At 69.3% G+C, this 57,393-nt stretch carries 47 protein-coding genes (1 of these 47 cut by a window edge); 24 read left to right on the plus strand and 23 right to left on the minus strand.

The features are described 5' to 3' along the window. The 7 genes from LPN01_RS01585 to paoC all read left to right on the plus strand — a co-directional run. On the plus strand, positions 1 to 154 hold the 3' portion of the coding sequence (locus LPN01_RS01585; protein ID WP_262826601.1) for a thiolase family protein. The gene continues 983 nt to the left of window position 1, outside the view; the window shows 154 of its 1,137 coding nt (coding positions 984–1,137); its start codon lies beyond the left edge, outside the window; its stop codon occupies positions 152 to 154. Further along, positions 154 to 2,472: a 3-hydroxyacyl-CoA dehydrogenase/enoyl-CoA hydratase family protein gene (locus LPN01_RS01590; RefSeq protein WP_262827043.1), complete on the plus strand. Its 2,319-nt coding sequence runs from the start codon at positions 154 to 156 to the stop codon at positions 2,470 to 2,472. Before LPN01_RS01585 ends, LPN01_RS01590 begins: the two co-directional genes overlap by 1 nt. Before the next feature lie 307 nt (positions 2,473 to 2,779). Then, positions 2,780 to 3,190: a DUF2147 domain-containing protein gene (locus LPN01_RS01595; RefSeq protein WP_262826602.1), complete on the plus strand. Its 411-nt coding sequence runs from the start codon at positions 2,780 to 2,782 to the stop codon at positions 3,188 to 3,190. 44 nt (positions 3,191 to 3,234) lie between these two features. Further along, on the plus strand, positions 3,235 to 4,551 hold the full coding sequence (locus LPN01_RS01600; RefSeq protein WP_262826603.1) for an OmpP1/FadL family transporter: 1,317 nt from the start codon (positions 3,235 to 3,237) through the stop codon (positions 4,549 to 4,551). A 171-nt stretch (positions 4,552 to 4,722) separates the two neighbouring features. Then, complete coding sequence (gene paoA / locus LPN01_RS01605) at positions 4,723 to 5,367, plus strand: aldehyde dehydrogenase iron-sulfur subunit PaoA (protein WP_262826604.1); 645 nt, start codon at positions 4,723 to 4,725, stop codon at positions 5,365 to 5,367. Next, positions 5,364 to 6,320, plus strand: coding sequence for an FAD binding domain-containing protein (locus tag LPN01_RS01610; protein WP_262826605.1), 957 nt, complete (start codon positions 5,364 to 5,366; stop codon positions 6,318 to 6,320). Before paoA ends, LPN01_RS01610 begins: the two co-directional genes overlap by 4 nt. Then, positions 6,317 to 8,524: an aldehyde oxidoreductase molybdenum-binding subunit PaoC gene (paoC, locus tag LPN01_RS01615; RefSeq protein WP_262826606.1), complete on the plus strand. Its 2,208-nt coding sequence runs from the start codon at positions 6,317 to 6,319 to the stop codon at positions 8,522 to 8,524. Before LPN01_RS01610 ends, paoC begins: the two co-directional genes overlap by 4 nt. Positions 8,525 to 8,539: 15 nt before the next feature. Here paoC and LPN01_RS01620 read toward each other — a convergent pair whose 3' ends face one another. Further along, complete coding sequence (locus LPN01_RS01620) at positions 8,540 to 8,962, minus strand: hypothetical protein (RefSeq protein WP_262826607.1); 423 nt, start codon at positions 8,960 to 8,962, stop codon at positions 8,540 to 8,542. A 187-nt stretch (positions 8,963 to 9,149) separates the two neighbouring features. Here LPN01_RS01620 and LPN01_RS01625 point away from each other — a divergent pair, with 187 nt between their 5' ends. Continuing rightward, positions 9,150 to 10,514 (plus strand): cryptochrome/photolyase family protein, encoded by a 1,365-nt coding sequence (locus LPN01_RS01625; RefSeq protein WP_262826608.1) that lies wholly within the window; start codon positions 9,150 to 9,152, stop codon positions 10,512 to 10,514. Between the two features lie 162 nt (positions 10,515 to 10,676). After that, the gene (locus LPN01_RS01630) at positions 10,677 to 12,236 is read left to right on the plus strand and encodes an MFS transporter (protein ID WP_262826609.1); all 1,560 of its coding nucleotides are present in this window, start codon (positions 10,677 to 10,679) and stop codon (positions 12,234 to 12,236) included. 34 nt (positions 12,237 to 12,270) lie between these two features. Here the strand turns inward: LPN01_RS01630 and LPN01_RS01635 are convergent, their stop codons facing one another. Together LPN01_RS01635 and LPN01_RS01640 are read right to left on the minus strand one after the other, a co-directional pair. Then, a complete protein-coding gene (locus LPN01_RS01635; protein WP_262826610.1) occupies positions 12,271 to 12,486 on the minus strand; it encodes a hypothetical protein in 216 nt (71 codons plus the stop codon). 59 nt (positions 12,487 to 12,545) lie between these two features. Next, a complete protein-coding gene (locus LPN01_RS01640) occupies positions 12,546 to 13,442 on the minus strand; it encodes a LysR family transcriptional regulator (RefSeq protein WP_262826611.1) in 897 nt (298 codons plus the stop codon). A gap of 97 nt (positions 13,443 to 13,539) precedes the next feature. Between LPN01_RS01640 and LPN01_RS01645 the strand changes: the two genes are divergently transcribed. Further along, positions 13,540 to 15,615 carry a malate synthase G gene (locus LPN01_RS01645; RefSeq protein WP_262826612.1) on the plus strand — a complete coding sequence of 692 codons (2,076 nt, stop codon included), beginning with the start codon at positions 13,540 to 13,542 and terminating at the stop codon, positions 15,613 to 15,615. On the opposite strand, the gene LPN01_RS01650 is transcribed toward LPN01_RS01645, so the two are convergent. From LPN01_RS01650 to LPN01_RS01685, 8 genes are all read right to left on the minus strand, one after another. Next, positions 15,609 to 16,199 carry an NADPH-dependent FMN reductase gene (locus tag LPN01_RS01650; RefSeq protein ID WP_262826613.1) on the minus strand — a complete coding sequence of 197 codons (591 nt, stop codon included), beginning with the start codon at positions 16,197 to 16,199 and terminating at the stop codon, positions 15,609 to 15,611. The two genes, LPN01_RS01645 and LPN01_RS01650, sit on opposite strands and share 7 nt — an antisense overlap. Positions 16,200 to 16,313: 114 nt before the next feature. Beyond that, positions 16,314 to 17,012 carry a pirin family protein gene (locus LPN01_RS01655; RefSeq protein ID WP_262826614.1) on the minus strand — a complete coding sequence of 233 codons (699 nt, stop codon included), beginning with the start codon at positions 17,010 to 17,012 and terminating at the stop codon, positions 16,314 to 16,316. Between the two features lie 189 nt (positions 17,013 to 17,201). After that, a complete protein-coding gene (locus LPN01_RS01660; protein WP_262826615.1) occupies positions 17,202 to 18,203 on the minus strand; it encodes an NAD-dependent epimerase/dehydratase family protein in 1,002 nt (333 codons plus the stop codon). 67 nt (positions 18,204 to 18,270) lie between these two features. Next, positions 18,271 to 19,770, minus strand: coding sequence for an MFS transporter (locus tag LPN01_RS01665; RefSeq protein ID WP_262826616.1), 1,500 nt, complete (start codon positions 19,768 to 19,770; stop codon positions 18,271 to 18,273). After that, positions 19,767 to 21,239, minus strand: coding sequence for a tryptophan halogenase family protein (locus LPN01_RS01670; RefSeq protein ID WP_262826617.1), 1,473 nt, complete (start codon positions 21,237 to 21,239; stop codon positions 19,767 to 19,769). Before LPN01_RS01670 ends, LPN01_RS01665 begins: the two co-directional genes overlap by 4 nt. Positions 21,240 to 21,376: 137 nt before the next feature. Further along, the gene (locus tag LPN01_RS01675; protein WP_262827044.1) at positions 21,377 to 23,467 is read right to left on the minus strand and encodes a glycoside hydrolase family 97 protein; all 2,091 of its coding nucleotides are present in this window, start codon (positions 23,465 to 23,467) and stop codon (positions 21,377 to 21,379) included. After that, positions 23,467 to 25,077 carry an alpha-glucosidase gene (locus tag LPN01_RS01680; RefSeq protein WP_262826618.1) on the minus strand — a complete coding sequence of 537 codons (1,611 nt, stop codon included), beginning with the start codon at positions 25,075 to 25,077 and terminating at the stop codon, positions 23,467 to 23,469. Before LPN01_RS01680 ends, LPN01_RS01675 begins: the two co-directional genes overlap by 1 nt. After that, a complete protein-coding gene (locus LPN01_RS01685) occupies positions 25,074 to 26,900 on the minus strand; it encodes an alpha-amylase family glycosyl hydrolase (RefSeq protein ID WP_262826619.1) in 1,827 nt (608 codons plus the stop codon). The genes LPN01_RS01680 and LPN01_RS01685 overlap by 4 nt, the downstream gene beginning before the upstream one ends. A 146-nt stretch (positions 26,901 to 27,046) precedes the next feature. Here LPN01_RS01685 and LPN01_RS01690 point away from each other — a divergent pair, with 146 nt between their 5' ends. Both LPN01_RS01690 and LPN01_RS01695 read left to right on the plus strand, forming a co-directional pair. Continuing rightward, complete coding sequence (locus LPN01_RS01690) at positions 27,047 to 28,099, plus strand: LacI family DNA-binding transcriptional regulator (protein ID WP_262826620.1); 1,053 nt, start codon at positions 27,047 to 27,049, stop codon at positions 28,097 to 28,099. 240 nt (positions 28,100 to 28,339) lie between these two features. Continuing rightward, positions 28,340 to 29,311 (plus strand): GGDEF domain-containing protein, encoded by a 972-nt coding sequence (locus LPN01_RS01695; protein WP_262826621.1) that lies wholly within the window; start codon positions 28,340 to 28,342, stop codon positions 29,309 to 29,311. A 9-nt stretch (positions 29,312 to 29,320) separates the two neighbouring features. Here LPN01_RS01695 and LPN01_RS01700 read toward each other — a convergent pair whose 3' ends face one another. From LPN01_RS01700 to LPN01_RS01710, 3 genes are all read right to left on the minus strand, one after another. Then, entirely contained in the window at positions 29,321 to 30,823 is a 1,503-nt protein-coding gene (locus tag LPN01_RS01700; protein WP_262826622.1) for a tryptophan halogenase family protein, read from the minus strand. A 77-nt stretch (positions 30,824 to 30,900) separates the two neighbouring features. Beyond that, positions 30,901 to 33,810: a TonB-dependent receptor gene (locus LPN01_RS01705; RefSeq protein WP_262826623.1), complete on the minus strand. Its 2,910-nt coding sequence runs from the start codon at positions 33,808 to 33,810 to the stop codon at positions 30,901 to 30,903. A gap of 165 nt (positions 33,811 to 33,975) precedes the next feature. After that, positions 33,976 to 34,647 (minus strand): DUF6445 family protein, encoded by a 672-nt coding sequence (locus tag LPN01_RS01710; protein ID WP_262826624.1) that lies wholly within the window; start codon positions 34,645 to 34,647, stop codon positions 33,976 to 33,978. 120 nt (positions 34,648 to 34,767) lie between these two features. On the opposite strand from LPN01_RS01710, the gene LPN01_RS01715 reads away from it, so the two are divergent. Then, entirely contained in the window at positions 34,768 to 35,112 is a 345-nt protein-coding gene (locus LPN01_RS01715) for a hypothetical protein (protein WP_262826625.1), read from the plus strand. Between the two features lie 596 nt (positions 35,113 to 35,708). On the opposite strand, the gene LPN01_RS01720 is transcribed toward LPN01_RS01715, so the two are convergent. Continuing rightward, positions 35,709 to 38,297: a M1 family metallopeptidase gene (locus LPN01_RS01720; RefSeq protein ID WP_262826626.1), complete on the minus strand. Its 2,589-nt coding sequence runs from the start codon at positions 38,295 to 38,297 to the stop codon at positions 35,709 to 35,711. 127 nt (positions 38,298 to 38,424) lie between these two features. Between LPN01_RS01720 and LPN01_RS01725 the strand changes: the two genes are divergently transcribed. Further along, entirely contained in the window at positions 38,425 to 39,393 is a 969-nt protein-coding gene (locus tag LPN01_RS01725; protein WP_262826627.1) for an NAD(P)H-dependent flavin oxidoreductase, read from the plus strand. Positions 39,394 to 39,396: 3 nt separating this feature from the next. Here the strand turns inward: LPN01_RS01725 and LPN01_RS01730 are convergent, their stop codons facing one another. Beyond that, positions 39,397 to 39,855, minus strand: a complete 459-nt coding sequence (locus LPN01_RS01730) for a DUF1465 family protein (protein WP_262826628.1) — start codon at positions 39,853 to 39,855, stop codon at positions 39,397 to 39,399. Between the two features lie 97 nt (positions 39,856 to 39,952). Continuing rightward, the gene (locus LPN01_RS01735) at positions 39,953 to 40,150 is read right to left on the minus strand and encodes a YdcH family protein (protein ID WP_262826629.1); all 198 of its coding nucleotides are present in this window, start codon (positions 40,148 to 40,150) and stop codon (positions 39,953 to 39,955) included. 169 nt (positions 40,151 to 40,319) lie between these two features. Here LPN01_RS01735 and LPN01_RS01740 point away from each other — a divergent pair, with 169 nt between their 5' ends. Further along, positions 40,320 to 40,475, plus strand: coding sequence for a YdcH family protein (locus tag LPN01_RS01740; protein WP_262826630.1), 156 nt, complete (start codon positions 40,320 to 40,322; stop codon positions 40,473 to 40,475). A 42-nt stretch (positions 40,476 to 40,517) separates the two neighbouring features. Here LPN01_RS01740 and LPN01_RS01745 read toward each other — a convergent pair whose 3' ends face one another. Both LPN01_RS01745 and dksA read right to left on the minus strand, forming a co-directional pair. Next, complete coding sequence (locus LPN01_RS01745) at positions 40,518 to 40,874, minus strand: PilZ domain-containing protein (protein ID WP_262826631.1); 357 nt, start codon at positions 40,872 to 40,874, stop codon at positions 40,518 to 40,520. Between the two features lie 100 nt (positions 40,875 to 40,974). Then, complete coding sequence (dksA, locus tag LPN01_RS01750; protein WP_410482774.1) at positions 40,975 to 41,406, minus strand: RNA polymerase-binding protein DksA; 432 nt, start codon at positions 41,404 to 41,406, stop codon at positions 40,975 to 40,977. 438 nt (positions 41,407 to 41,844) lie between these two features. On the opposite strand from dksA, the gene LPN01_RS01755 reads away from it, so the two are divergent. Then, complete coding sequence (locus LPN01_RS01755; RefSeq protein ID WP_262826633.1) at positions 41,845 to 42,579, plus strand: hypothetical protein; 735 nt, start codon at positions 41,845 to 41,847, stop codon at positions 42,577 to 42,579. Between the two features lie 52 nt (positions 42,580 to 42,631). On the opposite strand, the gene LPN01_RS01760 is transcribed toward LPN01_RS01755, so the two are convergent. Then, positions 42,632 to 43,087, minus strand: a complete 456-nt coding sequence (locus LPN01_RS01760) for a host attachment family protein (protein ID WP_262826634.1) — start codon at positions 43,085 to 43,087, stop codon at positions 42,632 to 42,634. 102 nt (positions 43,088 to 43,189) lie between these two features. On the opposite strand from LPN01_RS01760, the gene serS reads away from it, so the two are divergent. From serS to LPN01_RS01780, 4 genes are all read left to right on the plus strand, one after another. After that, entirely contained in the window at positions 43,190 to 44,467 is a 1,278-nt protein-coding gene (gene serS / locus LPN01_RS01765; protein ID WP_262826635.1) for a serine--tRNA ligase, read from the plus strand. Positions 44,468 to 44,483: 16 nt separating this feature from the next. Further along, positions 44,484 to 45,617: a M23 family metallopeptidase gene (locus LPN01_RS01770; protein ID WP_262826636.1), complete on the plus strand. Its 1,134-nt coding sequence runs from the start codon at positions 44,484 to 44,486 to the stop codon at positions 45,615 to 45,617. A 32-nt stretch (positions 45,618 to 45,649) separates the two neighbouring features. After that, positions 45,650 to 46,879 (plus strand): tyrosine--tRNA ligase, encoded by a 1,230-nt coding sequence (tyrS, locus tag LPN01_RS01775; protein ID WP_262826637.1) that lies wholly within the window; start codon positions 45,650 to 45,652, stop codon positions 46,877 to 46,879. An 89-nt stretch (positions 46,880 to 46,968) separates the two neighbouring features. Continuing rightward, the gene (locus tag LPN01_RS01780) at positions 46,969 to 47,265 is read left to right on the plus strand and encodes a PilZ domain-containing protein (RefSeq protein ID WP_262826638.1); all 297 of its coding nucleotides are present in this window, start codon (positions 46,969 to 46,971) and stop codon (positions 47,263 to 47,265) included. Positions 47,266 to 47,290: 25 nt separating this feature from the next. Here LPN01_RS01780 and recG read toward each other — a convergent pair whose 3' ends face one another. After that, on the minus strand, positions 47,291 to 49,342 hold the full coding sequence (recG, locus tag LPN01_RS01785; protein WP_262826639.1) for an ATP-dependent DNA helicase RecG: 2,052 nt from the start codon (positions 49,340 to 49,342) through the stop codon (positions 47,291 to 47,293). 71 nt (positions 49,343 to 49,413) lie between these two features. Here recG and LPN01_RS01790 point away from each other — a divergent pair, with 71 nt between their 5' ends. Together LPN01_RS01790 and mfd are read left to right on the plus strand one after the other, a co-directional pair. After that, positions 49,414 to 49,680 (plus strand): succinate dehydrogenase assembly factor 2, encoded by a 267-nt coding sequence (locus tag LPN01_RS01790; RefSeq protein ID WP_262826640.1) that lies wholly within the window; start codon positions 49,414 to 49,416, stop codon positions 49,678 to 49,680. Between the two features lie 163 nt (positions 49,681 to 49,843). Then, positions 49,844 to 53,326, plus strand: coding sequence for a transcription-repair coupling factor (gene mfd, locus LPN01_RS01795; RefSeq protein WP_262826641.1), 3,483 nt, complete (start codon positions 49,844 to 49,846; stop codon positions 53,324 to 53,326). A gap of 28 nt (positions 53,327 to 53,354) precedes the next feature. Here the strand turns inward: mfd and LPN01_RS01800 are convergent, their stop codons facing one another. Together LPN01_RS01800 and LPN01_RS01805 are read right to left on the minus strand one after the other, a co-directional pair. Next, entirely contained in the window at positions 53,355 to 53,768 is a 414-nt protein-coding gene (locus LPN01_RS01800) for a YybH family protein (RefSeq protein WP_262826642.1), read from the minus strand. Then, a complete protein-coding gene (locus LPN01_RS01805) occupies positions 53,762 to 55,417 on the minus strand; it encodes an EAL domain-containing protein (protein WP_262826643.1) in 1,656 nt (551 codons plus the stop codon). The genes LPN01_RS01800 and LPN01_RS01805 overlap by 7 nt, the downstream gene beginning before the upstream one ends. Before the next feature lie 130 nt (positions 55,418 to 55,547). Between LPN01_RS01805 and moaA the strand changes: the two genes are divergently transcribed. Both moaA and LPN01_RS01815 read left to right on the plus strand, forming a co-directional pair. Further along, a complete protein-coding gene (gene moaA / locus LPN01_RS01810; RefSeq protein ID WP_262826644.1) occupies positions 55,548 to 56,573 on the plus strand; it encodes a GTP 3',8-cyclase MoaA in 1,026 nt (341 codons plus the stop codon). Continuing rightward, complete coding sequence (locus tag LPN01_RS01815) at positions 56,570 to 57,349, plus strand: NAD kinase (RefSeq protein WP_262826645.1); 780 nt, start codon at positions 56,570 to 56,572, stop codon at positions 57,347 to 57,349. Before moaA ends, LPN01_RS01815 begins: the two co-directional genes overlap by 4 nt. Positions 57,350 to 57,393: the final 44 nt, after the last annotated feature.

Consider the following 57,393-nt stretch of genomic DNA (forward strand, 5'->3'; position numbering starts at 1 on the left):
CGCGATCGCGATCGGCCATCCGCTCGGCGCGACCGGCGCGCGCATCGTCGGCAAGGCGGCGGCGCTGCTGGAGCGCGAGGGCGGCCGCTACGCGCTGGCGACGCAGTGCATCGGCGGCGGCCAGGGCATCGCCACGGTGCTGGAGCGCGCATGATGGCCGATTCGATCAGGAAGGTCTGCGTGATCGGCGCCGGCGTGATGGGCGCCGGCATCGCCGCACAGGTCGCCAATGCCGGCGTGCCCGTACTGCTGCTCGACATTCCGGCGAGCGACGGAGACGATCGTGACGCGGTCGCCAAGGGCGCGCTGGCGAAGATGCTCAAGACCGATCCCGCGCCGTTCATGTCGGCCGCGGCGGCGAAGCTGGTCGAGACGGGCAATATCGACGACCACCTCGACCGTGTTGCGGAATGCGATTGGATCGTCGAGGCGATCGTCGAGCGGCTCGACATCAAGCAGGCGCTGTACGCGAAGCTGGAAACGCGCAAGCGCCCCGGGACCGCGGTGTCGTCGAACACCTCGACCATCCCGCTCGGCCATCTGGTCGAGGGGCGATCGGAGCAGTTCAGGGCCGACTTCCTCATCACCCATTTCTTCAATCCGCCGCGCTACATGCGGCTGGTCGAGATCGTGCCCGGCGACCACGGCGACGCCGCGGTCGCCGGGCGGGTCGAGGATTTCATCGATCGCTTCATGGGCAAGCGGATCGTCCGCGCGAAGGACACGCCGGGCTTCATCGCCAACCGCATCGGCACCTACTGGCTGGCGGTCGCGATCAACGCGGCGATGGACCAGGGGCTGACGGTCGAGGAAGCCGACCAGATCGGCGGTCGGCCGATGGGTGTGCCCAAGACGGGCATCTTCGGCCTCGTCGACCTCGTCGGCGTCGATCTGATGCCGCTCCTCTCGAAGAGTCTGTCGTCGACGCTGCCGCAGGGCGATGCCTATTTCGACACGGTGCGGCCGATGCCGCTGGTCGACCGGATGATCGCGGAAGGTTTCACCGGCCGCAAGGGCAAGGGCGGCTTCTACCGCTTCGACAAGGCGACGAAGACCAAGCTCGCGCTCGACCTCGCCACCGGGAACTATCGCGAAGGGATCAAGCCCGCCGCGTTGCCGCCCAAGGCGGAAAAGGATCTGTCCGCACTGATCGCGACGCCGGGCAAGGTCGGCGACTATGCGTGGGAGGTGCTCGGCAAGACGCTGTCCTATGCGGCGGCGCTGGTCGGTGAAGCGGCGGACGATATCGTCGCGATCGATGACGCGATGACGCTCGGCTACAACTGGAAATACGGCCCGTTCGAACTGATCGACCGGATCGGCGCCGCCGCCTTCGCCGCCCGCCTGCGTGATGAGGGGCGCGGCGTGCCCGCCATCCTCGACACCGCGGGCGATCGCAGTTTCTATCGCGTCGTCGACGGCAGGCGCCAGTTCCTCACCCGCGCCGGCGACTATGCCGACGTCGTGCGCAGCGACGGCGTGCTGCTGCTCGAGGACGTCAAACTGCGCGCCGAACCGCTGCTGCGCAACGCCTCGGCGGCGCTTTGGGACATCGGCGACGGGGTTGCCGCGCTAGAGTTCACCACCAAGATGAACGCGCTCGACGGCGAGATCATGGGCCTGATCCAGCAGGCCATCCCGCTGGTGCAGGATCGCTTCAAGGCGCTGGTGATCTATAACGAGGGGTCGAACTTTTCGGCCGGCGCCAATCTCGGCATGGCGATGTTCGCCGTCGCCGCAGGAATGTGGGGCGAGATCGAGAAGCTGGTCGCCGGCGGACAGCAGGCATTGAAGGCGCTGAAATACGCCCCCTTCCCCGTCGTATCGGCGCCCGCCGGCATGGCGCTGGGCGGCGGATGCGAGGTGCTGCTCCATTCCGACGCGGTACAGGCGCATGCCGAAAGCTATATCGGCCTCGTCGAATGCGGTGTCGGCCTGCTCCCCGGCTGGGGCGGCAACGGCGAGCTGCTCGATCGCATCGCGAAGGCGCCGATGATGCCACGCGGGCCGATGCCCGCCGTCGCCAAGGCGTTCGAGACGATCTCGACCGCGCAGGTGTCGAAGTCGGCGGCGCTGGCGAAGGAGATGATGTTCCTGCGCGCGTCCGACGGCATCACGATGAACCGCGACCGGCTGCTCGCCGATGCCAAGGCGAAGGCGCTGTCGCTGGTCGAGGGCTATGTCGCGCCCGAGCGGCCGACCTTCCGCCTGCCCGGCGAAAGCGGCCGCGTCGGCATCGCCGGGATCGTCGAGGGGTTCCGGCGCAAGGGCATGGCTACCGACTATGACGCGGTCGTCTCCGCCCGCCTCGCCAACGTCCTCACCGGCGGCGATGCCGACCTGATCGACGTCGTGCAGGAGGAGGACCTGCTGGCCCTCGAACGCGCGGCGTTCCTCGAGGCGGTGAAGGATCCCCGCACCCAGGCGCGCGTCCAGCAGATGCTGACCACCGGCAAGCCGCTGCGCAACTGACCCGTCCCGTCACTCCGGATCCGGTTCGGGGTGACGGAACCGCTGACGCCGGCGGGCGGTCGCCGCCGGCACCGTCGCGGCGCCCGCGCGTTATCGCCAATGCTGCCCGACGCTTGACACGACGCCCCGTCGCGCTAGTCGGGCCGCTGATTGCCGTATACGGCATCGCATTCGCCCGAACGTTATCTTACAGGTGACCGGGCGCGACCATGACAGCCCATCGCGACCGTACGGATACGGCGCGCGCTTCCACCGGTTCATCCGACGCCCGCGGCCGGTCGCGGGCCTTATGGAGAGGAGAATGTCCATGTCCCTGATTCTCGTCGGCGCCCTGCTCGCCGCCGCCCCCGCACCCGCCGCCGATACCGCTGTCGGCCGGTGGAAGACCGAAACAAAGAACGGCGTCGTCGAGATCCAGCGCTGCGGCCCGTCGATCTGCGGCCGCCTGGTCACGTCCGACCTGCTCCGGCAGCAGCCCGACCTGAAGGACGGCAACAACCAGAATGCCGCACAGCGCAACCGTCCGCTCCGCGGCCTGATGCTCATCAGCGGCTTCACCGCCGATGGCGATGCCTGGACCGGCGGCCAGATCTACAACCCCGACGACGGCAAGACCTACAAGGCGAAGGTCACGCCGATCGACGCCAATACGCTCAAGGTCCGCGGCTGCGTCTTCGTCCCGCTCTGCAAGACGCAGACCTGGACCCGCATCCGCTGATCCCGTCCCACCACTCTGCCAGTAAGCTTATAGGAATGCTCTCCATGTCCCTGCGTATCAAAGCCCCCCTGTTCGCGACCGCGGCGCTCGGCGCGTTCGGCTTCGCCACCGTCGCGCACGCCCAGGCCTTCTACCTCCAGGAGCAGTCGGCACGCGGTGCCGGGCGCGCCTTTTCCGGCGAGGTCGCCGACACCGGTCCGCAGTCGCTGTGGTGGAACCCCGCCGCGATCGCAGGCATGGAGAACGGCGAGGCCGCGATCAACGCCTCGGGCATCATTCCGCGCGGCAAGGTGGTGAACAACGGCACCGTCATCTGCCGGCCGGCGGGCGTCGCCTGCAACGCGCCGTCGCGCTTCGCGGCGGTCGGCGGCGATCAGGTCGCGCGCAACCCGATCGACAAGGGGCTGCTGCCCTCCGGCGCGGTGGCGGTGCCGTTCGGCCCGGTCGCGCTCGGGCTCGCCGTGACCTCGCCCTACAGCTTCACCACCGATTACGATTCGACCAGCTGGACGCGCTACAGCGCCACCCGCACCAAGCTGCAGACGATCGACATCCAGCCGTCGATCGCGGTCGCGCTGACCGACTGGCTGCGCGTCGGCGGCGGCGCCAACGTCGAGCATGTCTACGCGAGCCTCGGCAACGCGCTCCCCAACCTGACCAGCACGGCCGACGGGCGCCAGCGCCTCGAGGGCGACGGCTGGGATCTCGGCTGGACCGCGGGCATGCAGATGCACAACGACTGGGCGACCGTCGGCGTCAGCTACAAGTCGCGGATCGAGCACACGCTGAAGGGCGACCTGCTCGTCGAGGGCCTCGTCGGGCCGCTCGCCGGGCAGAACCGCACCGTCAACGACGTCGAGGCATCGTTCTACACGCCGGCGCAGGTGATCGTCGGCGCCCGCATCCGGGCGACGCAGGCGCTGACGCTGAACGGCCAGGCGGTCCGCTACAACTGGAGCAAGTTCGACGCGATCCGCCTCGGCGCACCGCTCAACGCTGCGCTGCCGGAAAACTATCGCGACAGCTACAGCCTTGCCGGCGGCATCGATTATGCGCTGTCGCCGCGGCTGACGCTGCGCGCGGGCGTCCAGCATGCCACGACGCCGACCCAGAACGGGCTGCGCGACGCGCGCGTGCCCGACGCGAACCGCTGGAACTACGGTGCCGGCGGCACCTTCCAGCTGACGCCGAAGTTCGGCATCGACCTCGCCGCGAACTACGTCGATTTCAAGGACGCGACGATCGACCGCACGACCGCGGCCTATGCCGGCACGGCGGTGCAGACGCCGATCCTGACCAACGGCTATCTGCGCGATGCGAGCGCCGTGGTCGTGTCGGCAGGCGCGCATATCGGCTTCTGATGCCGCAAACCGGGTTCCGTCGCGATCGCGGTGGAACCCGGACCGGCCTTCCGGCGTACCACAATCGAGCGTATGCTCCGTAGGGTATCGCCTGTCGAAGCGCCTCCGGAGCCAGTGAGCGCGCCTCCCGCCCCGGCGGCAGGCGACTAGACCAGCATCAGGGGGCCTTCGATGAGCCAGAACGAATTCCAGCTGTCCCGCCGCGGCGTGATCGCGAGCGGGGCCGCCGGGGTGGCGGCGACCGCCATTCCCGCCGTTTCGGACGCGGCACCGCCGCCGCCGTTGCAGGACCGCGCGGCACCGCCGACGATGCCGGTGACGCTGAAGGTCAACGGCCGCACCAGCCGCCTCGACCTCGACACCCGCACCACGCTGCTCGACGCGCTGCGCGAGCATTGGAAGCTGACCGGCACCAAGAAGGGCTGCGATCACGGCCAGTGCGGCGCCTGCACCGTGCTGGTCGACGGGCGGCGGATCAATTCGTGCCTGACGCTCGCGGTGATGCACGACGGCGACGAGATCACGACGATCGAGGGGCTGGGCAAGCCCGACGACCTGCACCCGATGCAGGCCGCCTTCATCAAGCACGACGGCTATCAGTGCGGCTATTGCACCCCGGGCCAGATCTGTTCGGCGGTCGCGGTGCTCGACGAGATCAAACGCGGTGTGCCGAGCCACGTCCAGGCCGACATCGTCGGCCAGCCGGGGGTGACCGCGGCGGAGATGCGCGAGCGGATGAGCGGCAACATCTGTCGCTGCGGCGCCTATTCCAACATCATCGAGGCGATGCGCGACGTCGCGGGAGCCAAGGCATGAAGGCGTTTACATACGAGCGCGCCGAAACCCCGGCCGGCGCCGCCGCGGCGGTCGCCGCGAAGCCGGGCGCGAAGTTCATCGCGGGCGGGACCAACCTGCTCGACCTGATGAAGCTTCAGATCGAGGAGCCGGTGCACCTCGTCGACGTCAACCGTCTGAAGCTCGACCGGATCGAGGCGACGCCGGAGGGCGGGCTGCGCGTCGGCGCGCTGGTGCGCAACACGGAGCTCGCCAGCGATCCGCGCGTCCGCCGCGATTATGGCGTGCTGTCGCGCGCGATCGTCGCCGGGGCGTCGGGACAGCTGCGCAACAAGGCGACGACGGCGGGCAACCTGCTCCAGCGCACGCGCTGTCCGTATTTTTACGACACCAACCAGCCGTGCAACAAGCGCAAGCCCGGTTCGGGCTGTGCCGCGATCGGCGGCTACAGCCGCCAGCTCGGCATCATCGGCACCAGCGATGCGTGCATCGCCACCTATCCCGGCGACATGGCGGTCGCGATGCGCGTGCTCGACGCGACGGTGGAGACGGTGCAGCCGTCGGGCGAGACGCGACGCATCCCGATCGCCGATTTCCACCGGCTGTGGGGTGACACGCCGCACATCGACACCAACCTGCGGCCCGGCGAGCTCATCACCGCGGTCACGTTGCCAAAGCCCGTCGGCGGCACGCACATCTACCACAAGGTGCGCGACCGCGCGTCCTACGCCTATGCGCTGGTGTCGGTCGCCGCGATCGTCCAGCCGAACGGCAGCGGGCAGGTGGCGATCGGCGGCATCGCGCCCCGGCCATGGCGCGTGGCGGCGGCGGATGCCGCCATGCCGCAGGGAGCGAAGGCCGTGGCCGGGCGCCTGCTCGCAGGTGCCCGCCCGACGACCGACAACGCCTTCAAGGTGCCGCTGGTCGAGCGCACGCTCGCCGCGGTGATGGCCGAAGCTAGGAACGCCGCATGAAGTTCGACACACCCGCAGGGCAGAACCCGATCGACCAGCTGAAGGTCATCGGCAAGCCGACCGACCGGATCGACGGCAAGTTCAAGACGACCGGCACCGCCCCCTACGCCTACGAACGCCACGACGTCGCCCCCGACGCCGCTTATGGCTATATCGTCGGCGCGGGGATCGCGAAGGGGCGGATCGCGGGCATGGATCTCGGTGCGGCCAGGGCCGCGCCGGGCGTCCTGACGATCGTCACCGCGGACACCGCCGGGCCGCTGGTGAAGGGCGACTTCAACACCGCAAAGCTGCTCGGCGGCCCCGCGATCGACCATTATCACCAGGCGATCGCGCTGGTCGTTGCGGAAACGTTCGAACAGGCGCGCGCCGCCGCGGCGCTGATCCGCGTCGACTATGCCCGCGACAAGGGACGGTTCGACCTCGACACCGCGCTGAAGACCGCGCCGCTGAAGGCCGGGGACGACAAGGCGCCGCCGGTCGACCGCGTCGGCAATTTCGAACAGGCGTTCGCCGCTGCCCCGGTCAAGCTCGACGCGCAATATCACACGCCCGACCAGAGCCATGCGATGATGGAGCCGCACGCGTCGACCGCGTCGTGGACCGGCGGCAAGCTGACGCTCTGGACGTCGAACCAGATGATCGCCTGGGGCAAGGGCGACGTCGCCAAGACGCTCGGCCTGCCCAAGGAGGACGTGCGCCTCATTTCGCCCTATATCGGTGGCGGCTTCGGCGGAAAGCTGTTCGTTCGCGCCGACGCGATCCTGGCGGCGCTGGGCGCAAGGCAGGCGGGGCGCCCGGTCAAGGTCGCGCTCCAGCGCCCGCTGATGATAAACAATACGACGCACCGCCCCGCGACGCGCCAGCGCATCCGGCTGGGTGCCGGCCGCGACGGCCGCATCACCGCGATTGCGCACGAGAGCGGATCGGGCGACCTGCCCGGCGGCGGGCCGGAGACGGCGGTCGCGCAGACGAAGCTGCTCTATGCCGGCGCCAATCGGCTGACGTCGATGCGGCTCGCGGTGCTCGACCTGCCCGAAGGCAATGCGATGCGCGCGCCCGGTGAGGCACCGGGGCTGATGGCGCTGGAAGTCGCAATGGACGAGATGGCGGAAAAGCTGGGCATGGACCCGGTCCAGTTCCGCATCGTCAACGATACGCAGGTCGATCCGGAAAAGCCCGGTCGGAAGTTCTCGCAGCGCCAGCTGGTCGAATGCCTGCGCATCGGTGCCGACCGGTTCGGCTGGTCGAACCGCAATGCGAAGCCGCGCTCGGTCCGCGACGGCCAGTGGCTGGTCGGCATGGGCGTCGCGTCCGGTTTCCGCAACAACATGACGATGAAGTCGGGCGCACGCGTCGGCATCGACCGCAAGGGCGTGGTGACGGTCGCCACCGACATGACCGACATCGGCACCGGCACCTACACGATCATCGCGCAGACGGCCGCGGAAGTGATGGGTGTCCCGCTCGACAAGGTCGTCGTGCTGCTCGGCGACAGTTCGTTTCCCGCCGCCGCCGGATCGGGTGGGCAGTGGGGCGCGAACAGCTCGACCGCCGGCGTCTATGCCGCCTGCATGAAGCTGCGCGAGGCGGTCGCGCAGAAGCTCGGGTTCAACTCGGCCGACGTCGCCTTCGCCGACGGCCGGGTCAGCGCCGGCAATCGCAGCGTGCCACTCGCCGATGCGGCGGGGGACAAGGGGCTGTCGGTCGAGGATTCGATCGAGTTCGGCGATCTCGCCAAGCAGGAGCAGCAGTCGACCTTCGCCGGTCATTTCGTCGAGGCCGCGGTCCATGCCCATACCGGCGAGATCCGCATCCGCCGCATGCTCGCGGTCTGTGCCGCCGGCCGGATCCTCAACCCCAAGTCGGCGCGCAGCCAGGTGATCGGCGCGATGACGATGGGTGTCGGCGCGGCACTGATGGAGGAACTCGCGGTCGACAAGCGCTTCGGCTTCTTCGTCAACCACGACCTCGCGAGCTACGAGGTGCCGGTGCATGCCGACATCCCGCATCAGGAGGTCGTGTTCCTCGACGAGGTCGATCCGATGTCGTCGCCGATGAAGGCCAAGGGCGTCGGCGAGCTGGGCCTGTGCGGCGTCGGCGCGGCGATCGCCAATGCGATCTACAACGCCAGCGGCGTGCGGATCCGCGAATATCCTATCACGCTCGACAAGATCATCGCCGGCAGCGCGATGGTGGCATGACCGGCGCGGTGACGGTCACCCCCGCGTGACCGTCACCGCCGCGACGTGCAGCGGATAATCGCGATCGTCCTCCGCCATCCAGACCGCGCCTTTGGCATCGGTCAGGTAATAGCGGCAGAAGATGCTGCGTTCGTCGGCGAAGCGCAGGCACACCCGATCCGGTGTCACGGTGTACCGGCCGGTCGTATCGGGCCGTTCGTAGCTGAGCGTATAGCCGTCGCCGACCGCGGCGAACCGTTCGACCGGCGGAGCCCCCGTCCCCACCGCCGCGCGCGTCACCACCGCGCCGCGGATCAGCCGCTCCAGCGCCGCCCCGCGTACGAGCGTCATCGCGTCGGCGCCCCGGATCGGCACCGGCAGGCGCGGCGCCGTCGGAGCCGGCGCCTGCGCGGAACAGGCCGATAGCAGGACCAGCAAGGCCATCGATGATCGTGTCATGCGCAACTCCCACGCATCGGGCGTGGCGGCGCGCCCGGATGCCATGGCTTCCCTGCGATGCCGGGGCGCCCGGGACAAGCCCGCCGCACCACATCCATTTCGGCGCCGCCCCGCGCGCACGCAGCCTTACGGCGGGCATCGCACTCCTGCGGGAACTTCCACCCCGCCCGCCCGCTTGGACCTGCGCATGACTTCACCGACCCTGCTGTGGCTCCGCCAGGACCTGCGCCTCCACGATCAGCCCGCGCTCGTCGCCGCTGCGCATGAGGGCGCGGTGATCCCCGTCTACATCCTCGACGATGCGGCGCCCGGCGCCTGGGCGATCGGCGGCGCGCAGCGCTGGTGGCTGCACCACAGCCTGATCGCATTCGGCGACAGCCTTGCCGCGAAGGGGAGCCGCCTGATCCTGCGTCGCGGCGATGCCGCGACCTGCCTAAGGGCCCTGATGGCGGAAACGGGCGCGACCCGCATCCATGCGATCCGCCATTACGAACCCTGGTGGCGCGACGCGGGGGCGGCACTCGGCGACGCGTTGGACCTGCATGACGGCAACCATATGGCGCGGCTGGAGGACGTGACCACCGGCGCCGGCACGCCGTTCAAGGTATTCTCGTCCTTCTGGCGCGCGCTCCAGGGCCACCTGCCCCCCGCCGATCCGTTGCCCGTCCCGCATACCCTGCCCGCCCCCGCGCACTGGCCGGCGAGCGACGACATCGACGATTGGAGCCTCTTGCCGACCAAACCCGATTGGTCCGCCGGCTTCGATGTCGACTGGACGCCCGGGGAGAAACAGGCGCTGATCCGCGCGAAGGACTGGGCCGACGAGGTCTCCGCCTATGACCGACGTCGCAATTTGCCGTCCGAAGAGGGGACGTCGCGGCTCTCGCCGCACCTCCACCACGGCGAGATCTCGCCGGCGACGGTCTACAGTATGCTGGCCGGCCACCGGGATACCGCGCCGTTCCTGCGCGAGCTTGCCTGGCGGGATTTCACCGCCGGGCTGCTGCTGGTGCTGCCCGCCTACGGCGACGTCAACGGTCGCCCCAAATACGATGCGTTGCCGTGGCGCAACGATGCCACGGCGAAACGGGACTTGCGCGCGTGGCAACGCGGGAAGACCGGCTACCCGATCGTCGATGCCGGCATGCGCCAGCTGTGGACCAGCGGCTGGATGCACAACCGCGTCCGCATGATAACCGCCAGCTTTCTGGTGAAGCATTTGCTGATCGACTGGCGCGCGGGCGAACGCTGGTTCTGGGACTGCCTGATCGACGCGGACTACGGCAACAATGCCGCCAACTGGCAATGGATCGCCGGGACGGGTGTCGATGCCAACATGTTCAGCCGGATCATGGCCCCGCTCGGCCAGTCGGAAAAGTTCGATGCCGCCGGTTATATCCGCACCTGGGTACCCGAGCTGGCGGACCTCTCCGACGCCGCCATCCACGATCCCGACGCACACGGCGCACGGCCGAAGGCGTATCCGGCAAAGATCGTCGGCCATCGCGAGGGCCGCGAACGCGCCCTCGCCGCGGCGAAGACGCTGAAATAGGCGCGTGCCCGTCGAGGCGCGCATGTCGATTTTCGCGTCGCGGCACCTGCGATCGCGGCCCTCGCCTCCTATATCGGGACCTGCGCCAACTGGCCCCGCCGTGAACGAGGTGCCGACGCCGCCCGGAGAGCATCGGTCCCCGTAGAAAGCGCCCTTCTCCGCATGCAGCTCCACCTTCCGCCCGCCCTCGATCCCCGCAAGCTGTTGCGCCCGCGACGGCGCGGCATAGCGTCGGTGAACGCCGAGGTGCGCGACGGCATCGTGCCGGCGGGGGATGCCATCGCCCGAACCAGCGACCATGCCGGCGGGCCGCACGCCGATGCCGCACCGACCCGCAACTATCGCACGGTGGCGCTCATCATCGCGACCGCGATGTTCATGGAGAATCTCGACGCGACCGTGCTCGCCACCGCGCTGCCGACGATGGCGCGCGATTTCGGGGTGCGCGCGCCGGACATGAGCGTCGCGCTCACCGCCTATCTGCTCGCGCTCGCGATGTTCATCCCCGCGTCGGGCACGATGGCGGACCGGTTCGGTGCCCGGCCGGTGTTCCGCGCCGCGATCGGCCTGTTCGTCGCGGGCAGCATCGCCTGCGGCCTGTCACCCGGGCTCGAATGGATGGTCGCGGCCCGCTTCGTACAGGGGATCGGCGGCGCGATGATGATGCCCGTCGGGCGGCTCGTGCTGCTGCGGTCCGTCGCCAAGCGCGACATGGTGTCGGCGATGTCGTGGCTCATCATGCCCGCGCTGGTCGGGCCGATCGTCGGACCGCCGCTCGGCGGGCTGATCGTCACCTATCTCGACTGGCGATGGATCTTCTGGCTCAACCTGCCGATCGGCATCGCCGGGATCGTCCTCGTCGGCCGCTACATCGCCGACATCCGCGAAACCGCGCCGCACCCCTTCGATCCGGCGGGCTTCGTGCTCTCGGGGGTCGCGCTCGGCTGCCTCTTGTTCGGGTTCGAGATGGCGAGCCGCCCCGGCGAGGGCGGGCTTGCCGCTGCGCTGGTCGCGACCGGCGCGGGGTTCGGCGTGCTGTACTGGCGCCATGCGACGCGGGTCGCGCACCCCATCCTCGACCTGTCGCTGATGCGGATCACGACGTTCCGGCTGTCGGTGCTCGGCGGATCGCTGACCCGGATCACGCAAGGCGCGCAGCCGTTCCTGCTGCCGCTGATGATGCAGCTCGCCTTCGGCCTGTCGGCGGCGCAGAGCGGGGCGATGACGGTGGCCACCGCGATCGGATCGTTCGGGATGAAGGGCGTCGCGCGCCGTATCCTCAGGCGCTTCGGGTTTCGCAACAGCCTGATCGCGATGGGTGTGGGCGGGACCGCGGCCTATGCCGCCTGCGGCCTGTTCCGCCCCGGATGGCCGTTGCCCGCGGTGTTCGCCGTGCTCGTCGTGTCGGGGTTCCTGATGTCGTTCCAGTTCACCGCCTACAACACGATCGCCTATGACGAGATCGGCAAGGACCGGATGAGCGCGGCGACCAGCTTCTATTCGACGTTCCAGCAGCTGATGCTGTCGCTGGGTATCTGCATCGGTGCGACGGCGCTGCACCTGTCGATGCTGTGGCGGGGGAGCAACGGCGTCGCCTTCCCCGATTTCACCTTCGCGTTCTGGACGGTGACGGCGATCTCGTCGCTCGCGATCGTCGTCAACGCGCGGTTCGATCGCCGGGCGGGCGACGAATTGAGCGGACGGAGCGTGCGCTCCGGGTGACGGGACGGGGTGCGGACACCCCGTCCCGCGAAGGTCAGCGCTTCACGGCGGCGCGCTGCGCGCGCGCCTGCTTGGCGTAATGGTGGTGCATGGCGATGCAGCCGGCGGCGGCGCCCATCAGCCCATGGCCCTTGCCCACGTAATGGCCCGCGACGCCGCCCGCGGCGGCCCCACGGATACAGCCCTTGGCAAGAGCGGGTTGCGCACCGACGAGGGCGGTGGCGGCGGCGACGAACATCAACATCTTCATGACAGGTCCTCCTGCGCGAAGAAGGCGTGACGGCGCCGCGACGTTCCATGAATTCGGCGTCATCTGTCCTCCCACCGCGCACCGTCCAGCGTCTCGCGCAGGAAGCCGACGAACGCGGTGACCGCCGACGGCACCGCCGCGCTGCGCAGGTGAACGGCGTAGATGCCGACCTCCGCCGACCCCTCCCAGTCCGGCAGCAGCCTCACCAGCCGGCCATCGTGCAGCGCGTCGCCAACGTCCCACAGCGATCGCAATGCGATCCCGACGCCACCGATCGCGAGTTCGCGCACCATCTCGCTCGAATTGGTCCGCACATGGCTGTCGCGCTCGATCTGCACCGCCTTGCCCCGGCCAACGAGGCGCCACGGCATCTGCCCCGCCGCGGCGAGCAACCGATGCCCCGCGAGGTCGGGGATCGTAGCGGGCACGCCGTGCGCCGCGACATAGGCCGGCGCCGCGCACAGCACGCGGCGGCTGGTGCCGAGCCGATGCGCGACGACGTTCGGCGGGACATCGGACGCGATGCGGATCGCGCAATCGACGCGCTCGCCCAGCAGGTCGACGAACGCATCGCTGAGATCGAACGACAGCTGCACGGCGGTGTATCGCGCCAGGAATGCCGCCAGATGCGGCGCGACGTGCAGCCGCCCGAACGACGTCGGCGCCGATACGCGCAGGACCCCGGCGGGCGCATCGCGCGCGCCCGTCACCCGCGCCTCCGCCGCCGTCAGCGCAACAAGGATGTGGCTAAGGTCATCACGGAGATGCGCGCCCGCGTCGGTCAGCGCCAGCCGCCGCGTCGTGCGATGGACGAGCGTCACGCCCAGCCGCTGCTCCAGCCGTTGCAACCGCTTCGACACCATCGCCGGCGAGATGCCGAGCCCGCGTGCCGCCGCGGACAGGCTGCCGCAATCGGCCACCGCCACGAACAGGGCGTAATCCGGATCGAACGCCATTCGTTCTCCAATCGATAAGGTGTTTCAATAGTTTTGCGTCTAGTGATCGGATCGCCCCGCGTCTACGATGGCCCGATCGCTAGAGGATCGCCCCGCCATGACCCACGCCGGCCTGCACGTCGCACCCGAACTCGCCGCCTTCGTCGCGGATCGCGCGTTGCCCGGGACCGGGCTCGACGCCGCCACCTTCTGGTCGGGCGCCGCCGCGATCTTCGCACGCTTCGCGCCCGAGAACCGTGCGCTGCTCGCCGAGCGCGAGCGCTTGCAATCCGCGATCGACGACTGGCATCGCACGCACGCGTTCGATCCCGCCGCCTATCGCGCCTTCCTGACCGACATCGGGTATCTGGCCGACGCGCCGGCGCCGTTCGCGATCGACCCCGCCAACGTCGATGCGGAGATCGCGACGATGGCCGGGCCGCAACTCGTCGTCCCGATCCTCAACGCCCGCTTCCTGCTGAACGCCGCGAACGCGCGCTGGGGTAGCCTGTACGACGCGCTCTACGGCACCGATGCCATTCCCGGCACGCCGGCCCCCGGCGGCTACGATGCCGCGCGCGGCGCGCGGGTGATCGCGCGCGCGAAGGCGTTCCTCGACGACGCCGTGCCGCTCGCCGACGGGCGCTGGGCCAACTGGACCGGCGGCGTGCCCGCGCTCGCGGATCCCACGCAGTTCGTCGGCCGGTCGGGCGACACGCTGCTGCTGCGGCATCACGGCCTGCATATCGAGATCGTCGTCGATCGCGCCCACCCGATCGGCCGCGACGATCCTGCGGGCATCGCCGATGTCGTCCTCGAATCCGCGCTCACCACGATCTGCGACCTCGAGGATTCGATCGCGGCGGTCGACGCGGCGGACAAGGTCGCCGCCTATGCCAATTGGCTGGGCCTGATGCAGGGCGATCTGGTCGCGAGCTTCGCGAAGGGCGGCAGGACCGTCACGCGCGCGCTCGAACCCGACCGCACCTATACCGCCGCCGATGGCCGCGCCATGACGCTGCCCGGCCGCAGCCTGCTGTTCGTCCGCAACGTCGGCCATCTGATGACCAATCCGGCGGTCCGCCTGTTCGACGGCAGCGAGGCGCCGGAGGGCATTCTCGACGCGATCATGACCAGCCTCATCGCGCTGCACGACAAGGGGCGCAACAGTCGCACCGGCTCGATCTACATCGTCAAGCCCAAGATGCACGGGCCTGCCGAGGCGGCGTTCACCGACCGCCTGTTCGACGCGGTCGAGGATCTGTTGCGGCTGCCCCGTCACACGATCAAGGTCGGTCTGATGGACGAGGAACGCCGCACCAGCGCCAACCTAGCCGCCTGCGTCCACGCGGTCCGCCACCGGCTGGTCTTCGTCAATACCGGCTTCCTCGACCGCACCGGCGACGAGATGCACACATCGATGCAGGCGGGCGCGATGATCCCCAAGGGCGAGATGAAGGCGAGCCGATGGATCGCGGCCTATGAGGACCGCAACGTCCAGATCGCCCTCGCCTGCGGCCTGTCGGGCAAGGCACAGATCGGCAAGGGCATGTGGGCGGCGCCCGACCGGATGGCGGACATGCTGGACCAGAAGATCGCGCATCCCCGCACCGGCGCGAACACCGCCTGGGTGCCGTCACCCACCGCGGCGACGCTGCACGCGACGCACTATCACGCCGTCGACGTGTTCGCCCGCCAGCGCGAACGGGCGCGGGAGGCCGTCGCGCCGCTCGGCGACCTGCTGACGGTGCCGGTCGCGGCGCCCGGCCGCAACCGGACCGCGGACGAGGTGCGCGCCGAACTCGACAACAATGCGCAGGGGATCCTGGGCTATGTGGTCCGCTGGGTCGATCAGGGGATCGGCTGTTCGAAGGTGCCCGACATCCACGACGTGGGGCTGATGGAGGATCGCGCGACGCTGCGCATCTCGTCGCAGCATATGGCGAACTGGCTGTTGCACGGCGTCGCGACCGCGGCCGACGTCGATGCCGCCTTCGCGCGGATGGCGGCGACGGTCGACGCACAGAATGCCGGCGATCCGGACTATCGGCCGATGCACGGGCACGAGGACGCCAGCCTCGCCTATCAGGCCGCGCGCGCGCTGGTATTCGAAGGCCGGGCCCAGCCGAGCGGCTATACCGAGCCGTTGCTCCACCGGTTCCGTGCGATGCGCAAGGCGGCCGACGCTCAATAGGGCGGATCGCGGCGCGCGCGTTGCCGGCGCGCCGCTTCCGTCCACCAGGCGAGGTCGTCGGCGAAGCGCGGGAACGCCTTCGCCAGCGCGGCGCCACCCTCGCCGCCGGGCTCGGCATCGGCGGTGAGCGCGTGGCCGATGCCGCCGACCGCGAGCGCGCTCGATACGACGACCATCCCCATTTCCGACAGGATGCCGTGCCAGGCGAGTCCGGCGCGCGCGCCGGCGAACCGGCCGGCGGAATAGCTGGCGATCGCGGCGGGGCGCCAATACCATTCCTCCAGGAAATGGTCGGTCAGGTTCTTGAGGCCCGGCTGTACGCTCCAATTGTATTCGCCCGCGACGAAGACGAACGCATCCGCCGCGCGGATCTTGCCCGCCAGCGTTTCCAGCACCTCGGGCGCCTCGCCGGCGGGATATTCCTTGTACATGCGATCGAGCATCGGCAGGTCGAGCGCCCTGGCGTCGATCAGCTCCGCCGAGGCCCCGCGATCGGCGAACGCCCGCACCAGATAGTCGGCGAGCCGGATGCCCTGCCGGTCGGACCGGTAGGATCCGTAGAAGATCAGGATAGTGTCGCTCACGTCGGCTGTCCCGTGCTGGAGGTGGAGTGCGACGCGCCGTCCGGCGTCGCCGATACGGTCGACGGCGGCATCCCGTGCGGCCGTTGCTGGCGGCCGCACGGGATCATGCCCGCGTCACGCGGCGTCGACCAGCACGATCTCGGCGTCCTGCGACGCCGTGATGCGGATCACCGCCTCGTCGACGATCGCCGCGCCGTCGCGGGCGGCGAGCGCCACCCCGTTGACCTCGACCGCGCCCGTTGCGGGGACGAGATAGGCGTGGTGACCCGCGCCGAGCGGATATTCCGCCGTCTCGCCCGCCTTGATCGTCGCGCCGACGATCCGCGCATCGGTGCGGATCGGCAGCGCATCGCCGTCGCCCTCGAACCCGCTCGCGAGCGTGACGAACCGGCCCGACCGTTCGCCCTTGGGGAAGGGCTTGGCACCCCAGGAAGGCGCCGCGCCGCGCGTCTTGGGCTCGATCCAGATCTGGAAGATCCGGGTCGTGCCGTCCTCGCGGTTATATTCCGAATGCCGGACGCCGGATCCGGCGCTCATCACCTGCACGTCGCCCGCCTCGGTCCGGCCCATGTTGCCCAGGCTGTCCTGATGCGTGATCGCGCCTTCGCGAACGTAGGTGATGATCTCCATGTCGGCATGCGGGTGCGGCGGAAAGCCGGTGCCCGCGGCGATGGTGTCGTCGTTCCACACGCGGATCGGGCCCCACCCCATCCGCTTGGGATCATAGTAATTGGCGAACGAAAAATGGTGCTTGGCGTCGAGCCAGCCGTGGTTGGCACCGCCGAGGGAGGCGAAGGGGCGACGTTCGATCATGACCGATACTCCTGATGGGGCGCGTGTGCGTCCCGTTGCGGCCAAGATGGGGGCCAGGGCGACGGCGCGAAACAGCAAGGATGGCATCGCACCATTTCCGATCGTGATACCCGGCCGGCCGGATCGCGACGCCGGAACCGCCCCGCCTATGGCCCGTAACCCGACGGCCCGCGGCGCACGCCGGTGCCGTTACAGCCTGTGGTAATCGCGGAACCAGTCGACGAAGCGCGGCACGCCGACATCGATCGTGGTCGTCGGGCGATAGCCGAGGTCGCGCGCGATCGCATCGATGTCCGCCGCGGTACGCACCACGTCGCCGGGCTGGATCGGCAGGTCGCGGCGCACCGCGGTACGACCGGTGGCCCGTTCGAGCAGCCCGATCACGCGGCCCAGCGGCTCGGACCGGTTGTTGCCGATATTGTAGAGGCGGTGCGGCGACACGCTGCCCCCCGCCTTGGCGGCGCCGTCGTCGGGCGGGGGATTGTCGTGCGCGGCGACCACGCCGGCGACGATATCGTCGATGAACGTGAAGTCGCGTTCCATCCGGCCTTCGTTGAACACCGGGATCGGCTCCCCCGCGAACAGCGCGCGGGTGAAGATCCACATCATCATGTCCGGCCGTCCCCACGGTCCGTAGACCGTAAAGAAGCGCAGGCCCGTCAGCGGCAGGCGGTACAGGTGCGCGTAGCTTTCGCTCATGACTTCGTTGGCGCGCTTGGTGGCGGCGTAGAGCGATACCGGCCGGTCGACGCGGTCCTCGACGCGGAACGGCACCGAGGTGTTCGCGCCATAGACCGAGGAGGATGAGGCATAGATGCAATGCGCCACCCGCCGCGCCCGCGCCAGTTCGAGCACGTTGAGGTGCCCGATCAGGTTCGAATGGCCGTAGGCGGCCGGGTTCTCGATCGAATAGCGCACCCCCGCCTGCGCGCCCAGATGGACGATCCGTTCGAATGCGTGCCCGGCGAGCGCCGCCGCCAGCGCCGCGGCATCGGCGAAATCGACCCGCAGGAAGGTGAAGCGGTCGCCGTGGCGCGCGACCAGCCGGTCGAGCCGCGCCTGCTTGAGCGCCGGGTCGTAATAATCGTTCAGCACATCGATGCCGATGACGGTGTCGCCGCGGGACAGCAGCGCCTCCGCCGTGCTCATGCCGATGAAGCCCGCCGCTCCGGTCACCAATGTCGTCGGCATGTCGCTGTCCCGCTTCCGTTGCCCGACCGCCCCTAGCGGCAAAGCGGCGGACCGGGAATGCCCGCGCTCAGCGGGCGGCCTCGACCCGCGTCATCGCCACCGCGGCGAGCACCAGCGCCCCCGCCGCGAAGGCGAGCGTCCAGACCGGCTGCGTCGGAAAGAAATATTTGGTGATCGACCCCATCACCGTCGCGACCAGGAGCTGCGGCACCACCACGAAGACGTTGAACAACCCCATGTAGATGCCGAGCTTGCGCTGCGGCAGGCTGCTCGCGAGGATCGCGTAGGGCATCGCGAGGATCGACGCCCAGGCGATGCCGATGCCGATCTCGCTGACCAGCAGCAGCTTGGGGTCGCTGATCGCGAAGAAGCTCGCGAATCCCGCCGCGCCGCACGACAGGCCGACGATATGCGTCCTCACTTGCCCAAACCGGCGTGCCAGCAGCGGCAACAGCGTCAGCGCGGCGATCGCGGCGACGCCGTTGTAGGTCGCGAACAGCACGTCGACCCAGTTCGCGCCCTCCTGATAGGACGGGCTCTGCGCGTCGGCGGCACCATAGAAGGCGCCCGCGACGATCGGCGTCGTGTTGATCCACATGATGAACAACGCCGACCAGCTGAAGAATTGCGCGACCGCCAGCCGCTTCATCAGCACCGGCATGCCGCCGAAATCGCCGACGATATGCCCCAGCATGTCCGCCGGCCGGCCGCTGCGCGCGCGCAGGATCGCGACGATGCTCGCGACGCCATAGGCAGCCAGCAGCGCACCGAGCAGATAGACTTCCTTTTCGAGGCCCAGCGCGGCGACCGCGACGATCACCGCCGCGCCCGCGCCGATCCAGACGATGCTCCCCGCCACGCTGCGCGCCGCCAGGACGGCGGTGACCTGGTCCTGATCGTCGCTTGTGGCTCCATGGAAGCCGGCCATCTGTTCGGGCGAATATTCGCGCGTGGTCAGCACCGTCCACAACACCGCCAGGAACAGCGCCGCGCCCCCGAACCAGAAGGCGAAGCGCACCGTGTCCGGGATGCCGCCCGCGCCTGCGGCGTTCGACACGCCGAGATGTTCGAGCAGCCAGGGAAAGATCGATCCGAACACCGCGCCCGCACCGATGCACGCGGTTTGCACGGCATAGCCGGCGGCATGCTGGTCCTTGTCGAGCATGTCGCCGACGAAGGCGCGGAACGGCTCCATTGAGATGTTGAGCGATGCATCCAGCATCCACAGCAGCATCGCCGCCATCAGCAGGCCCGGGCTTTCGGGCATCAACACCAGCGCGATCGCGGCGAGGATCGCGCCGCCGAGGAAATACGGCCGCCGCCGACCGAGACGGCCAAGCCACGTCCGGTCGCTCAGATGGCCGATCACCGGCTGGACGAGCAGCCCGGTCAGCGGCGCCGCCACCCACAAGGCCGGCAGGTCGTCGAGGCTGGTGCCGAGCGACTGGAAGATGCGGCTCATGTTGGCGTTCTGCAACGCGAAGCCGATCTGGATCCCGAAGAAGCCGAACGAGATGTTGAACAGGCCCGCCCAGCTCTGGCGGGCGCGGGTGGTCGTCGCAGTCATGGCATCCTCCGGGCGAGCGCCGCCGCATGATCGGGAAAATTGAGCAGGCAGCCGTCGAGAAACCGGTCGACCGCGGCGAGGTCCGCGACCGGCGCCGCGGCGCGCAGCCGCTTGGTTTCGGGGAACGTGCCATAGCCCGCCAGCAGCACCTCCCACGACATCGGCGCGTAGAAGCCGCCGAGGTCGCGCGCCGCGATCACCTCGGCAACGTCGCGGCCGGTGAACCACGCGGACATGATCGCGCGCAGGTCGTCCGACAGGTCGTCGTTGGTGGCGACGGCGCGCCAGAAGTCGCCGCCGCGCCGGTTCAGCCGGTAATGCGCGACGATATAGTCGCGGATGCCTTCGTATCGGCGCGCGATCGCGGCGTTGAACGCCGCCCGCTCGCCCCGCCCGAACGCCGCGATGAACCCTTCGACCGTCGCCTGGACGATATGCAGCGCGGTCGCTTCCAGCGGCTCGACGAACCCCTGCGCCAGCCCGATCGCGAGGCAGTTGGCGTGCCAGCTCTCCGCGACGCGACCGACCTTCATCGTCAGGTGCCGCGCGGCGACGTCCGCATCGAGCAGCCCCAGATGCGTGCGCAGCTCCGTCTCCGCGGCGTCCGCGGACAGGTAGCGCGAGGCATAGACATAGCCGTTGCCGGTCCGCGACGTCAGCGGGATGTCCCACGCCCAGCCGGCCGACAGCGCGGTCGCGCGCGTCTGCACCGCAAGCTGTGGTCCGCGCGGCGTCGGCATCACGACGGCGCGATCCGCGAACAGATTGCCCGCGAACGACCGGAACGGCACGCCCAGCGCGCCCTGCGCGATCACCGAGCGAAACCCGCTGGCATCGACGAACAGCTCGGCAGTGACGGCATCGCCATCGTCGAGGGACAGCCGGGCGACGTTGCCGTCCGCGCCGACGCCGACGTCGGTCACGCGTCGCGGCAGATGGATGACGCCGCGGGTCAGCGCGTGCCGGCGCAGCACGTCGCCGACCTTGTGCGCGTCGAAATGATAGCCGTAGCCGATCCGGAACGGGAAGTTTTCGGTCGAGATCGGCGCGCGCCCCGCCGTGGCGAGCCGCGCATTGAGGAAAAAGCGGTCCGGATGCGCGGGCACGTCCGCTCCCAGCCGCCGCGCGTGCGCGCTGGCGAAGAACGCGCCCTGCGTATGGAGATCGACCTGCCCGGCAAAGGGATGGAAATAGGATGGCGTATCGTCCGCCCAGCCGTGGAAGGCGATGCCGGTCTTGTAGGTCGCGTCCGCCGCGGACATCCATTCCGCCTCGGCGATACCGAGCGTCTCGAACAGCGCCTTCAGCTGCGGCGTCGACCCTTCGCCGACGCCGACGATGCCGATCTCCGGCGATTCGACGACGGTGATGCGCGCCGCGGGCCAGGCGCGCGCCATCAGGCAGGCCGCCATCCATCCCGCGGTGCCGCCGCCGAGGATCGCGATGCTGGCGGGCAGTGGCTGCGGCATCACCTTACCCGCACGCCCGGCCCGGACCCGCGTCGCAGGCCACCGTCCCGCACCCCCTCCGGCCGCGGGTCATGCGGACGGAGGGACCCCGGAACGGGCCCGGGGTGACGGGGCATGTCGTGCGAACCGTCCGACACCTACCGCCGGCGCGCCCTGCCCGTCGCGACGAAGCGGATCGCCTGCCCGCCGCCGGGGGCGAGCGCGAGCGTCATCGTGTCGCCCTTGCGCACCGTCCGCTTTTCGATCGCGATCGCATGGCGTGCGGCGGTGCGATAATCCGCCCCTGCCCCGTCGCGATAGATCTCGGCCGTATAGGTCCGTCCCGCATCGAGGAAATCGAGCGCGACGGGCAGCGTCCGCGCCGCCTCGTTGGTGATGCTGCCCAGATACCAGTCGTCGCTCGCCCTGTCCTTGCGCGCCACCGTCACATAGTCGCCGACGGCTCCGTTGAGCACGCGCGTATCCGACCAGTCGACCGGCACGTCGCGGATGAACTGGAACGCGTCCATGTGCTTGGCATAATTCTCGGGCGTATCCGCCGCCATCTGCACCGGCGAATAGATGACGACGTAGAGCGCCAGCTGCTTCGCCTCGGTCGACAGGATCGCGCTGCCGCCCTGCCCTTCGAGGCTCAGCACGCCGGGCGTGAAGTCCATCGGGCCACCGAGCCATTGCGTGAAGAACATGTTGGCTTCGTGGTTGGGCGGGTTCTTGCCCGGCCAGCTGTTATATTCCATGCCGCGGCCGCCCTCGCGGCTGAGCCAGTTGGGATAGGTGCGGCGCAAGCCGGTGTCCTTCACCGGTTCGTGGCTGTCGATCCCGACCCGGTACTTCGCCGCGGTCTGCACGACGCGCAGATAGTGGTTCACCATCCACTGGCCCTCGTGCCATTCGCGCTTGCGCGTGCCGTCGGCATCGACGCGCTCGATCTGGCCCGCGTCGGTGACATAGCCCGTCTTGACCACCGGGATGCCGTGGTCGCGGGCATAGGAAAAGGCGCGATCGAGTTGCGCGTCGTAATGGCTCGCCGACCCGCCGGTCTCGTGATGCCCGACGAGGTGCACGCCCTTCGCCCTGGCGTAGCGGTAGAGTTCGGCCGCATCGAAATCGGGTGTCGGCCGGTCGAACTCCATCGCATTGCCATTGCCGAACCAGTCGCCGTCCCAGCCGACGTTCCAGCCCTCGACCAGCACGCCGGGGATCCGGTTGGCGGCGGCGAAGTCGATATAGGTCTTCACATGCGCGGTGGTGGCGCCGTGCTGCGGCCCGGTCGCCCAGCTCCAGTCGCCCTTTATCATGTTCCACCACACGCCGACGAACTTGGCGGGCTTCAGCCAGCTGACGTCGCCCAGCTTGTTGGGCTCGTTGAGGTTGAGTTCGAGGTGGCTCATGTACAGGCCGGGCGCGTCGTCGGCCAGGATCACCGTCCGCCACGGCGATGCGAACGGCGCCATGCGGCTGACCTTGGGCGCGCCCGCACCGGGGGTCAGCGACGCCTTGAACGTGTTGCCCTCGCCCCGTGCCAGGTTCATCGCCGCATAGTCGACCAGCGCCGCCTCGTGCAGCGCGGCGTGGGTGCCGTCGGCGAGCTGGACCGTCATCACCGTCTGGGCGGTGCCGACCGCGTCGAGCGAGGTCTTGTTGTAGAGATATTCCTCGCGGTTCCATTGATAGGCGGGCTTCCACCACGCCGTGCCGTTCTGCGCGAAGGCGAATTCGGTCAGCTCGTCGGCGATGTTCGCCCGATGCAGGTTGGGCTGGTCGGGGAAGCTGTAGCGGAAGCCCAGCCCGTCGTCGAAAATGCGGAAGACGACGTCCATCTCTCGCTTCAACCCGCTCTTTTCGCGGAACCGCAGCGTCAGTTCGTTGTGGCGGTCGCGGATCGTCTTCCACTCGCCGAACGGCTGCGTCCAGCTGGTGTCGGCGCTGTCGGTCGACTTGCCGATCAGTTCCAGGTTGCGTTCGATCTTGGGCGCGTCGGTGAACATCACGCCGAGCTTGCCGGGATTGAGGATCGCCTTGCCGCGGCGCGTCACGGCGTAGGTCGGGCGGCCGTCGTTGTCGAACGCGATGGTGACGACCAGCGAACGGTCGGGCGAGGTCGCGGTGGCGACGCTCTTGAACGCGGTCGTCGGGATCTGCGCCACCGCATTGGGATCGGTCTGCGCGACCCCTGCGGTTGCGACCATCGCCAGCGCCATGGCGGCGCCGATCCTCAGATGCTTCATCATGCCTCTCCCGTCCTTGCGGCGATCAATGCGCCATATCCGTCGAAATGCCACCCCTGCGTCGCGGTATCGGCGACCGGCGACCACGCATCGGGATCGGCCGGCGCCCAGCGCTGCGGCCGGTCGGTCAGGTTGAAGACGCACAGCATCGTCTCGCCACCGCCGTGCCGCTCGATCGCGAGCATCGCATCGTCCGCGGCGACGACGCGGATGTCCCCGGTGAGCAACGCCGGATGCCGCTTGCGCAGAGCCAGCACGTCGCGCGTCCAGTGCAGCAAGGCGTGCGGATCGCGCTCCTGCCGGTCGACCGCGAGCGCGGCGTGATCGTCGCCGATCGGCAGCCACGGCTTGCCGTCGGAAAAGCCGAGATGGGGAGCGTCCGCCGACCACGGCATCGGCGTGCGCGCGCCGTCGCGCGACAGCGTGCGCGGCCAGTTGGCGATCGCTTCGGGATCGCGCAGGTCGTCGAACGGCACGTCGACCTGCGTCAGGCCGAGCTCTTCCCCGTAATAGAGAAAGATGTTGCCACGCAGCGCGGCGAGCAGCAGCATCTTCATCCGGGCGAAGGCATCGCGCCGGTCTGGCGCGACCCAGCGCGAGATCGCGCGCGGCGCGTCGTGGTTCTCGAACGCCCAGCTCGGCCAGCCGACGCCGTCGCGCTCGGGCCATTTCTCCACCGCATCCGCCACCACCCGCGGCGTCAGGTCGGGCGCATAGAGGAAATCGAAGCCATAGGCGCTGTGCAGCCGGCGCCCCTCCGCGGTGAACAGCTTCATCTCGCGATCGCTGTCGGCACCGCCGACCTCCGCCACCGTGAAGCGCGCATCGTAGCTGTCGAACAGCGCCCGCACGCGCTCCAGGAATCCCGGGATCGCGTCGTGGCTCTGGTTGTAGGTGTGGAGCTGGAAATCGAACGGCCGCGTGCGCGGGATGCCGTCGTCGGCCGGCGCGGGCGGATTGTCGCGCAGTTGCGGATCGAACATCATGAAGTTGATCGCGTCGATCCGGAACCCGTCGATACCGCGGTCCAGCCAGAAGCGCGCGACATCCAGGAACGCCTGTTGCACGTCGGGGTGGTGGCCGTTGACCTGCGGCTGTTCCTTCAGGAAATTGTGCATGTAATATTGGCCGCGGCGCGCGTCCCACGTCCATGCCGGGCCGCCGAACACCGACTGCCAGTTGTTGGGCGGCGACCCTTCGGGTTTCGGATCGCGCCAGACGTACCAGTCCGCCTTGGGATTGTCGCGGCTGGACCGGCTTTCCTCGAACCAGGGGTGCCGGTCGCTGGTATGCGCCCAGACCTGGTCGACGATCACCTTCAGGCCCAGCGCATGCGCGCGCGCGACGAGCGCGTCGAAATCGGCGAGCGTGCCGAAGATCGGATCGACGTCGCAATAGTCGGACACGTCGTACCCGAAGTCGGCCATCGGCGACCGGAAGAAGGGGGACAGCCAGATCGCCTCGACCCCCAGCCCGGCGACGTGGTCGAGCCGCGCGGTGATCCCGGCGAGATCGCCGATCCCGTCGCCGTTGCTGTCGGCGAAGCTGCGCGGATAGATCTGGTAGATCGTCGCGCCGTGCCACCACGCACGCTGGGGCAGGTTCGTCATCGGTTCGCCTTCAGGGCACAGACGGCATAGCCGAGGGGGGGCAGCGTGACAGTCAGGCTGCCCGGGGCGGCGACCGCCGTGCAGCCGGTGCCCGCCAGCGTATCCGCCGCCGTCGCGCCGACACCGATCTCCACCTGCCGCGTCAGCGGCGCGGTCGAGGTGTTGAACGCCAGCAGGATCTCGGCACCGCTCGCCGGGTCGAAGCGCGAGATCGCCAGCAGGCCCGGCGCCTCGTCGCGGGCGCGCAGCACCTGCCGCCCGCGGGTCAGCGCCGGCGTCGCGACGCGCAGCCGGGTCAGCGCCGCAATCGCGCGGAACAGCGGGTTGTCCGTACCGAAATGGGACACGGCGGTCGTCGTCGTCGTGCCGAGCAGGCGATTGTCGTTGTAGCTCGCGACCTTGCTCGCGAACATGTCCTCGCGCGCGTCCTGGTCGTTGCCGTCGCTGACGAAGCCCTGTTCGTCACCCGAATAGATCGTCGGCACCCCGCGCAACGTCAGCAGCATCGCGTTCGACAGCATCACCCGCGCGGTCACCTCCGCATCGCTCGCCTGCGGGAACGCCTTGCGGACGAAGGTCGCGAAACGGCCGTCGTCGTGGTTGCCGGTGAAGGTCGGCAGTTGGACCGCGGTGTCGAACCCCTTGGCATACAAGGCGTCGCCGTCGAACAGCGCCTCGAACGCGTCGGTGCCGCGGGTGCCGGCGACCGTTTCCACCACCGCCTGGCGGAAGGCGAAGTCGAGCACCGCGGGCAATTTGTCGACGATCGTGTGCTGCGCCAGCACCGCCGGCCGCACCTCGTGATCGGACACCTCGCCGAAGACGTGGAAGTTGGGGATGCCCTTCGCGGCGGCGCGCGCCTGCATCGCCGGCACGAACTGCGTCCAGAAGGCGGGATCGACGTGGCGCGCGGTGTCGATGCGGAAGCCGTCGATGCCGTAACGGTCGATCCAGCCGCCGAAGATGTCGATCATCCCGGCAAGGACGCGCGGGTTTTCGGTCATCAGGTCGTCGAGCCCGACGAAATCGCCCATCGTCGAGCTTTCGTTGCGATAGGTCGTGTCGCCGCGGTTGTGGTAGTAGATCGGGTCGTTGAGCCAGGCCGGCACCTTCACGTTGCGCTCGCCGGCGGGGACGAAGGGCGTGTAGGCATAGTCGCTGCGCGTCAGCGTCGCGAAATTCGCTCCGGTGCGGACCTCGTCCCCCAGAAAGCCGGGGTTGATCGCCTTGCCGGCGACGCCGCCCTGCCGCTGGTAGGGATAGTCCGCGCGGCTGCGATACGGGCATTCCCGCTGGCCGACGCATTCGCGATACTGGATCACGTCGGCCGTATGGTTGACGATGATGTCCATATAGACCTTCATCCCGCGCGCATGCGCTGCGGTCACCAGCGCGGCGAAATCGGCGTTGGTGCCGAGGTGCGGATTGACCCGGGTGAAGTCGGTGATCCAATAGCCGTGATAGCCCGCCGACCGGTGCCCCGCACCGCCCTGCACGGGCTTGTTCCTGAACACCGGCCCGACCCAGAGCGCGGTCGCGCCGAGCGCCTGGATATAGTCGAGCCGCCGGGTCAGCCCCTTCAGGTCGCCGCCATGGTAGAAGCCCTTGGCGGCGGGATCGAAGCCGGTGACCGCGGCATCGCCCTTCAGTCCGCCGCGATCGTTGGCGGGATCGCCGTTTTCGAACCGGTCGGGCAGCAGGAAATAGATCACCTCGTCCTGCGGCAGGCGCGCGCGATAGTCGGCGGTCGCCTGTCCGCTCGCGGCGGGCGCTGCAAGCAACAGCGCGAGCGCGGTCGCGGTTCGTGTGGCCAGCTTCAACATGCATCCCCCGCCGATGAGCGCGCGACCGATCCTTTGCCGGCCGCATCCGGCGCCGTTGTGCGGATGCCCGCCGGCCAAGCCAAGCAAAGGGCATACGTATTCACGGATGCTTTCGTCATCGCCGCGGGTGTTGTAGAACCCGCATCATGGCCGTGAAGAGCAGACGACGGGGATTGTCGGGTGCCGGCGACAAGCCGACCTCGTTCGACATCGCCGCGCTGGCGGGCGTGTCGCAACCGACCGTCAGCCGCGCCCTGCGCGGCGACCGCACGGTCAGCGGCGCGACCCGGATGCGGATCGAGGCGATCGCGCGACAGCTCAATTACAAGGTCGACAAGAACGCTTCGTCGCTGCGCCGCGGCCAGAGCATGACGCTGGCGCTGCTGTTCTTCGAGGACCCGCTCGACGACGGCAGCTTCATCAATCCCTTCTTCCTGTCGATGCTCGGTTCGATCCTGCGGACCTGCGCCGCGCGCGGCTACGACCTGCTCACCTCGTTCCAGCAGCTCTCGGCCAACTGGCACATGGATTACGAGGACAGCCGCAAGGCGGACGGCATCATCCTGCTCGGCTACGGCGACTATGAGCTGTACAAGGCGCGACTGGAGGCGCTGGTCGCGCAGGGCACGCATTTCGTCCGCTGGGGGTCGGTCGACAGCCACAATATCGGCGTGACGATCGGCTGCGACAATATCGCGGGCGGCCGCATGGCGGGCGAACATCTGGTCGCGCAGGGCCGGCGCCGGATCGGCTTCATCGGCGACGCCGACGATCATTATCCCGAATTCCGCGATCGCTACCGCGGCCTGTCCGCGGCGATGCGCGCGGCCGGACTGCCGGTCCATCCGGGCCTCCATGCCGATGCCCTGTCGGTCGAACAGTCGGGCTACGACGCCACGCGACGCCTGCTCGCGCGCGACCTGCCGTTCGATGCGCTGTTCGCCGCATCCGACGTGATCGCGCTGGGCGCGGTCCGCGCCCTGTCGGAGGTCGGGCTGCGCGTTCCCGAGGACGTCGCGCTCATCGGGTTCGACGACATTCCCGCCGCCGCGACGACGCAGCCGCCGCTGACGACGATCGCCCAGGATTATCGCAAGGCGGGCGAGGTGCTGGTCGACACGCTGCTGCGCCGCATCGCCGAACAGCCGACCGACACCGCGTTGCTCCAGCCGCGCCTGATCGTCCGCGCCTCCACCTGATCCGCACGGTCCGGCGAATTTCCTGTCTGTTCAAGTAAATACAGATCGTATTGCGGCAAAATGCCGGCAATGCGCCCTTCGATCGGCGATGTTCCCCATGCTCTTCGCCGATGTCCTTCGCCCGCTCATGTAGTTTCGACAATTGTTGCCATATGCTTTCGAGGTGTTATTCCTGCGGGAGCCGCCTTACCGACGGCCGAAAGGTGGCGATGCTTTGGACGCTGTGATGGACACGCTCGGATGGTGAAGCAGGGCGGCATCGGCATCCGGGCGATCCGCTTTCTCGACGATCATGGTCTTGACCACACGCCGGATCATTATGCCTTCGCGCATCGCTATCTTGCGGGGCAGGATCGCCCCTTTGCCGCGGCGGTGAACCACGAGATCGAGGGCGGCGTCCGGTTGCGCGCGGATTCGGTGCGGGCGCTGATGCCCGGCGATCCCGCCGCCGCCACCGCCGCGAACTTCGGCGAACTGGCGACGCAATTGCTGGGGCTGCTGACCAACACCGCCTCGGCGACCGGCGACCTCAACCGCGACTTGGTGAAGACCGCGGCGGCACTCGTGTCCGCCGAACCACCGCGGGTCCGCAACCTCGTCGTCTTCATGATCGAACGCACCGCCGAAACCGAGGCCTCGCTGTCCGCGGCGCTGCGTCAGGCGCAGGCGCTGCGCGATACGCTGAACGGCGCGCGCGACGACATCGGCCGCGACCCGGTCACCGGGCTGCCGGGGGTGGATTCGATGACGCGGCGGCTGGAGGCGAGCATCGCCGATGCCGGCAATTGCGCGATCGCGATCGTCGACATCGACCAGCGCGCGCAACTGACGCTCGAACACGGGGCGGAAATGGAACAGCGGCTGCTGAAGGCGGCATCGCTGACGCTGTGCGCGGCGTGCTCGCCCTATCAGGTCGGCCGCTGGGGCGATGCACCGTTCCTGGTGCTGGTCGACGATCCCGATATCGCGACGGCGATCGCCCGGCTGGAGGCCGCGTGCGCGGACATGGCGTCGCGCAATCTCAAGCGGCGCGAAACCGACGAGCCGATCGGCCGGATCACGCTGTCGGCGGGCGTCGCGACCACCCGGGGCCGCGACGCGGGCCAGGTGGCGGCCGCGGCAATGCGGCTGCTGGCGGAAGCGAAGCGCGCTGGCGGCAACCGCGTCGTCGCCGAACCGCGGCTGATCGCGGTGTCCCCCAACCGGGCGTAGCCGCCGGCGTCAGCCGCGCGCGGCGCAATGCCGGGCGATAAGGTCGGCGTGCGTCGGCATCGCCTGCACCTCGCGCCGGTACAGCAGCTCCAGCGTTTCCATATAGTCCGCAAGGTCGCGCTCGCCGATCTGGTCGGCGAGCGGGTGATGCGCGCGTGGCTCCACCCCCTGCCCCGCCAGCACCTGCAGCCAGCCGTCCTCGGTGAACAATTCCTCATGCTCGCGCGTGATCGTGCCCGCCTCGCGCCACAGCGCGATCTTCGCCTTGAGGCTGTCGGGCAGCGCGACCTCACGGCACGCCTGCCAGAAGGGTTCGCTGCGCCCGTTTGCCCAGTAATGGAGGATCAGGAAGTCGCGGATCCGCTCGACCTCGAAATCGGTCTGGCGATTGTATTCGTTGCGCAGCGCGGGGACGAGCGGCAGCGCGGGCAGCAACTTGACGAGCCGTGCGATCGCCGACTGGATCAGGTGGATGCTGGTCGATTCGAGCGGCTCGAGGAAGCCGCTGGCAAGGCCCATCGCGACGACATTGCGGTTCCACGCGCGCTTGCGCCGCCCGGTGACGAAGCGGAGCAGGCGCGGATCGGCCTGCGGCGCGCCCTCGACATTCGCGAGCAGCGTCTCGGTGGCGCGCTCATCGTCGATGAAGGCGCTGCAATAGACGTGGCCGTTGCCGGTGCGATGCTGCAACGGAATGCGCCATTGCCATCCCGCTTCGCGTGCGATCGCGCGGGTATAGGGCAGCGGCGGTCCGACGTTGGCGGTCGGGACCGCGACCGCCCGGTCGCACGGCAACCAGTGCGTCCAGCTTTCGTATCCCGTCTCCAGCGCGCCCTCGATCAGCAGCCCGCGAAAACCGGTGCAATCGATAAACAGGTCGCCGGCGATCCGTTCGCCGCTGTCGAGCACGATGGCGGCGACGTCGCCGCTGGCACCGTCGCGCTCGACGCGATCGATCCGCCCCTCGGTCCGCTCGACCCCGCGATTGACCGCGAAGCGACGCAGGTAGGCGGCGTACAGTCCGGCGTCGAAATGGAAGGCATAGGGCATCGCCGGGATCGTCGCCGCGGTCAGCGGCCCGCCGCGATGCATCCGCCCGGCGCGCGCCGCGACCTCGTTCAACGCATAGGCATCGAGTGGCTTGGCCAGCCCCAGCGCCCGCGCGCGCAACCAGTAATGCTGGAAGGCGATCAGGCCGACATCGCGGCCGACGTCGCCGAAGGCGTGCATGTAGCTGTGGCCCGGCTCGCGCCAGCCGTCGAAGGCGATGCCGAGCTTGAACGTGCCCCCGGTCGCACGGAGGAACGCGTCCTCGTCGAGGCCCAGCGCCTGGTTGAACAGGCGGATCTGCGGGATCGTCGCCTCGCCGACGCCGACGGTGCCGATCTCCTCCGATTCGACCAGGCGGATGCGATAGCCGGATTCGAGGAACCGGCCGAAGGTCGCCGCCGCCATCCAGCCCGCGGTGCCCCCGCCGGCGATGACGATGGTGGTGATCGGTGGCTGGGTCATCGCGCGCCTCGACTAGCAAGAAAAAGGGCTGCCGTCACATGACGGCAGCCCCAGGCGGTTCGGGGAGGAACCTCGGATCAGAACTTGTAGGTGATGCCGATATAGTAATCGCGGCCGTAGCGCTGATAGTCGATCACCTGGCGCGGATCGTCGTTCTGGTAGGTGATGAACGGACGGTCGGTCAGGTTCTTCGCCTGCGCCAGGATCGAGAAGCCCTGGAGGAAGCCCTCCTGGAATTCGTAGCCGATCTGGGCGTCGAGGATGCCTTCCGACTTCGCGGTGCGATAGGTCGGGTTGGCGGACAGGCCGGCGACCTCGGCGAGGAAGTTCGAGCGGTAACGATAGTTGGCGCGTGCCTGGAACCCCCACTTTTCGAAGTAGATCGTGCCGCTGCCGGTCCACTTGGACAGGCCGGGCAGCGTGATCGCTTCCGATGCGTTGGCGAACTTGATCGTCGACTTGGTGTAGTTGCCGCTCGCGAAGATGCCGAAGCCATCGAGCGCGCTGGTGATCGCCTTGAACGGCAGCGACAGCGTCGCCTCGACACCCAGGATCTCGCCGCGACCGGTGTTGGCCGGTGCGCTGACGTTGCCGGTGGTCTGGCCGGCGGCGATCACCTGCGCCCGCTGCGCCGCGGTCAGCGCCGGCAGCAGCCCGCTGAAATCGTAGGGCAAAGTGTTGTTGGGATCGACGAAGTCGGTCAGGTGCTTGAAATAGCCCGACAGCGCGACGTAGCCGCCGGCGTCGAAATACTTTTCGAACGACATGTCGACGTTGGTCGACTGGTACGGCCGCAGCGCGACGTTGCCGCCGTTCGAGCTGAACACCGGGAACAGCCCGGCCGGGGTGCGGCCGATGTTGGCGAGGTTGATGCTGACGTCCTGCGTCACGCGCTCCTGATCGAGGCGCGGGCGCACCATCGTCTGCGACGCGCCGAGCTTGACGTAACCGTTGTCGATCAGTTCGACCGACATCGTCGCCGACGGCAGGACGTTGGTGTACTTTGCGGTCTGGTTGGCCGGCGCGATCGTGACGACGCCGTTGACGACGCTGGCGATCTGGCCGGTCGAATTCTGCTCGGACCGGACGACCTGGACGCCGACCGACCCCTTCAGCGCCTTGCCGCCGAGCTCGCCGTCGATGTTGACCTTGGCATAGCCGGTGTACACGTCCTCGTTGACGACATTGTCGCGCACCAGCGAGCCCGGACGTCCGTCGAACGCCGCGTTCAGCGAATTGTTGTACACGTACAGCGGATCGTAGGTCAGCATCGCGGGGATGCCGAGGTAGGTCAGCGGAATGTTGGTGCCGAGCAGAGCGGCGCTCGGCACCGCCGCGCTGGTGGGGGTGTTGCTCGCCACGGTGCAGCCCGTGCCGGCGCCCTTCGGGCACAGGAAGTACGAGCTGTACGCGCTGGTCTTCTTGCGGCGGCTGTAGTTGCCACCGACTTCCCAGCTCTTGACGATGCTGTTGTCGAACTCGCCGTTCAGGCTCGCACGGAGCGACTTGAGGTCGTCCTTGAAGCTCGGCTGGTTGAGGAAGCCCGACTGCACGACCGGCTGCGTGCCGTTATAGCCCCAGCCCTGCGGATCGGTCAGCTTGAAGATGCTGGTGTTGGTATAGTCGAGCGTCGGCACGATCTTGTAGGTGCCGTTGGCATTCTGCGTCACGGTCACGCGATCGGCGGCGCCGCTCTTCTGATAGCCGCTGCCGGTGTTGGTTTCGAGCAGGAAGTCGGTGCGGGTCGCGCGGCTCCAGCTGGCGTCGACGTTCAGGTGGACGTTGTCCGTCACCTTGAAATCGTTGTTCCAGCCCAGCGACAGGTTCTCGGCGGTGCGCTTGTTATAGTCGTTGCGCTGGACCGCGAAGACGTTGGTGAAGGTCGTGGCGGTGGCGAAGCCGTTGTTGACGGTGATCCCCGACTTGACCGGATCGGAGAAGCCGAGCGGGAATTCGATCCCGCGCAGGTGCTGTTCCTCCGTGAAGTGCGAATAGAGCGCGTCGAATGTCGAATGGAACGCATCGGACGGCGCCCACTCGACGGTGCCGACCGCGCCGTAGCGGCGCAGTTCGTTCGACTGGACGTAGGGCTTGGCGCCGCCGAGGACGAAGGGGTCGGCGGCGGTGCCGCTGCCGGCATAGCCCCAGGCGTTGTAGCGCTCGTCCTGCGACGGCGTCTGCGTCGCCGACACGCCGATCGCGATGCCGAGCGTGTCGCCCGCGAACTTGTCGACATAGGTCGCCGAGGCGCGATAGCCGTAGCGCGAGGAATCGGGGTTGAGGTTGTCGATGCCGTTCATCTGGCCGCGCGCGTTGATCGCGAAGATGCGGCCGGCCTGGTCGAGCGGGCGGAGCATGCGCAGGTCGACGGTGCCCGAGATGCCGGCGGCGATCAGCGATGCGTCGGCGGACTTGTAGACGTTGACGTTGCGGAAGAATTCCGAGGGATACTGGTCGTATTCGACGCCGCGGTTGTCACCCACCGTCACCTGTTCGCGGCCGTTGAGCAGCGTCGTCGAGAAATCGGGGCCGAGGCCGCGGATCGACAGGCGCTGGTCGCGCCCTTCCAGGCGCTGCGCGGTCACGCCGGGCAGGCGTGCGAGCGAATCGGCGATCGACACGTCGGGCAGCTTGCCGACGTCCTCAGCCGACACGCTGTCGACGATCAGCGTCGAATTGCGCTTGATCTTGGCGGAATTGGCGAGGCTGGCGCGGATACCGGTGACGACGATCTCGCTGGAATCGGCGGCGGCGTCGGCAGCGGTCTGTGCCTGCGCGGCGTCCTGGTTGGGGGTCGGCTCGGCGGCGGGCGCGGGCGCCAGCACCGTCGCGGCGGCGGGCGGGTTCGCGGTCGGCGAGGACGGGTTGGGCGCTTCCTGCGCAAAGGCCGCCCCGCCGGTGACGAGCAGGATGCTGCCGATCGCGACGGAGCTGGAGCGCAGCGCGATCAGCGCGCGCTTCGAAAAACGGGAATCGATGTGGGACATGAAACTTCCTCCCCCTGCGTGGCGCCATGCCCCCGCCCGCTACCATCGCGGGCGATCGGCTGACTGTGTTGCCGGCTTGTGAACGCGGCACGATTGGGAGTGAAGTCGGCCACATACGTATTCACGGGCAGGCCGATACCCGTGCCTTTTGTGCAACAGCGTGCGCTAGTTGTGCCCGTCGAGAAAGGTGTTGACGGTCAGCCGCCCGGTTTCCGGATCGGGCGACAACGACAGGTCGTCGGGCAGATGCGCGCAGTGCAGCGTGTTGGACCGGTACAGGATGGCCCGGTTGAAGCGCCCTCGATGCATCGCGATCCGTTCGAACACCGGCGTGTCCCCGGCGATGTATCGAGCATCGGGTATGCCATGACGCTGGAGGTCGGCGTCGAGTGCGACGCGATAGGCGGGCAATCGTCCGGCATCGATCGATTCGAACCCGGTGCTGCGATGGCGATAGAAGGCGGTGCCGCTGCTTTCGTCGGGGGACAGGTAATGGAGCAGCGCGAGCCGGGTCGGCGACACCTCGTCGAAATGCGGCAGCCGCTGGATCGGCGTCAGCGCCGACGGCGGCGTCGTCACGATCGAGTAGAAGGCATCGACCACCTCGAGCCCCGACAGGCCGAACACCTCCGCCGCGACCGGCTCCAGTCGCGCGAGCACATCGCGCAGCATCGCCGCCGCCACCGGCGCGCGGATACCCGGATAATGCGGCCCGATCGGCGCATAGGACAGAAAGGCCGCGTCGTCCCGCCAGCGTTCGGCATCGCCGAACGTGTCGATCACGACCACCGGTTGCGCCTCGGCCCCGTGCCGTTCGATGGTGATCGCCCATGTCATGGTCGATGCTGTGCCATCGCCGACGGGCGGAAATCAATCCGACCCGACATCATCGCGCCCTTGTTCGAAGCTTCCCCGCCCCCTTATGTCGGCTCTTCGGCTTTTTGCGGGGAGACGGCGATGCGTGGATGGACTGCCCTGGCGGCAATGGCGATGCTGGCGGGCTGCAACGGCCAGCCCGTCCCGGAGGCCGCGAACGTCGCGGCCACCGCGACGCCGGCGCCCGGCGGCTATATCGCCAAGGTGCTGGCGCTGCCGCCGCGCCAGCTCAACGGCGTGCTGTACCGCGCGATCGACGACGCCAAGCAGCCATGCCAGGGCATCGTCGAGGCGACGCGTCAGGCGGATCGCAAGGGCAAGCCGGTCTGGGCGGTCCGCTGCGTCGATGGCAGCGCCTGGCTGATCGCGCTGGGCGACGACGGCATGGCCGACGTCACCGGGATCAAGGGCACGCCCGGCGGCTGATCGGCGCGCGCGCCGGCGGCGGTCGAAAGGGCGACGGGCGGCGCGGGTTACCGCGGCGTGATCCGCGTGTAGGCCCGCGCGTGAGGGATAGCGGCGGTGCGCGCGGCGCGAGCCGGGCGTTGGTTCGCGCGGAGGCGCGGAGGAGGTCCCGCCCGGCGCGGTGTTGTGCTTCAAAGCAATGATAAACGGCGCGGGCTAGCGACGGACGCAGCCCCCACGTACCGCCGCGCGACCAATCTCGGCCTCGCCGTCACGCCATCCTGCGTAAGCGAGGATCATCCCGCCGTGCACAAAAGGACAAGGGAAGCCCGCGCTGTGCACTGGGACTGGGGCCCCGTTCTGTTCCTCTCTGCCTGGACTGGTTCGCGACGCCGCCCCCGGCAAGCCCCCTCCGCGCCTCCGCGCCTCCGCGCGAACAATCGTCACTGTCCCCGCGCGCGTCCTGCGTGAAGGGCAACAGGCCACCAGCGACACAACCCGCCACGCAATCGGACGAGAGCCGGCGTCGCACGCCGCCCCTCGTCGCCCCATGGTCCGACGGCCGACGTGCACCGCCAGCCGACAGGCGGCCGGATGACGGTGCCCATGTCGACCGCTCAGCGCGTCGCGCCGAGCCACGTCTGCACCGCGGGACGCAGGCGGTCGGCGGCGGCCTTTCGCACCGCGATCCCCGACAGCACGCGCTTCGCCGGCCCGCGCGACGTTTCGGGCAGCGTCTGCGCGAACGCCTCGATCTTGGCGGGCATCGCCGGGTCGGTCGATCCCGCGCCCAGCGTCACGATATAGCCCGAGCGGCTGCTTTCCTCGATGAAGCCGTCGACCAGCTTGCGGTTCGCGACCGCCCAATCGAACGCCATGTCGGGGTGGCTGCCCGCGACCGCGCGCAGCAGGCTCGCCTTCTGCGGCGCGGTCAGGATCCCCTCACCGGTGAGCAGCGCCAGCGCCTGGCGCGCGACGCCCTCGTCCTCCGCCGCGCCCAGCAGCGACACGTACCGGTTCTTCGCGACCGGGTTCGTTTCCGCCTTGGTCAGCGCGAGAAGGCGCTGCCAGTCCGCGGCGGTCGCGTTGCTCGCATAGGTCGACAGGATCGGCTGGCGGATCGCCGGCGGGATCGCGGTGGGGTTGGTGGCGAGCTGCCCGACATAGTCGCGCGCCTTGCGCAGCACTTCGGGATCGCCATTGTCGCCGAGCCGCCCGACCAGCCCTTCGCGCAGGTTGCTGACCAGCGGCGATTCGCCCGGCTTGGCGTCGAAGCCGATTCGTTGCAGCACCGGCGCGAGGATGGCGACGGTGCGCGCGCGCAGCGGCTGCGCCAGCGGCGTGCCCTCGAACAGCGCGCCGAGGCTGCCGAGCCGCCCCGACACGAGCGACCATTCGAGCGGATCGGCAGCGGCACCGACGCGGCCCATCAGCGCGAAATAGCGCGACAGGTCCTGATACCCCCCGGCCGCCAGCGCATAATCGTCACCCAGCGTGCCGAGCCGGTCGGCGAGCGGCAGGCGCGTATAGTCCCGCACCAGCGCGTCGTGTGCCGGCTGGTCGTACATCACGCGGGTATAGCTGCCCTTGCCCTTGTTGAGCAGCAGCGTGCCGCAGCCCTTCACCGACACCGTCGTCGCCGGCCCGGACACGATGCCACGCGTCTCGCCGCCGCCGAGCGTGCCGACGACCAGCGGCACCTGCCACGTCTGCGGCGCCTTGGACGCCGCGTCGAGCCCGAACCGGCCCTGTGCCAGCGTCGCGGTCGTCGTGCCGCCGGTGCAGCGCGCACCGGTCAGCGTCACCAGCGGCACGCCGCCCTGCAACGTGAAGCCGCGCGCGATGTCGGCGACCGGCTTGCCCGCCGCCGCGGACAGCTCCGCCCACAATTGGTCGGTGACGGTGTTGCCGTATTTGTATTTCGCCATGTAGCGGCGGATGCCGTCGCGGAACGTGTTCGCGCCCAGCGTCGATTCGAGCATGCCGATCACCGCCTGCCCCTTGGCATAGGTGATGCCGTCGAACGCCTCGCCGATCTGGTCGACCGTGTCGATCTTGCGGATGATCGGGTGCGTCGCCGCGGTCGCATCGATGCCCATCGCCGATTCGCGATCGCTCGACACCGCGGCCTCCGCCGCCTCCCACGAGGGGTTGAGGTCGGCGGCGGACTTGTTCTCCATCCACGAGGCGAAGCCCTCGTTGAGCCACAGGTCGTCCCACCAACGCATCGTGACGAGGTCGCCGAACCACTGGTGCGCCATTTCGTGCGCGACGACGGTGAAGATGCGCTGGCGCCCGCTTTCGGTGGCGCGCGTCCTGTCGAACAGCAGCTCGGGCTCGAAATAGAAGATCGCGCCCCAGTTCTCCATCGCGCCGAAGAACTGGCTGGAGCCCGGCCCTGCGATCATGTCGAGCTTGGGCAGCGGATAGGGCTGACCGAAATAGTCGTTGTAATAGGGCAGCAGCCGCCTAGCCTGCGCCAGCGCGTAATCGCCCTGGTCGACGACGCCGCGGCGGGTCACCACGCCGATCTCGACGTTGCCCGCCTGCACCGTCTTGCGCTCGAGGTCGCCCATGCCGAGGTACAGCAGGTAGCTCGACATCACCGGCGTCTCGGCGAAGCTGTACAGCTGCGTCCCGTCCGCCTGCTTCGCAACGGAGGCGACCGGCATGTTCGACAGCGCGAGCTGCCCCGCCGGCGCCACCGCCTTCAGCCGGAACTTCGCCTTGAACGCAGGTTCGTCCCACATCGGCGCGAAGCGGCGGGCGTCCGGCGCCTCGAACTGGGTCGCGAGCATCCGCGCCTTCGACCCGTCCTGATTGGTATAGTCGATCGCGAACAGGCCCGCGGCGGACTGGTTGATCTTGCCGCTCCAGCGGAAGCCGACGCTGTGCCGGCCGACAGTGGCGGCGGCGGGCAGCGTCAGCACCAGTTGCTGCCGGTCCTTGTCGAGCGCGAAGCGGACCGGCTTGCCGTCGAAGGTCGCGGCGGCGATCGCCAGGTCGGCGGCGTTGAGCGTGATCGTTGCGGTTGCCGCCTTGACGTCGACCGTCACCGTCTCGCTGCCGGTGAAGGTCATCGCCTGCGCATCGGGCGTCACCGCAATGTCGTAGACGACGGGTAGGACGGTGGTCGGCAGGCTGCCGGCGGCGAGGGCGGGCGTGGACACGGTCAGCGCGAGGGCGGCGACAACGGCGATCTTCATGGGTGGCAGGACTCCGGACGGGTGTATGGCGCCGGCCATACGCCATTGGTCCGCGACGGCAAGCGAGCGCTGCTGGACAGCCAGATCGGTTTCGGTAAACAACCGATCCCGAGAGGATGCCGCCGCCATGACCCGCCAGCCCGTTCCCAAGATCTTCGACACCCTGCGCCTGCCCGTGATCGGGTCGCCGCTGTTCATCATCTCCGGGCCCGAACTGGTGATCGCGCAATGCAAGGCGGGCATCGTCGGCTCGTTCCCCGCGCTCAACGCGCGTCCGCAGGCGATGCTCGACGAATGGCTGCACCGGATCACCGAGGAGCTGGCGGCGTATAACCGCGATCACCCCGACGCGCCCGCCGCGCCCTTTGCGGTCAACCAGATCGTCCACAAGTCGAACGACCGGCTGGAGGCGGACCTTGCCACCTGCGCCAAGTGGCAGGTTCCGATCGTCATCACCTCGCTCGGCGCGCGCGAGGACCTCAATACCGCGGTGCACGGCTGGGGCGGGATCACGCTGCACGACGTCATCGACGACCGGTTCGCGCGCAAGGCGGTGGAAAAGGGCGCCGACGGCCTGATCGCGGTCGCCGCCGGGGCGGGCGGGCATGCCGGCCGGCTGTCGCCCTTCGCCATAGTGCAGGAAATCCGCCAGTGGTTTGGCGGCCCGCTGGCGCTGTCCGGATCGATCGCGACGGGCGATGCGGTACTCGCCGCGGAGGCGATGGGCGCCGACTTCGCCTATATCGGCTCGCCCTTCATCGCGACGACCGAGGCCAATGCCGCCCCAGCCTACAAGGACGAGATCGTCGCCAGCCGGGCGGCGGACATCGTCTATTCGAACCTGTTCACGGGCGTGCACGGCAATTACCTGCGCGGATCGATCGTGGCCGCGGGTCTCGACCCCGATGCGCTTCCCGAAGGCGACCTGAAGACGATGAACTTCGGCGGCGACAACGGGTCGAAGGCCAAGGCGTGGCGAGACATCTGGGGATCGGGCCAGGGCATCGGCGCGGTCACCGCCGTCGAGAGCGTCGCCGATCGCGTCGCCCGGCTGGCCCAGGAATATGCCGCCGCGCGGGCCCGCCTCGCGCTCTGACGCCTAGAAGGCGAGCGCCAGCCGGTCGTGGAGGCGGTGCACCGGGCTGGCGGCCAGGTCGCCTTCCTGCGCGACGTCGAGCAGCGCCACCCGGCGGTGCAAATTGGCACTCGTCTCGATCAGCGCGCGCGCCCGGTCGGGCAGCGCGGCGACCAGCGCGTCGTCGGATCGCGGCGCCTCGCCCAGCCGGCGACCGGGATCGAGCGCCTCACGCGGCTTGATCTCGCCCGCGTCGATCGCCCGCTGTGTGAGCAGCCACGCGATGACGTGCATCAGTCGGGTGGTGACCTTCAGCGATTCGCACGAAAAGCCGACGCGGATCAGCGGGTCGAGCCCCTCGCGCTCGCTGCGGCCCGCCTCGTCGAAATAGGACCGCGCCTCGTCGGCGAGCAGCATCGCCTCGGTATACAGCGAATCGATCAGCCGGCGGTGGATACGCGATTCGGAACCGGTGCCGTTCATCGCGTCACCGTGACACGGCCGCCGACGTCCGCACAACGCCGCATCCGCACGCAAGTGTCTCGAAGAGAGGCAGTTTTCCGACCCTCCACGCGACCGGTCAGGCGATGATGTCGGGGATCAGCTGGTCCTCGCAATTGGCGATCTCGTCGCGCAGGCGGAGCTTGCGCTTCTTCAGCCGCGCGATCTGCAACTGGTCGGGGATGCCGGTGACGGCCAGCGCATCGATCGCCGCGTCCAGATCGCGATGTTCGGTGCGCAGCACCTCGAGCCGGGCGATGATCTGCGCTTCGTCCATGCCGTCCGCCCCCGTGAAAGCCTGACGCCGCCCTAGCCCAGCACGATCCGTGGACCAAGTCGTCGCACGCTTCCCCTCGGCTAATCGCGTTCGACCGATTTCGATGACGACTTTTGCCGCGGTCGATGGTTTACTCCGTCCCCCAACTTGCATCAGGAGGTACACCGAAATGCAGACGACGCATCACCAGGCCCTGGAGACCAAGCATGCCGCGCTCGACCGCCGCATCGCCGACGAAGCCCACCGCCCGATGCCCAACTCCGCGATCATCACCGACCTGAAGCGGCAGAAGCTGAAACTCAAGGAAGAGCTGAGCGGCCTCTAGGCCGACCGACCGGCCCCTCCCGTCGGGGAGGGGCTCACCGGATCATCGCTTGACCGCACCGATCGGCTTGCGCGCCCTCATCGGATCGATCGGCCGATCGAGTGCGATGCCGATCCGCCCCTCGGTGCACCAGGCGACCTTGCCCGTGACCTCCCCGATCCCGCGCAGGTCGAGGACGACGGGCGTACCGGGGTCGCGCACGCGCGGGCAATCGACCATCAGGCCGCCCTCGGACAGATTACGGACGCGCACCTCGCGCACGCTCTCCTCGTCCTCGAACCGCAGCGGCGCCATCAGGAACAGGCTGTCGCGTGCGCGGCTGCGTTGCGACCCTTCGCCATCGCCGCCGTCCTGCACCGGAACGGGCCGCTCAGACGGGTCGTAGGAAAAGCTGTCCATATGCAAAAGCGACTCGTGATTGCCGGGCGATCGGCTCAGGCCTGCGCGTAGCCGCCGAACATGGCGAAAGTCTTAACCCCGCCACGTCGTGCACGGCAAATCAATCTTCTCGCGAGATCTTCTCGTTGCGCTCGTGACGTTCCTGCGCTTCCAGCGTCATCGTCGCGATCGGCCGCGCCTCCAGCCGGCCCAGGCTGATCGGTTCGCCGGTCACTTCGCAATAGCCGTATTCGCCCTCGTCGATGCGGCGGATCGCTGCCTCGATCTTCGACACCAGCTTGCGCTGGCGATCGCGGGTGCGCAGCTCGATCGACCAGTCGGTCTCGCTCGACGCGCGATCGGTCAGGTCCGATTCCCGCAGGGAGTCGAGTTGCAGCTGGTTGAGCGTGCCCGCCGCATCCTGAAGGATCGCATCCTTCCAGTTGAGCAGCTTGTTCCGGAAATACGCCTGCTGTCGCAGGCTCATGAACGGTTCGTCCGCACTGGGCCGGTAACCATCGTCCGCCCAATCTCCCGCATCGTTGGCCGGCATCGGTTTGGAACTCACATCGTGTACGCGACTGACTTGTGTTGCCATACCACTCTCCCTCCGGCCCCATGTTGACCTCGGGGCCGCCCCCAAATGGTGAAGGCGCCTATAATCGTGCGCGGGAAGAACCACAAGCGATCGGAGTTGCCGAATCGATCATGATTGCGAACGTTTATTGCGAATAGCGACTTTTACGCATCACCGGCGTCAGGTCCGATGCGGCCGGAAATACGGAACATGTCGTCATCGCGCTTTCGTATCGTTCCGGCACGTTAAGGACAAATACCGTTGCCGCCCGCATCGAAAAAGCGCCGGGCACGCCAAGTTCATGGTTAACGAACTTGCACTTAATGCTTTGTTTTGCACTTTCTCGGATAGCGGAAGACCAATGTTGCGACCGTACATCTGGAGCCGTCGCGCCAGCAACGAGAAAGAGTCGATATGTCGGTACGGATGGCCCTGGCGAAACTGTGCGCCTGCGCGTGCGGCGGCGCCGTGATCGGCGGCGGCGCGGTCCATGTCGCCGAACGGCCGGATCGTCCCGCCTATGTCAAGCAGATCAAGAAGCGCATCGTCGCGCGACGGCCGGCCGCGCCGGTCCGCCGGAACCTCCGGCGCCGCATCGTCACGACCACGACCACCGCCTGCGCGCCGACGGTCGTGACCGTCGCAAGCCAGTCCGCACCCGTGCCCGTGCCCTTGCCCGTCGCGCCCGGCTTCACCGGGGGTGGCAGCGGCGGCGTCAGCAGCACCTCGTCGTCCAGCGGGAATGTCTCGTCATCGTCGAGCGGCAACGTGTCGAGCTCGTCGTCGTCCAGCGGCAACGTATCGTCGTCGGGATCGACCTCCACCTCGTCGTCGTCGAGCGGCAACGTCGCTTCGTCGTCGAGCAGCAGCGGCTCGTCGTCGACCTCCTCGTCGAGCAGCGGCGGGTCGTCCTCGACCTCCTCGTCGTCGAGCAGCTACGGATCGAGTTCGAAGGGCTGGAGCACCAGCGGCGGCTGGTCGTCGAACGGCGGCTGGACGTCCAGCGGTCATCACGGGTCGAGCGGATCGACCGGGTCCTCGGGTGGGCCGCCGGCGCCGGTCCCGGCTCCGCCCATGGTATTGCTGTTCGGGGCCGCCGCGGCGGCGCTCGTCGCCCGCCGCCGGTTCGCGCGTCCGAAGCCCGCCTGATCCGACCGGAACGGGCGGGCGGAATGGCGTCCGCCCGCCCGGTCCTCGCCCGTCAGGCGGCGCTCAGCGCCTTTTCGATGTCGGGCACCGGGTGGCCGGTCAGGTCCTTGGCGAGTTCGCCGGTCAGCTTGTCGCTCACCGCCTTGTGATAATGTTTGCGCAGCTCGCCCAGCGTCTTGGGCGGCGCGACGATGATGAGCGATTCGAAATCGTTGGCGAGTGCGCGGCGCTTCAGCATGTCCGCGGTTTCGGCGGCGAAGCGGTCCTCTTCCTGCTGGTGGAAATCGGTTTCGCCCATCGACCCGCCGCCCGCCGAAAACTGTCCCCCGCCACGGGTCGAGGATGCCGCGCCGGCGGCGTCGGTCTTCTGGTCGCGATCGGCCGGGTTCACCTGTTCCTCGGCATGCTCGACCTGGAGGTTGGGATATTCGGCGTCGCCCTCGTTGCGGAAGAACAGCGCCTTGCGCCCGTCGGCGACCAGCACGAACGCGTTATGGGGAACCAGCATCGTCGCTTACTCCAGATCGTTGCAATCGGGGGCTCAACGCAGCGGAGGGCGCGCGGGTTGCCGGCTTGCGTGGCGGGAACGGCGCCGCCATAGCCGTGCGCCATGCACGACATCCGCGCCATCCGGGACGATCCCGCCGCCTTCGACGCCGCCCTCGCCCGCCGTGGCCTGCCGCCGCACGCCGCCGCGCTGGTCGCGCTCGACGACGCGCGCCGCGGCGCCATCGCCGCCGCGCAGGAGGCGCAGACGCGGCGCAACGAGCTGTCGAAGGGGATCGGCCAGGCCAAGGCCGCCAAGGACGAGGCGCGGGCGCAGGCGCTGATGGCGGAGGTCGCGGCGTTGAAGGACGCGCTGCCGACGCTCGAAACCGCGGAAGGCGCGGCAGAGCGCACGCTCGCCACCGCGCTTGCCGCGATCCCCAATCTGCCGCTCGCCGACGTCCCCGAGGGCGCGGACGAGGCCGGCAACGTGGTCGCCCGGCAATGGGGCGAACCCCGCGCGTTCGCCTTCCCGCCGCTGGAACACGATGTCCTCGCCGAACCGCTCGGGATGGATTTCGACACCGGCGTCCTGCTGGCGGGGGCACGCTTCACGCTGCTGCGCGGCGGCATCGCCCGCCTCAGCCGCGCGCTCGGCCAGTTCATGCTCGACCGCGTCGTCGCCGCCGGCTTCGAGGAGGTCGTGCCGCCGCTGCTCGTTCGCGACGAGGTGGCGTTCGGCACCGGCCAGTTGCCCAAGTTCGCCGAGGACCTGTTCCGCACCACCGACGGCCGCTGGCTGATCTCGACGTCCGAAATGTCGCTCACCAACATGGTGCGCGAACGGATCGTGGCGGAGGGCGAGCTGCCGCTGCATTTCGCCGCGCTGACGCCCTGCTTCCGCTCCGAGGCCGGGTCCGCCGGACGCGACACGCGCGGGTTGATCCGCCAGCACCAGTTCGAGAAGGTCGAGATGGTGGCGATCACCACGCCCGAGGCATCGGCGGCCGAGAACGAACGGATGACCGGGATCGCCGAGGCCATCCTCGAATCGCTCGCCCTGCCGTATCGCCGGATGCTGCTGTGTACCGGTGACATGGGGTTCAGCGCCCAGCGGACGTACGACCTGGAGGTCTGGCTGCCGGGCCAGAACAGCTATCGCGAGATTTCGAGCTGCTCGACCTGCGGCGATTTCCAGGCGCGGCGGATGAACGCGCGCTATCGGCCGGAGGGGGAGAAGACCACGCGCTTCGTCCACACGCTCAACGGGTCGGGGCTCGCGGTCGGCCGGACGCTGGTGGCGGTGCTGGAAAATTACCAGCAGGCGGACGGAGCGGTCGCCATTCCCGACGCGCTGCGACCCTATCTGGGCGGGCTGACGCGGCTCGAGCCGCGCGGCTAGGGCGGGCGAGGGTCCGATGCGGTTGCGGATCGCCACCGGAGCGGCCCTCGTCGCGCTGACTGCGACCGCGTGCATTCCCGCGGTGGACGGCCCGCCAGCGGCCTATCCCGTGCCGGCATACGACCAGCCCGCGGACGATCGGGGCGGCGCGGCCGCGGCGGAAACGCCGCGATCCGACCCGCCGCCGCCGCCCGAAGACCTGCCCGGACGCCGGCCGATCGAGCGCGGCGACGTCGCGATGCCGCGCACCGCGCGACCGGCCTGGGAAGCCCGACCGGTCACCCCCGATGCGCAAATCGTCGCCCCGACCCGCTACGTCGTGGCCGCCGGCGATTCGCTCCAGCGCGTCGCCGACCGCACCGGCGCCGGGGCCGACGCGATCGCCCGCGCCAACGCGCTGGCGCCGCCGTTCACGATCCGCATCGGCCAGACGCTGGCGATCCCCGGCGGCCGCTATCACCTCGTCCGGCCGGGCGAGACGGGAATCGCGATCGGGCGCGCCTATGGCGTCGAATGGTCGCGCATCGTCGCCGCGAACAGCCTCAGCGAGCCCTATGTCCTGCGCGCCGGCCAACGGATCCTGATCCCCGGCGATCCCGATCGCCAGCCGAGCCGCGCCGAGCGCGCCGCGGCGTTCCGGCTCGACATCGACGACATCCTGACCGGCGGCGAGCCCGCCCCCGCGCCGCGCCAGACGCCGGCGCGGCCCGTCGCCAACCCGCGCCGCGTGCTGCCGCCGAGTGCGGTCGTCGCAGCCCCGGCGCGCTTGCAGGGCGGTTTCGTCTGGCCGGTCGACGGGCCGGTCGTGCGCCGCTTCGGCCCGGGCAGGAGCGGCGAGCGCAACGACGGCATCACCATCGCGGTGCCGCTCTCGACGCCCGTCCGCGCGACCGCGGACGGCGTCGTCGCCTATGCCGGCGACGGCATCGCGGCGCTGGGCGGCCTCATCATCATCCGCCACGGCAACGGCTGGACCAGCGTCTACGGCTACGCCCGCAAACTGCTCGTCCAGCGCGGCCAGAGCGTCCGGCGCGGCGAGACGATCGCCCTGTCGGGCGACACCGGCTTCGCCGATCAGCCGGAACTGCATTTCGAACTGCGCAAGGGCCGGACGCCGATGGATCCGCAGACGCAGCTGCCGCGCAACTAGCCTGTCCCCGTCCACCTTGCTAACGGGCGCGGATGACCTACCAGTCCGACCTGCTCAGCACGCTCGCCGCGCGTGGCTACATCCATCAGATGACCGACGCGGGCGCGCTCGACGCGCTCGCCGCCGGTCAGGTCGTGCCGGGCTATATCGGCTTCGATCCCACCGCGCCGTCGCTGCACGTCGGCAGCCTGGTGCAGATCATGCTGCTCCGCCGCCTGCAACAGACGGGGCACAAGCCGATCGTCCTGATGGGCGGCGGCACCGGCAAGATCGGCGATCCCAGCTTCAAGGACGAAGCGCGCAAGCTGCTCGGCGCGGACGGGATCCAGGCGAACGTCGCCTCGATCAAGCGGATCTTCGAACGCTTCCTGACCTTCGGTGACGGGCCCACCGATGCGGTCATGCTCGACAATGCCGAATGGCTCGACGCGCTCGAATATATCCCCTTCCTGCGCGACGTCGGCCAGCATTTCTCGGTCAACCGCATGCTCAGCTTCGATTCGGTCAAGCTGCGGCTCGATCGCGAACAGTCGCTGAGCTTCCTCGAATTCAACTACATGATCCTCCAGGCGTACGACTTCCTGGAACTGTCGCGCCGCGCGGGGTGCCGGTTGCAGATGGGCGGCAGCGACCAGTGGGGCAACATCGTCAACGGGATCGAGCTGGCGCGGCGGATGGACGGGGCCGAGGTGTTCGGCGTCACCACGCCGCTCATCACCACCGCGGACGGCGGCAAGATGGGCAAGACGATGGCCGGCGCGGTCTGGCTGCACGAGGACCAGCTGCCGCATTTCGATTATTGGCAGTTCTGGCGCAACACCGACGACCGCGACGTCGGCCGCTTCCTGCGCCTGTTCACCGACCTGCCGCTGGACGAGATCGCGCGGCTCGAGTCGCTGCCGGGCGCGGAGATCAACGATGCGAAGAAGGTGCTCGCCAACGAAGCGACCGCGATGTGCCGTGGCCGCGCCGCCGCGGATCAGGCGGCGGAGACCGCGCGGCGCACGTTCGAGGAAGGGGCGAGCGGCGACGCGCTGCCCAGCGTCGCGGTCGCCGGCGACGCGATCGCGGCGGTCGATGCGCTGATCGCGATCGGCTTCGCCAAGTCGAAGGGCGAGGCCCGCCGGCTGATCGCGGGCGGCGGCGCGCGCGTCGACGGCGACAGGATCGTCGACGAGAATGCGGTCATCGCGCTGACCGGCGCGGACGTGCGGATCTCGGCCGGAAAGAAGCTTCACGGGCTGCTAACCCTCGCCCGGTAGCGGTCTGTAAACGGGTTTTAACATATGGCTTTATCCGAGGCGGTCCGGCGTTCGGGACCGCGAGGAGCCATGCGTTGTCCCTACGAGCGTTGACCATCGCCGATGTCCGTGCCGAGCCGCGCGACGAAGTCCACCACCGCACGCGCGCATCGCTCGACGGGCGCCGGACGGTGCCGGTGCTGATCGTCAACCTGTCTCCCCACGGCCTGATGATCCGCAGCGACATGGCGGTCGACGTCGGCGCGACGCTGCGCGTGCAGTTGCCGGTGGTGGGCGAGGTGCGCGCGATCGTCCGCTGGGCGCTGGGCGGGCGTATCGGCTGCCAGCTCGACACCCCCGTGCCCGCCGGCAGCTATCACGCGGTGCTCGGCGCGATGGCGGCCTGATCCGCCACCGCGACCGGGCGGCGGGTCAGCCCGATCGCAGCAGGGCGACGCCGGCGTCGCGATCGAACAGGTAGAGCGCGACGCGCGCCGCCTGCCCCCGCGGCCCCTCCAGCCCGCCGTCGCGGTCGATCAGCAGCCGCGCGTCGTCCTGCGCGCATTGCAACAGGTCTGCGAGCATCTCGGGCAGCGCGAGCCGGAAGGTCGCCTCGCCCGACTGGCGCGTGCCGAGCAATTCGCCGCCGCCGCGCAGCCGCAGGTCCTCTTCCGCGATGCGGAAGCCGTCGTTGCTCTCGCGCATCAGCGCCAGTCGCGCGCGCGCCGTTTCCGACAACGCGCTGCCCCGCAACAGCAGACAGCGCGACAGCCCCCCGCCCCGCCCGACACGCCCGCGCAGCTGGTGCAGCTGCGCCAGGCCGAACCGGTCGGCATGTTCGATCACGATCAGCGTCGCGTTGGGCACGTCGACGCCGACCTCGATCACCGTCGTCGCGACCAGCACGCTCAGCCGGTTGCCGGCGAACGCCTCCATGACGGCGTCCTTTTCCGCGGGCTTCATCCGGCCGTGGACGACCCCGATCCGCTCGCCGAAGCGCGCGCGCAGCGATTCCGCGCGCATCTCGGCGGCGGCGAGGTCGCTCTTCTCGCTTTCCTCGACCAGCGGGCAGACCCAATAGGCCTGGCCACCATCGGCCATGTGGCGACCGATCGCGTTGACGACCTCGTCCAGCCTGTCCTCGGAGACGACGCGGGTCTCGATCGGTTCGCGACCGGGCGGCATCTCGTCCAGCCGGCTGACGTCCATCTCGCCATATTGCGCGAGCGTCAGCGTGCGCGGGATCGGCGTCGCCGTCATCGCGAGGAGGTGCGGCGGCGCCTTCCCCTTCGCCTGCAGCATCATCCGTTCGGCGACGCCGAAGCGATGCTGTTCGTCGACGACGACGAGCGCGAGGTCCCGATAGCCGACCGCATCCTGAAAGATCGCGTGCGTGCCGACGAGGATGTCGATCTCGCCCGCCGCCAGCGCCATCAGCGTCGCCTCGCGCGCGCGGCCCTTGTCGCGACCGGTCAGCACCGCGATCTCGACCGGCAGGCCGGCGAGCAGCTTGCGCAGCGTCTCGTAATGCTGCCTTGCCAGGATCTCGGTGGGCGCGAGCATCGCCCCCTGCGCGCCCGCCTCGACCGCGATCAGCAGCGCGCAGGCCGCAACGAGCGTCTTGCCCGATCCGACGTCGCCTTGCAGCAGCCGCAGCATCGGCGCGCTCTGGGCGAGGTCGCCCTCGATCTCGGCGATCGTGCGCGATTGCGCACCGGTCGGCGTGTAGGGTAGCCGCAACTGGTCGCGCAGGCGGCCGTCCCCCACCAGCGCCCGCCCCTTGCGCTTGCGCGTGTCGGCGCGCACCAGCGTCATCGCGAGCTGGTTGGCGAAGATCTCGTCATAGGCGAGCCGCTCGCGCGCCGGCTTGTCGGCGGGGTCGTCGTGGATGCGGCGCAACGCATCCTGCCAGTCGGGCCAGCCGCGCTTCGCCTTCAGCCCCGGCTCGATCCATTCCGCCAGCGCCGGTGCGCGGTCGAGCGCCTGCGCGGCGAACCCGCCGAGACGGCGCGAGGTCAGCCCCTCCGACAACGGGTAGATCGCCTCGCGCTCGCGGAATGGCTCGTCGGGTTCGCCGAGGTCCGGGTGGATGATCTGGAGCGTCTCGCCATAGCTTTCGAGCTTGCCCGACACGCGGCGCGGCTCGCCCAGCGGCAGCAGCTTCTTCACCCAGCCCGAGGAACCGCCGAAATAGACGAGGCTGACGGCATTGCCAGACGCGTCGGTCGCCTGCACCCGCGTCGGGCCGCGGCCGTTGCCGGTGCGATAGTCGCGCGGCGTCAGCGTGATCGCGATCACCCGACCGGCGTCGGCGACGTCCAGCGCCTCGCGCGGCAGCCGGTCGATCCAGCCACTCGGCAAATGGAACGCGACGTCGACGACGCGTGCCAGCCCCAGCCGGTCGAGCGGCTTGGCGAGGGCCGGGCCGACCCCCTTCAGGGCGGTAACCTCGGCGAACAGCGGATTGAGGATGTCGGGGCGCATGACTACATGGCTGCTATACCGTACCCGACAGATGCCGCCAGCATCTGCCGGTTTTTCGCATTGGATCGCCCGTGGACCACGCCACCCGCCTGAAACGCCTGAAATTCCGCAGCTGGCATCGCGGCACCAAGGAGGCCGATCTGATGATCGGCGGCTTCTTCGACGCGCATGGCGCGGACTGGACGCCCGACCAGATCGACTGGTTCGAGGCGCTGCTGGAGGAACAGGACGTCGACATCATGGGCTGGGCGATCGGATCGCTGCCCTGCCCGCCCGCATGGGACGGGCCGATGATGCAGGCGATGCGGTCGCTGAGCTACGTCCCGGTGGCGCGCTGAACCGGTAACACGGACCAAATCGCCGCCCGCCCCGCTGCCGTCGACCCCGCACCGGCGGGGATCCCTTCGCACGGCGGCGGCGGTGGAGGCGACAGGCCAGCCGTATGAATTCCCGCCCTCGCGGGAATGACGACGGGATGGTGAGCATGTGGAAAACGACAAGATGCCCGATCTGAAGACCATCCTTGGCGCCAGGACGCAGCTCACGCTGTCGGGCGTCCCCGCCGGGTTCCAGCCGTCGCTGCTCGCCGACATCGCGCGGGCCGCCGCGCATTCGGGCAAGGGCGGTCGCGCCGTGTTCGTCGCGCCCGACGACGCCGCGATGCGCGCGATCGCCAGCACGGCGGCGTTCTTCGCACCCGATCTGGAGATCGTCAGTTTCCCCGCGTGGGACTGCCTGCCCTACGATCGCGCCAGCCCGACGCTCCGTATCATGGCGGAGCGGATCGCGGCATTGTGGCGGCTCCAGCGGCCCGGCAAGGCGCCGCAGCTGTTCCTCACCACCGTCAATGCGGCGACGCAGCGCGTGCTGACGCCGTTCCGCATCCGCCAGCTGGTCGCGACGCTGGAGCCCGGGGCGCGCATCGATCGCGACGACCTCGCCCGGCTGTTGCAGGCGAACGGCTACGTCCGCACCGAAACCGTCCACGACCAGGGCGAATATGCCGTGCGCGGTGGCATCGTCGACCTGTTCCCGAGCGGCGAGGAACAGGCGCTGCGCCTCGATTTCTTCGGCGACGAGATCGAGACGGTCCGCACGTTCAGCCCCGAGGACCAGCGCACCACCGGGCGGGTCGATGGCTTCACGCTGCTGCCCGCGTCGGAGGCGCTGCTCGACGAGGAATCGATCAAGCGGTTCCGCACCCGCTATCGCGACAAGTTCGGCGCGACCGCGACCGGCGACCCGCTCTACCAGGCGATCAGCGACGGGCGGCGTCTCGCCGGCATGGAGCATTGGCTGCCGCTGTTCGAGGACAAGCTCGCGACGCTGTTCGATCACCTGTCCGCCGACGACGTGGTCGTCCGCGACTTCGGCGTGACCGGCGCCGCGGACGGGCGGATGGAATCGATCGCGGACTATTTCGACAACCGCCGACGGGCGGAGGCGGCGCAGCCGGGCAGCTATCGCCCGCTTGCCGCCAGATCGCTGTACCTCGACGCGAAGGAATGGGCGGAGGCGCTCGCCGCCGCCCGCGCGCACCTGACCTCGCCGTTCCACGAGCCGGAGCGCGCCGGCGTGCTCGATTTCGGCGTCGACGGCGCGCGCGATTTCGGGCCGGAGCGCGGCAGCGGCGTCAACATCTACGAAGCCGTCGTCGATCACCTCAAGACGCTGCGCAAGGAGGGCCGGAAGCCGGTCCTCGCCAGCTATTCGGTCGGCGCGCGCGAGCGGCTGGGCAATCTGCTGAAGGACCACGGGCTGGCCGGCGGCAAGGCGGCGGACAGCTGGCAACAGGCGCTCGGCATCGCCGACACGGGCAAGAGCGCGGGCGTCGCGCTGGTCGTCCTGCCGCTCGACCACGGCTTCACCGCGCCCGACGTCGCCGTGCTGACCGAACAGGACATGCTCGGCGACCGGCTGGTCCGGCGCGCGAAGCGCAAGAAGTCCGCGGATGCCTTCCTCGCCGAGATCGCGGCGCTGACCCCGGGCGACCTCGTCGTCCATTCCGATCACGGCATCGGCAAATATCTGGGCCTCACCTCGATCCCCGTCGGCAAGAGCCCGCACGATTGCGTCGCGGTCGAATATGCCGGCGGCGACAAATTGTTCGTGCCCGTCGAGAATCTCGAGGTCCTGTCGCGCTACGGCTCGAACGAGGAAGGCGCCTCGCTCGACCGCCTCGGCGGCGAGGCATGGCAGCGCCGCAAGTCGCGGATGAAGGAGCGGATCCGCGAGATCGCGGGCGAACTCATCAAGACCGCGGCCGAACGCGCACTGCATCCGGGCGACGTGCTGGAACCCGATGCCAGCGGCTATCCCAGCTTCGTCGATCGCTTCCCCTATGCCGAAACCGACGACCAGGACCGCGCGATCGACGACGTGCTCGGCGACCTGTCCGCGGGCAAGCCGATGGATCGGCTGATCGTCGGCGACGTCGGGTTCGGCAAGACCGAGATCGCGCTGCGCGCCGCCTTCGTCGCGGCGATGGCGGGCAGGCAGGTCGCGGTGGTGTGCCCGACGACGCTGCTCGCGCGCCAGCATTACAACAATTTCACTGCCCGCTTCGAAGGCTTCCCGATGAACATGGGGCGGCTGTCGCGGCTCGTCCCCGGCGCGGAGGCGAAGGCGGTCAAGGAAGGGCTCGCCGGCGGGACGATCGACGTCGTCATCGGCACCCATGCGTTGCTCGCCAAGACGATCGATTTCAAGCGCCTCGGCCTCGTCATCGTCGACGAGGAACAGCGCTTCGGCGTCACCCACAAGGAGCGGCTGAAGGCGCTGCGTGCCGACGTCCACATGCTGACGCTCACCGCGACGCCGATCCCGCGCACGCTCCAGATGGCGATGAGCGGCATCCGCGAACTGTCGGTGATCCAGACCCCGCCGGTCGACCGGCTGGCGGTGCGGACGTATATCATCCCCTGGGACCCGGTCGTGCTGCGCGAGGCGCTGCTGCGCGAACATTATCGCGGCGGGCAGAGCTTCATCGTCACCCCGCGCATCGCCGACCTGCCCGACCTCGAGGAGTATCTGCGCGAACAGGTGCCCGAAATCCGCTACGTCGTCGCGCACGGCCAGATGAGCCCGACCGAGGTCGAGGAGCGGATGAGCGCCTTCTACGACAAGAAGTTCGAGGTGCTCGTTTCCACCACGATCATCGAAAGCGGGATCGACATCGCATCGGCCAACACGATCATCGTCAACCGTGCCGACCGGTTCGGGCTCGCCCAGCTCTACCAGCTGCGCGGCCGGGTCGGGCGGTCGAAGACGCGCGCCTATGCCTATCTGGTGACGCCGCCCGAGCGGATGATGACCGAAACCGCGGAAAAGCGGCTGAAGGTATTGTCCGACCTCGATTCGCTCGGCGCGGGCTTCCAGCTCGCCAGCCACGACCTCGACATCCGCGGCGCGGGCAATCTGCTGGGCGACGAACAGTCAGGCCACATCAAGGAAGTCGGCTACGAACTCTACCAGTCGATGCTGGAAGAGGCGATCATGGACGCCAAGGCCGGCGGCATGGCCACCCGCCCGCGCGATTTCAGCCCCCAGATCACCGTCGACGCGCCGATCCTGATCCCCGACGATTACGTCCCCGACCTAGACCTGCGCATGGGCCTGTATCGTCGCCTTAACGAGCTGGAGGACCAGCGCGATATCGAGGCGTTCGCGGCGGAGATGATCGATCGCTTCGGCCCGCTGCCCGATGCGACCGAGAACCTGATCCGCGTGATCGAGATCAAGCTCAACGCGAGGCGGGCGTGCATCGCCAAGATGGACGTCGGGCCGCGCGGCGTGCTGGTCGGCTTCCACGACGACACGCCGCCCAACGTCCCGGGACTGCTCGCCTATGTGGAGCGGCTGAACGGCGTGGCGAAGCTGCGCCCCGACAGCAAGCTGGTGCTGCAACGCGCGTGGCCGGATGCCAAGTCGCGGCTGCATGGCGCGTTGCAGCTGTCCAAGGGGCTGGCGAAGGCGGCGGGGTGAACGCCTGCCCCGGCCGGGGCGGGGGAAATCAGCTGCTGTGGTCGGACACGATCTTCCACACGCCGGCCTGCCGCTCGAACAGCAGCGACGTCATGCCCTGCTGCGCCTTGCCGTCGGGATAGTCGAGCATCCAGCGCGCCCACAGCATCCGGTGCGTCGCGTCGATCCGGCGGAAGCCGAGCATGCGGAACGACAGCCGCCCCCGCTTCGCGGCGTCCACGCCATAGCTTTTGGCGTAGCGCGCCGCGATCGCCGCCTTGCCGCGGACCAGGCCGTCCTTGCCGACGAACACCGCGTCATCGGCATAGATGGCGAGGAAGCGCGCCATGTCCCCTGCGCTCCAGCCGGCCGCGCTCGCCGCCATCGCGTCACGGATCGCAGCCTCCGGATCCTGTGCGGCCAACGCCGCCCCCGCGATCATCGCGATCGGCACGATCAGCATCGTCCATCCTCCATGAAGGCGAGCAGCGCCGCCTCGTCGAGCGGTTCGGCCAGCCAATAGCCCTGGTAATAGGTGCATCCCTCGGCGGCGAGCATCGCGCGCTGCGCCTCCGTCTCGATCCCCTCGGCGATCACCGCCACGCCCAGCGCGCGCGCCAGCGTCATCACCGCGCGCACCACGCCGCGGTGACGGGCGCTGCCCTCCACCCCCAGCGCCAGCGCCTTGTCGAGCTTCAGATAGTCGAGCGGCAGCGCGGTCAGATAGGCGAGGCTGGAATAGCCGGTGCCGAAATCGTCGAGCGCGACGCGCACCCCCGCCTCGCGCAGCCGCGCCAGCACCGCCGCCGCCGCGTCGAGGTTGCGGATCGCGCCGGTTTCGGTGATCTCCACGGTCAGCCGCTGGAACGGCACGCCGCTCGCCGCGACGCGATCGAGGAACAGCGCGGCGAAGCCCGGCCGGCCGAGGTCCCCCGCGGTCAGGTTGAGCGAGACGCGCAGGCCCCCGAGCGACCGCGGCCAGGCGGCGACGCGCGCCAGCACCAGCTGCTGGATATGGTCGGACAGCGCGATGCCGAGGTCGGCGCGATCGGCCGCGGCGAACAGCGCGTCGGCGCCCAGCGGCCCCAGCCGGCCGTGGCGCCACCGCGCCAGCGCCTCGACCCCGGTGACGTGGCGGCCGTCGATCGGCGCCTGCGGTTGGAACAGCACGTCGATCTCGTTGCGCTCGATCGCCAGGTGCAGGTCGATCGCCAGCAGGTCGAGCGGCGCCGCGCCTTCCGGCCCGGCGATGCGGATCATCGCGCCATCGCTCGCCTTGGCGACGATCAGCGCCTCGGCGGCGCGGCGCAGCAGGCTCGCCGCGTCGTCGGCAGGCCCGCTCTCCGCCATCCCCCAGCGGCTGCCGAGCACCGCGATCCGTCCCGCGATGGGCAGCGGCCGGGCGAGCGCCGCGTCCAGCGCCGCAGCGAGCCGGGCCAACACCACCGGTCCCGCCGCCGCCGCCACGATCAGGTCGCCGCCGCCGGTCGACACGACCAGCCCCGCCGGGCCGAGCAACGCGCGGGTGATCCGGTCGACCTGCTCGCGCGCCTCGGCGATCAGTGCGTCGCCCGCGGCGCGGCCACGCGCGGCGTTGAGGATGTCGAGGCGCGACAGCGCGATCATCAGGACGCCGACCGGCGAGCCGTCCGCCAGGCGTCCGGCGATCCAGTCGCTGATCGCCGCGCGATCCTCGTCCGTCGCAGCGGTCCGGCCGCGCCGATCGCCAGCGTCGCGCGACGGCGCCTGTGCGGCGAAGCGGATCGCCTGTCCCAATTCCGCCGCGTCGCCGCGATCGACGAAGAAATGCGTCGCGCCCGCGTCCATCAGGTCGGGCAGCCCGTCCGCGTCCGTGGTCAGCGCCAGCAGCGCGCCCCCGGTCGCCGCGACGAGGCCGCCGAGCGCGCGCACCTCGGCAAGGCCCCGGCCCGCGTCGGCGCGTACGTCGACCACCACCAGATCGGCACCGCTCGCCAGCGCGCGGGCGGCGACATCGTCCCCGCCCCCGTCGACGCGCACGACCCAGTCCGCCGCACCGGGGATCGCCGCGAACGTGCCCTCCCCCTCGGCCGCGACCACGAACAGCGCCAGACGATCGATATCGGTCCCCATCGTCCCACGACCTAACCGGCTGAAGGCAACTCGACAATGGAGCGCCGACGTCCGCCGGCCCGGCGCCCCCGCGCCGCCGCTGGCAGGGAACGGACTTGTCGCCGGACGGTTGACCGCCTAGCTCCCTATCATGACCAGCGCCCTCCCCCAATCCGATCAGCCGCTGGTCGACCGTCTGGTCGATCCGCAAGGCCGCACCATCCGCTATCTGCGCATTTCGGTCACCGACCGGTGCGACCTGCGCTGCCGATATTGCATGGCGGAACAGATGACGTTCCTGCCCCGCGCGAAGCTGCTCAGCCTCGACGAGATCGCGATCATCGCCGAACGCTTCATCGCGCGCGGCGTGACCAAGATCCGCCTGTCGGGCGGCGAGCCGCTGGTCCGCCGCGATGTCGGCGACCTCGTCCGCCGGCTCGGCCGCCACGTCGGCGCCGGCCTCGACGAGCTGACGATGACGACCAACGCGACGCGGCTGGAGGCGCATGCCGCCGAGATGGTCGACGCCGGGATCCGGCGGATCAACGTCAGCCTCGACAGCCTCGACGCCGACCGCTTCCGCTACATCACCCGTCACGGCGACCTCGACCAGGTGCTGCGCGGCATCGCCGCCGCGCGCGCCGCCGGGCTGGCGGTCAAGATCAACATGGTCGCGCTTGCCGGGCTGAACGAGGACGAGATTCCCGCGATGCTGCGCTGGTGCGTCGATCAGGGCCACGACCTGTCGCTGATCGAGACGATGCCGCTCGGCGCGGTGGACGAGGACCGGACCGACCGGTTCGTGCCGCTGACGCGCGTCTTCGCGGACCTCCAGACGCAATTCGTGTTGGACCGCGACGCGCATCGCACCGGCGGCCCGGCGCGCTACTGGCGCGTCGACGGCAGCGCGACGCGGCTCGGGCTGATCTCGCCGCTCACCGCCAATTTCTGCGACGGTTGCAACCGCGTACGCCTGACCACCGAAGGCAGGCTGTACATGTGTCTCGGCCATGACGATCAGGTCGACCTGAAGGGCGCGTTGCGCGACGGCGGCATCGCCGGGCTCGACGCGGCGATCGATCGCGGCCTGTTGCGCAAGCCCGCGCGCCACGATTTCAGGATCGAGGCCGGCGCCGCGCCCGCGGTGGCGCGTCACATGAGCGTCACGGGCGGATGAGCCAGTACGAGCGGCGGGCGCTCGTCGCGTCGCCGACCGCCCCCGCGCAGGCCGCCGCCGCCGAACTGGCGGATGCGGCCGACTGGGTCGACCCGGCCGAGGCCGACGTCATCATCGCGCTGGGCGGCGACGGCTTCATGCTCCAGACGCTGCACGGGCTGCTCGATCGCCGTCGCCCGACCGTGCCGGTGTTCGGCATGAACCTCGGCACCGTCGGCTTCATGATGAACGAATGGCGGCGCCACGGCATCGGCGAGCGGCTGGACCGCGCCAAGCCGTTCAAGGTCACCCCGCTCGCCGCCACCGTCACCGGCGTCGACGGCCGCATCCATCAGGCGCCGGCGATCAACGAGGTGTCGCTGCTGCGCGAGACGCGGCAGACCGCGAAACTGGAGGTCACCGTCAACGATCGGGTGGTGATGCCCGAACTCGCCTGCGACGGCATCCTCGTCGCCACGCCGGCGGGATCGACCGCCTACAATCTGTCGGCGCAGGGACCGATCCTGCCGCTCGGCTCCAACATGCTCGCGCTGACGCCGATCAGCCCGTTCCGACCGCGCCGGTGGCGCGGCGCGATCCTGCCAGACAAGGCGCGGATCAGCCTGCGCGTGCTCGACGCCGCCAAGCGCCCGGTATCCGCAGTGGCCGACCAGCGCGAATTCCGCGACGTCGCCGAGGTATCGATCGCGATCGACCGCGCGCGCGAACTGACCCTGCTGTTCGATCCCGAACACGCGCTCGACGACCGGATCACGATGGAACAGTTCGTCGCCTGACCCGCGATCCGGGAAAAAGCGCAGGAACAGGGTTGCATCGCCGT

The organism is Sphingomonas sp. A2-49 (assembly GCF_025548555.1).
In the GTDB taxonomy this organism is placed as follows: Bacteria; Pseudomonadota; Alphaproteobacteria; order Sphingomonadales; family Sphingomonadaceae; genus Sphingomonas.

Excerpts from the sequence above, each read along its gene's own strand:
- LPN01_RS01590 (WP_262827043.1), top strand. The coding sequence starts at position 154 with ATGGCCGATTCGATCAGGAAGGTCTGCGTGATCGGCGCCGGCGTGATG.
- LPN01_RS01595 (WP_262826602.1), top strand. The coding sequence starts at position 2,780 with ATGTCCCTGATTCTCGTCGGCGCCCTGCTCGCCGCCGCCCCCGCACCC.
- LPN01_RS01600 (WP_262826603.1), top strand. The coding sequence starts at position 3,235 with ATGTCCCTGCGTATCAAAGCCCCCCTGTTCGCGACCGCGGCGCTCGGC.
- paoA (WP_262826604.1), top strand. The coding sequence starts at position 4,723 with ATGAGCCAGAACGAATTCCAGCTGTCCCGCCGCGGCGTGATCGCGAGC.
- LPN01_RS01610 (WP_262826605.1), top strand. The coding sequence starts at position 5,364 with ATGAAGGCGTTTACATACGAGCGCGCCGAAACCCCGGCCGGCGCCGCC.
- paoC (WP_262826606.1), top strand. The coding sequence starts at position 6,317 with ATGAAGTTCGACACACCCGCAGGGCAGAACCCGATCGACCAGCTGAAG.
- LPN01_RS01620 (WP_262826607.1), bottom strand. The coding sequence starts at position 8,962 with ATGACACGATCATCGATGGCCTTGCTGGTCCTGCTATCGGCCTGTTCC.
- LPN01_RS01625 (WP_262826608.1), top strand. The coding sequence starts at position 9,150 with ATGACTTCACCGACCCTGCTGTGGCTCCGCCAGGACCTGCGCCTCCAC.
- LPN01_RS01630 (WP_262826609.1), top strand. The coding sequence starts at position 10,677 with ATGCAGCTCCACCTTCCGCCCGCCCTCGATCCCCGCAAGCTGTTGCGC.
- LPN01_RS01635 (WP_262826610.1), bottom strand. The coding sequence starts at position 12,486 with ATGAAGATGTTGATGTTCGTCGCCGCCGCCACCGCCCTCGTCGGTGCG.
- LPN01_RS01640 (WP_262826611.1), bottom strand. The coding sequence starts at position 13,442 with ATGGCGTTCGATCCGGATTACGCCCTGTTCGTGGCGGTGGCCGATTGC.
- LPN01_RS01645 (WP_262826612.1), top strand. The coding sequence starts at position 13,540 with ATGACCCACGCCGGCCTGCACGTCGCACCCGAACTCGCCGCCTTCGTC.
- LPN01_RS01655 (WP_262826614.1), bottom strand. The coding sequence starts at position 17,012 with ATGATCGAACGTCGCCCCTTCGCCTCCCTCGGCGGTGCCAACCACGGC.
- LPN01_RS01660 (WP_262826615.1), bottom strand. The coding sequence starts at position 18,203 with ATGCCGACGACATTGGTGACCGGAGCGGCGGGCTTCATCGGCATGAGC.
- LPN01_RS01665 (WP_262826616.1), bottom strand. The coding sequence starts at position 19,770 with ATGACTGCGACGACCACCCGCGCCCGCCAGAGCTGGGCGGGCCTGTTC.
- LPN01_RS01670 (WP_262826617.1), bottom strand. The coding sequence starts at position 21,239 with ATGCCGCAGCCACTGCCCGCCAGCATCGCGATCCTCGGCGGCGGCACC.
- LPN01_RS01675 (WP_262827044.1), bottom strand. The coding sequence starts at position 23,467 with ATGAAGCATCTGAGGATCGGCGCCGCCATGGCGCTGGCGATGGTCGCA.
- LPN01_RS01680 (WP_262826618.1), bottom strand. The coding sequence starts at position 25,077 with ATGACGAACCTGCCCCAGCGTGCGTGGTGGCACGGCGCGACGATCTAC.
- LPN01_RS01685 (WP_262826619.1), bottom strand. The coding sequence starts at position 26,900 with ATGTTGAAGCTGGCCACACGAACCGCGACCGCGCTCGCGCTGTTGCTT.
- LPN01_RS01690 (WP_262826620.1), top strand. The coding sequence starts at position 27,047 with ATGGCCGTGAAGAGCAGACGACGGGGATTGTCGGGTGCCGGCGACAAG.
- LPN01_RS01695 (WP_262826621.1), top strand. The coding sequence starts at position 28,340 with ATGGTGAAGCAGGGCGGCATCGGCATCCGGGCGATCCGCTTTCTCGAC.
- LPN01_RS01700 (WP_262826622.1), bottom strand. The coding sequence starts at position 30,823 with ATGACCCAGCCACCGATCACCACCATCGTCATCGCCGGCGGGGGCACC.
- LPN01_RS01705 (WP_262826623.1), bottom strand. The coding sequence starts at position 33,810 with ATGTCCCACATCGATTCCCGTTTTTCGAAGCGCGCGCTGATCGCGCTG.
- LPN01_RS01710 (WP_262826624.1), bottom strand. The coding sequence starts at position 34,647 with ATGACATGGGCGATCACCATCGAACGGCACGGGGCCGAGGCGCAACCG.
- LPN01_RS01715 (WP_262826625.1), top strand. The coding sequence starts at position 34,768 with ATGCGTGGATGGACTGCCCTGGCGGCAATGGCGATGCTGGCGGGCTGC.
- LPN01_RS01720 (WP_262826626.1), bottom strand. The coding sequence starts at position 38,297 with ATGAAGATCGCCGTTGTCGCCGCCCTCGCGCTGACCGTGTCCACGCCC.
- LPN01_RS01725 (WP_262826627.1), top strand. The coding sequence starts at position 38,425 with ATGACCCGCCAGCCCGTTCCCAAGATCTTCGACACCCTGCGCCTGCCC.
- LPN01_RS01730 (WP_262826628.1), bottom strand. The coding sequence starts at position 39,855 with ATGAACGGCACCGGTTCCGAATCGCGTATCCACCGCCGGCTGATCGAT.
- LPN01_RS01735 (WP_262826629.1), bottom strand. The coding sequence starts at position 40,150 with ATGGACGAAGCGCAGATCATCGCCCGGCTCGAGGTGCTGCGCACCGAA.
- LPN01_RS01740 (WP_262826630.1), top strand. The coding sequence starts at position 40,320 with ATGCAGACGACGCATCACCAGGCCCTGGAGACCAAGCATGCCGCGCTC.
- LPN01_RS01745 (WP_262826631.1), bottom strand. The coding sequence starts at position 40,874 with ATGGACAGCTTTTCCTACGACCCGTCTGAGCGGCCCGTTCCGGTGCAG.
- dksA (WP_410482774.1), bottom strand. The coding sequence starts at position 41,406 with ATGCCGGCCAACGATGCGGGAGATTGGGCGGACGATGGTTACCGGCCC.
- LPN01_RS01755 (WP_262826633.1), top strand. The coding sequence starts at position 41,845 with ATGTCGGTACGGATGGCCCTGGCGAAACTGTGCGCCTGCGCGTGCGGC.
- LPN01_RS01760 (WP_262826634.1), bottom strand. The coding sequence starts at position 43,087 with ATGCTGGTTCCCCATAACGCGTTCGTGCTGGTCGCCGACGGGCGCAAG.
- serS (WP_262826635.1), top strand. The coding sequence starts at position 43,190 with ATGCACGACATCCGCGCCATCCGGGACGATCCCGCCGCCTTCGACGCC.
- LPN01_RS01770 (WP_262826636.1), top strand. The coding sequence starts at position 44,484 with ATGCGGTTGCGGATCGCCACCGGAGCGGCCCTCGTCGCGCTGACTGCG.
- tyrS (WP_262826637.1), top strand. The coding sequence starts at position 45,650 with ATGACCTACCAGTCCGACCTGCTCAGCACGCTCGCCGCGCGTGGCTAC.
- recG (WP_262826639.1), bottom strand. The coding sequence starts at position 49,342 with ATGCGCCCCGACATCCTCAATCCGCTGTTCGCCGAGGTTACCGCCCTG.
- mfd (WP_262826641.1), top strand. The coding sequence starts at position 49,844 with ATGCCCGATCTGAAGACCATCCTTGGCGCCAGGACGCAGCTCACGCTG.
- LPN01_RS01800 (WP_262826642.1), bottom strand. The coding sequence starts at position 53,768 with ATGCTGATCGTGCCGATCGCGATGATCGCGGGGGCGGCGTTGGCCGCA.
- LPN01_RS01805 (WP_262826643.1), bottom strand. The coding sequence starts at position 55,417 with ATGGGGACCGATATCGATCGTCTGGCGCTGTTCGTGGTCGCGGCCGAG.
- moaA (WP_262826644.1), top strand. The coding sequence starts at position 55,548 with ATGACCAGCGCCCTCCCCCAATCCGATCAGCCGCTGGTCGACCGTCTG.
- LPN01_RS01815 (WP_262826645.1), top strand. The coding sequence starts at position 56,570 with ATGAGCCAGTACGAGCGGCGGGCGCTCGTCGCGTCGCCGACCGCCCCC.